Origin of the sequence: Streptomyces sp. NPDC102259 (assembly GCF_044766465.1) — a bacterium.
Classification (GTDB): domain Bacteria; phylum Actinomycetota; class Actinomycetes; order Streptomycetales; family Streptomycetaceae; genus Streptomyces.
In genome coordinates this window covers 1-53,947 of record NZ_JBIWMA010000034.1, presented here as the reverse complement: position 1 = coordinate 53,947, position 53,947 = coordinate 1, and the positions used below count along the sequence as shown (strand labels likewise).

At 69.7% G+C, this 53,947-nt stretch carries 68 protein-coding genes and 2 pseudogenes (1 of these 70 cut by a window edge); 48 read left to right on the top strand and 22 right to left on the bottom strand.

All coding sequences use genetic code 11. The features are described 5' to 3' along the window. The 4 genes from ACIRPU_RS40860 to ACIRPU_RS40845 form a co-directional block, all read left to right on the top strand. Positions 1 to 863, top strand: partial view of a M16 family metallopeptidase gene (locus ACIRPU_RS40860; RefSeq protein ID WP_403877220.1) — the 3' portion only. Its footprint begins 340 nt before the window's first position; 863 of the gene's 1,203 nt are visible here — the last part of the coding sequence; its start codon lies beyond the left edge, outside the window; its stop codon occupies positions 861 to 863. Between the two features lie 10 nt (positions 864 to 873). Further along, positions 874 to 1,449 carry a flavodoxin family protein gene (locus tag ACIRPU_RS40855; protein ID WP_403877217.1) on the top strand — a complete coding sequence of 192 codons (576 nt, stop codon included), beginning with the start codon at positions 874 to 876 and terminating at the stop codon, positions 1,447 to 1,449. Then, a complete protein-coding gene (locus ACIRPU_RS40850) occupies positions 1,446 to 2,723 on the top strand; it encodes an MFS transporter (RefSeq protein ID WP_403877214.1) in 1,278 nt (425 codons plus the stop codon). The genes ACIRPU_RS40855 and ACIRPU_RS40850 overlap by 4 nt, the downstream gene beginning before the upstream one ends. Before the next feature lie 204 nt (positions 2,724 to 2,927). Next, positions 2,928 to 3,194 carry a hypothetical protein gene (locus ACIRPU_RS40845; RefSeq protein WP_403877212.1) on the top strand — a complete coding sequence of 89 codons (267 nt, stop codon included), beginning with the start codon at positions 2,928 to 2,930 and terminating at the stop codon, positions 3,192 to 3,194. 2 nt (positions 3,195 to 3,196) lie between these two features. Here ACIRPU_RS40845 and ACIRPU_RS40840 read toward each other — a convergent pair whose 3' ends face one another. Next, a complete protein-coding gene (locus ACIRPU_RS40840) occupies positions 3,197 to 3,538 on the bottom strand; it encodes a DUF6233 domain-containing protein (RefSeq protein ID WP_403877209.1) in 342 nt (113 codons plus the stop codon). 245 nt (positions 3,539 to 3,783) lie between these two features. Between ACIRPU_RS40840 and ACIRPU_RS40835 the strand changes: the two genes are divergently transcribed. Next, positions 3,784 to 3,969, top strand: a complete 186-nt coding sequence (locus ACIRPU_RS40835) for a hypothetical protein (protein ID WP_403877206.1) — start codon at positions 3,784 to 3,786, stop codon at positions 3,967 to 3,969. 127 nt (positions 3,970 to 4,096) lie between these two features. Here ACIRPU_RS40835 and ACIRPU_RS40830 read toward each other — a convergent pair whose 3' ends face one another. The 5 genes from ACIRPU_RS40830 to ACIRPU_RS40810 all read right to left on the bottom strand — a co-directional run bounded on the left by ACIRPU_RS40830 (position 4,097) and on the right by ACIRPU_RS40810 (position 7,138). Then, the gene (locus ACIRPU_RS40830) at positions 4,097 to 4,654 is read right to left on the bottom strand and encodes a hypothetical protein (RefSeq protein WP_403877203.1); all 558 of its coding nucleotides are present in this window, start codon (positions 4,652 to 4,654) and stop codon (positions 4,097 to 4,099) included. A gap of 18 nt (positions 4,655 to 4,672) precedes the next feature. Continuing rightward, on the bottom strand, positions 4,673 to 5,305 hold the full coding sequence (locus ACIRPU_RS40825; RefSeq protein WP_403877200.1) for a hypothetical protein: 633 nt from the start codon (positions 5,303 to 5,305) through the stop codon (positions 4,673 to 4,675). Positions 5,306 to 5,415: 110 nt separating this feature from the next. After that, positions 5,416 to 5,673, bottom strand: coding sequence for a hypothetical protein (locus ACIRPU_RS40820; protein WP_403877197.1), 258 nt, complete (start codon positions 5,671 to 5,673; stop codon positions 5,416 to 5,418). 170 nt (positions 5,674 to 5,843) lie between these two features. Then, positions 5,844 to 6,653 (bottom strand): hypothetical protein, encoded by an 810-nt coding sequence (locus ACIRPU_RS40815; RefSeq protein WP_403877194.1) that lies wholly within the window; start codon positions 6,651 to 6,653, stop codon positions 5,844 to 5,846. Between the two features lie 113 nt (positions 6,654 to 6,766). Further along, positions 6,767 to 7,138 (bottom strand): hypothetical protein, encoded by a 372-nt coding sequence (locus ACIRPU_RS40810; protein ID WP_403877192.1) that lies wholly within the window; start codon positions 7,136 to 7,138, stop codon positions 6,767 to 6,769. Between ACIRPU_RS40810 and ACIRPU_RS40805 the strand changes: the two genes are divergently transcribed. After that, positions 7,131 to 7,802, top strand: a complete 672-nt coding sequence (locus ACIRPU_RS40805; RefSeq protein WP_403877189.1) for a hypothetical protein — start codon at positions 7,131 to 7,133, stop codon at positions 7,800 to 7,802. The genes ACIRPU_RS40810 and ACIRPU_RS40805 overlap by 8 nt on opposite strands. A gap of 154 nt (positions 7,803 to 7,956) precedes the next feature. On the opposite strand, the gene ACIRPU_RS40800 is transcribed toward ACIRPU_RS40805, so the two are convergent. After that, complete coding sequence (locus tag ACIRPU_RS40800) at positions 7,957 to 9,735, bottom strand: hypothetical protein (protein ID WP_403877187.1); 1,779 nt, start codon at positions 9,733 to 9,735, stop codon at positions 7,957 to 7,959. A gap of 403 nt (positions 9,736 to 10,138) precedes the next feature. Here ACIRPU_RS40800 and ACIRPU_RS40795 point away from each other — a divergent pair, with 403 nt between their 5' ends. After that, positions 10,139 to 10,783 carry a hypothetical protein gene (locus ACIRPU_RS40795; RefSeq protein WP_403877184.1) on the top strand — a complete coding sequence of 215 codons (645 nt, stop codon included), beginning with the start codon at positions 10,139 to 10,141 and terminating at the stop codon, positions 10,781 to 10,783. Between the two features lie 76 nt (positions 10,784 to 10,859). On the opposite strand, the pseudogene tpg reads toward ACIRPU_RS40795, so the two are convergent. Further along, positions 10,860 to 11,084, bottom strand: a pseudogene (gene tpg, locus ACIRPU_RS40790) (telomere-protecting terminal protein Tpg); the annotation flags it as partial. A 63-nt stretch (positions 11,085 to 11,147) separates the two neighbouring features. On the opposite strand from tpg, the gene ACIRPU_RS40785 reads away from it, so the two are divergent. Then, positions 11,148 to 11,363: a hypothetical protein gene (locus tag ACIRPU_RS40785; RefSeq protein ID WP_403877181.1), complete on the top strand. Its 216-nt coding sequence runs from the start codon at positions 11,148 to 11,150 to the stop codon at positions 11,361 to 11,363. A gap of 56 nt (positions 11,364 to 11,419) precedes the next feature. Further along, positions 11,420 to 12,226, top strand: a complete 807-nt coding sequence (locus ACIRPU_RS40780; protein ID WP_403877178.1) for a hypothetical protein — start codon at positions 11,420 to 11,422, stop codon at positions 12,224 to 12,226. On the opposite strand, the gene ACIRPU_RS40775 is transcribed toward ACIRPU_RS40780, so the two are convergent. Further along, on the bottom strand, positions 12,142 to 12,486 hold the full coding sequence (locus tag ACIRPU_RS40775; RefSeq protein ID WP_403877175.1) for a protein kinase: 345 nt from the start codon (positions 12,484 to 12,486) through the stop codon (positions 12,142 to 12,144). The two genes, ACIRPU_RS40780 and ACIRPU_RS40775, sit on opposite strands and share 85 nt — an antisense overlap. Positions 12,487 to 12,829: 343 nt before the next feature. On the opposite strand from ACIRPU_RS40775, the gene tcmP reads away from it, so the two are divergent. Further along, entirely contained in the window at positions 12,830 to 13,993 is a 1,164-nt protein-coding gene (gene tcmP, locus ACIRPU_RS40770) for a three-Cys-motif partner protein TcmP (protein ID WP_403877172.1), read from the top strand. Between the two features lie 6 nt (positions 13,994 to 13,999). On the opposite strand, the gene ACIRPU_RS40765 is transcribed toward tcmP, so the two are convergent. The 5 genes from ACIRPU_RS40765 to ACIRPU_RS40745 form a co-directional block, all read right to left on the bottom strand. Beyond that, a complete protein-coding gene (locus tag ACIRPU_RS40765) occupies positions 14,000 to 14,746 on the bottom strand; it encodes a DUF5131 family protein (RefSeq protein ID WP_403877169.1) in 747 nt (248 codons plus the stop codon). A gap of 233 nt (positions 14,747 to 14,979) precedes the next feature. After that, on the bottom strand, positions 14,980 to 15,786 hold the full coding sequence (locus ACIRPU_RS40760; RefSeq protein WP_403877166.1) for a DciA family protein: 807 nt from the start codon (positions 15,784 to 15,786) through the stop codon (positions 14,980 to 14,982). After that, complete coding sequence (locus ACIRPU_RS40755) at positions 15,783 to 18,032, bottom strand: hypothetical protein (RefSeq protein ID WP_403877163.1); 2,250 nt, start codon at positions 18,030 to 18,032, stop codon at positions 15,783 to 15,785. The genes ACIRPU_RS40760 and ACIRPU_RS40755 overlap by 4 nt, the downstream gene beginning before the upstream one ends. A 691-nt stretch (positions 18,033 to 18,723) precedes the next feature. Beyond that, the gene (locus tag ACIRPU_RS40750) at positions 18,724 to 18,993 is read right to left on the bottom strand and encodes a helix-turn-helix transcriptional regulator (RefSeq protein WP_403877161.1); all 270 of its coding nucleotides are present in this window, start codon (positions 18,991 to 18,993) and stop codon (positions 18,724 to 18,726) included. 320 nt (positions 18,994 to 19,313) lie between these two features. Next, entirely contained in the window at positions 19,314 to 20,015 is a 702-nt protein-coding gene (locus ACIRPU_RS40745; RefSeq protein WP_403877158.1) for a GIY-YIG nuclease family protein, read from the bottom strand. On the opposite strand from ACIRPU_RS40745, the gene ACIRPU_RS40740 reads away from it, so the two are divergent. Beyond that, the gene (locus tag ACIRPU_RS40740; RefSeq protein WP_403877155.1) at positions 19,929 to 20,576 is read left to right on the top strand and encodes an HAD family hydrolase; all 648 of its coding nucleotides are present in this window, start codon (positions 19,929 to 19,931) and stop codon (positions 20,574 to 20,576) included. The two genes, ACIRPU_RS40745 and ACIRPU_RS40740, sit on opposite strands and share 87 nt — an antisense overlap. Before the next feature lie 4 nt (positions 20,577 to 20,580). Then, positions 20,581 to 21,420 (top strand): DUF1932 domain-containing protein, encoded by an 840-nt coding sequence (locus tag ACIRPU_RS40735; protein WP_403877152.1) that lies wholly within the window; start codon positions 20,581 to 20,583, stop codon positions 21,418 to 21,420. Between the two features lie 7 nt (positions 21,421 to 21,427). On the opposite strand, the gene ACIRPU_RS40730 is transcribed toward ACIRPU_RS40735, so the two are convergent. The 4 genes from ACIRPU_RS40730 to ACIRPU_RS40715 form a co-directional block, all read right to left on the bottom strand. Continuing rightward, complete coding sequence (locus ACIRPU_RS40730; RefSeq protein WP_403877149.1) at positions 21,428 to 22,000, bottom strand: guanylate kinase; 573 nt, start codon at positions 21,998 to 22,000, stop codon at positions 21,428 to 21,430. Further along, positions 21,997 to 23,031 (bottom strand): AAA family ATPase, encoded by a 1,035-nt coding sequence (locus ACIRPU_RS40725; protein WP_388717377.1) that lies wholly within the window; start codon positions 23,029 to 23,031, stop codon positions 21,997 to 21,999. The genes ACIRPU_RS40730 and ACIRPU_RS40725 overlap by 4 nt, the downstream gene beginning before the upstream one ends. 207 nt (positions 23,032 to 23,238) lie before the next feature. Then, entirely contained in the window at positions 23,239 to 24,492 is a 1,254-nt protein-coding gene (locus ACIRPU_RS40720; protein ID WP_403877146.1) for a helix-turn-helix domain-containing protein, read from the bottom strand. Then, entirely contained in the window at positions 24,489 to 24,782 is a 294-nt protein-coding gene (locus tag ACIRPU_RS40715; protein ID WP_403877143.1) for a putative quinol monooxygenase, read from the bottom strand. Before ACIRPU_RS40715 ends, ACIRPU_RS40720 begins: the two co-directional genes overlap by 4 nt. A 410-nt stretch (positions 24,783 to 25,192) precedes the next feature. Here ACIRPU_RS40715 and ACIRPU_RS40710 point away from each other — a divergent pair, with 410 nt between their 5' ends. From ACIRPU_RS40710 to ACIRPU_RS40650, 13 genes are all read left to right on the top strand, one after another. Continuing rightward, positions 25,193 to 25,810, top strand: coding sequence for a hypothetical protein (locus tag ACIRPU_RS40710; protein WP_403877140.1), 618 nt, complete (start codon positions 25,193 to 25,195; stop codon positions 25,808 to 25,810). A gap of 163 nt (positions 25,811 to 25,973) precedes the next feature. After that, positions 25,974 to 26,153 carry a hypothetical protein gene (locus ACIRPU_RS40705; RefSeq protein WP_403877138.1) on the top strand — a complete coding sequence of 60 codons (180 nt, stop codon included), beginning with the start codon at positions 25,974 to 25,976 and terminating at the stop codon, positions 26,151 to 26,153. An 82-nt stretch (positions 26,154 to 26,235) separates the two neighbouring features. Next, entirely contained in the window at positions 26,236 to 26,421 is a 186-nt protein-coding gene (locus ACIRPU_RS40700; protein ID WP_403877135.1) for a hypothetical protein, read from the top strand. A gap of 161 nt (positions 26,422 to 26,582) precedes the next feature. After that, positions 26,583 to 26,888 carry a WhiB family transcriptional regulator gene (locus ACIRPU_RS40695; protein ID WP_403877132.1) on the top strand — a complete coding sequence of 102 codons (306 nt, stop codon included), beginning with the start codon at positions 26,583 to 26,585 and terminating at the stop codon, positions 26,886 to 26,888. A gap of 180 nt (positions 26,889 to 27,068) precedes the next feature. Continuing rightward, complete coding sequence (locus tag ACIRPU_RS40690) at positions 27,069 to 27,260, top strand: DUF5999 family protein (protein WP_403877235.1); 192 nt, start codon at positions 27,069 to 27,071, stop codon at positions 27,258 to 27,260. Positions 27,261 to 27,579: 319 nt separating this feature from the next. Then, entirely contained in the window at positions 27,580 to 29,301 is a 1,722-nt protein-coding gene (locus ACIRPU_RS40685) for a DUF2637 domain-containing protein (RefSeq protein WP_403877129.1), read from the top strand. A 137-nt stretch (positions 29,302 to 29,438) separates the two neighbouring features. Then, positions 29,439 to 29,987 carry a hypothetical protein gene (locus tag ACIRPU_RS40680; protein ID WP_403877126.1) on the top strand — a complete coding sequence of 183 codons (549 nt, stop codon included), beginning with the start codon at positions 29,439 to 29,441 and terminating at the stop codon, positions 29,985 to 29,987. Further along, positions 29,984 to 30,187, top strand: a complete 204-nt coding sequence (locus tag ACIRPU_RS40675; protein WP_385282859.1) for a hypothetical protein — start codon at positions 29,984 to 29,986, stop codon at positions 30,185 to 30,187. The genes ACIRPU_RS40680 and ACIRPU_RS40675 overlap by 4 nt, the downstream gene beginning before the upstream one ends. Before the next feature lie 123 nt (positions 30,188 to 30,310). Next, positions 30,311 to 32,815 (top strand): hypothetical protein, encoded by a 2,505-nt coding sequence (locus ACIRPU_RS40670; protein ID WP_403877123.1) that lies wholly within the window; start codon positions 30,311 to 30,313, stop codon positions 32,813 to 32,815. A gap of 11 nt (positions 32,816 to 32,826) precedes the next feature. After that, the gene (locus ACIRPU_RS40665; RefSeq protein WP_355707068.1) at positions 32,827 to 33,267 is read left to right on the top strand and encodes a conjugal transfer protein TraB; all 441 of its coding nucleotides are present in this window, start codon (positions 32,827 to 32,829) and stop codon (positions 33,265 to 33,267) included. Positions 33,268 to 33,349: 82 nt separating this feature from the next. Continuing rightward, complete coding sequence (locus tag ACIRPU_RS40660) at positions 33,350 to 35,626, top strand: hypothetical protein (protein WP_403877120.1); 2,277 nt, start codon at positions 33,350 to 33,352, stop codon at positions 35,624 to 35,626. A 41-nt stretch (positions 35,627 to 35,667) separates the two neighbouring features. Then, entirely contained in the window at positions 35,668 to 35,862 is a 195-nt protein-coding gene (locus ACIRPU_RS40655; RefSeq protein ID WP_403877117.1) for a hypothetical protein, read from the top strand. Positions 35,863 to 35,954: 92 nt separating this feature from the next. Further along, positions 35,955 to 36,449: a hypothetical protein gene (locus ACIRPU_RS40650; RefSeq protein ID WP_403877114.1), complete on the top strand. Its 495-nt coding sequence runs from the start codon at positions 35,955 to 35,957 to the stop codon at positions 36,447 to 36,449. Between the two features lie 78 nt (positions 36,450 to 36,527). On the opposite strand, the gene ACIRPU_RS40645 is transcribed toward ACIRPU_RS40650, so the two are convergent. After that, positions 36,528 to 36,749 (bottom strand): hypothetical protein, encoded by a 222-nt coding sequence (locus ACIRPU_RS40645; RefSeq protein WP_355707072.1) that lies wholly within the window; start codon positions 36,747 to 36,749, stop codon positions 36,528 to 36,530. 91 nt (positions 36,750 to 36,840) lie between these two features. Here ACIRPU_RS40645 and ACIRPU_RS40640 point away from each other — a divergent pair, with 91 nt between their 5' ends. From ACIRPU_RS40640 to ACIRPU_RS40550, 19 genes are all read left to right on the top strand, one after another. Next, positions 36,841 to 37,605, top strand: a complete 765-nt coding sequence (locus tag ACIRPU_RS40640) for a hypothetical protein (protein WP_403877111.1) — start codon at positions 36,841 to 36,843, stop codon at positions 37,603 to 37,605. 117 nt (positions 37,606 to 37,722) lie between these two features. Then, positions 37,723 to 38,346 (top strand): DUF6919 domain-containing protein, encoded by a 624-nt coding sequence (locus ACIRPU_RS40635; protein WP_403877109.1) that lies wholly within the window; start codon positions 37,723 to 37,725, stop codon positions 38,344 to 38,346. A gap of 193 nt (positions 38,347 to 38,539) precedes the next feature. Beyond that, positions 38,540 to 39,004: an RRQRL motif-containing zinc-binding protein gene (locus tag ACIRPU_RS40630; protein WP_355707075.1), complete on the top strand. Its 465-nt coding sequence runs from the start codon at positions 38,540 to 38,542 to the stop codon at positions 39,002 to 39,004. A gap of 28 nt (positions 39,005 to 39,032) precedes the next feature. Continuing rightward, the gene (locus tag ACIRPU_RS40625) at positions 39,033 to 39,566 is read left to right on the top strand and encodes a hypothetical protein (RefSeq protein ID WP_355707076.1); all 534 of its coding nucleotides are present in this window, start codon (positions 39,033 to 39,035) and stop codon (positions 39,564 to 39,566) included. A 4-nt stretch (positions 39,567 to 39,570) separates the two neighbouring features. After that, the gene (locus tag ACIRPU_RS40620; protein WP_403877105.1) at positions 39,571 to 39,858 is read left to right on the top strand and encodes a hypothetical protein; all 288 of its coding nucleotides are present in this window, start codon (positions 39,571 to 39,573) and stop codon (positions 39,856 to 39,858) included. A 185-nt stretch (positions 39,859 to 40,043) separates the two neighbouring features. Then, positions 40,044 to 40,448, top strand: coding sequence for a hypothetical protein (locus ACIRPU_RS40615; protein WP_403877102.1), 405 nt, complete (start codon positions 40,044 to 40,046; stop codon positions 40,446 to 40,448). 86 nt (positions 40,449 to 40,534) lie between these two features. Beyond that, positions 40,535 to 41,041, top strand: a complete 507-nt coding sequence (locus tag ACIRPU_RS40610; RefSeq protein ID WP_403877099.1) for a hypothetical protein — start codon at positions 40,535 to 40,537, stop codon at positions 41,039 to 41,041. Then, entirely contained in the window at positions 41,038 to 41,388 is a 351-nt protein-coding gene (locus tag ACIRPU_RS40605) for a hypothetical protein (protein WP_355707080.1), read from the top strand. Before ACIRPU_RS40610 ends, ACIRPU_RS40605 begins: the two co-directional genes overlap by 4 nt. Next, entirely contained in the window at positions 41,385 to 42,341 is a 957-nt protein-coding gene (locus ACIRPU_RS40600; protein WP_403877095.1) for an AAA family ATPase, read from the top strand. The genes ACIRPU_RS40605 and ACIRPU_RS40600 overlap by 4 nt, the downstream gene beginning before the upstream one ends. A gap of 312 nt (positions 42,342 to 42,653) precedes the next feature. Further along, positions 42,654 to 42,959: a hypothetical protein gene (locus ACIRPU_RS40595; protein ID WP_355707082.1), complete on the top strand. Its 306-nt coding sequence runs from the start codon at positions 42,654 to 42,656 to the stop codon at positions 42,957 to 42,959. 92 nt (positions 42,960 to 43,051) lie between these two features. Further along, the gene (locus ACIRPU_RS40590; protein WP_403877092.1) at positions 43,052 to 43,741 is read left to right on the top strand and encodes a GGDEF domain-containing protein; all 690 of its coding nucleotides are present in this window, start codon (positions 43,052 to 43,054) and stop codon (positions 43,739 to 43,741) included. Continuing rightward, entirely contained in the window at positions 43,738 to 44,178 is a 441-nt protein-coding gene (locus ACIRPU_RS40585; protein WP_403877089.1) for a hypothetical protein, read from the top strand. The genes ACIRPU_RS40590 and ACIRPU_RS40585 overlap by 4 nt, the downstream gene beginning before the upstream one ends. Positions 44,179 to 44,235: 57 nt before the next feature. Further along, positions 44,236 to 44,463: a hypothetical protein gene (locus ACIRPU_RS40580; RefSeq protein ID WP_403877086.1), complete on the top strand. Its 228-nt coding sequence runs from the start codon at positions 44,236 to 44,238 to the stop codon at positions 44,461 to 44,463. A gap of 20 nt (positions 44,464 to 44,483) precedes the next feature. Further along, a complete protein-coding gene (locus ACIRPU_RS40575) occupies positions 44,484 to 44,687 on the top strand; it encodes a hypothetical protein (RefSeq protein WP_355707086.1) in 204 nt (67 codons plus the stop codon). Further along, complete coding sequence (locus ACIRPU_RS40570; RefSeq protein ID WP_355707087.1) at positions 44,687 to 45,169, top strand: hypothetical protein; 483 nt, start codon at positions 44,687 to 44,689, stop codon at positions 45,167 to 45,169. The genes ACIRPU_RS40575 and ACIRPU_RS40570 overlap by 1 nt, the downstream gene beginning before the upstream one ends. After that, positions 45,169 to 45,354 carry a hypothetical protein gene (locus ACIRPU_RS40565; protein ID WP_355707088.1) on the top strand — a complete coding sequence of 62 codons (186 nt, stop codon included), beginning with the start codon at positions 45,169 to 45,171 and terminating at the stop codon, positions 45,352 to 45,354. The genes ACIRPU_RS40570 and ACIRPU_RS40565 overlap by 1 nt, the downstream gene beginning before the upstream one ends. A 55-nt stretch (positions 45,355 to 45,409) precedes the next feature. Further along, positions 45,410 to 45,886 carry a hypothetical protein gene (locus ACIRPU_RS40560; protein ID WP_403877081.1) on the top strand — a complete coding sequence of 159 codons (477 nt, stop codon included), beginning with the start codon at positions 45,410 to 45,412 and terminating at the stop codon, positions 45,884 to 45,886. Continuing rightward, entirely contained in the window at positions 45,883 to 46,551 is a 669-nt protein-coding gene (locus tag ACIRPU_RS40555; RefSeq protein WP_355707090.1) for a hypothetical protein, read from the top strand. The genes ACIRPU_RS40560 and ACIRPU_RS40555 overlap by 4 nt, the downstream gene beginning before the upstream one ends. Then, positions 46,548 to 47,075, top strand: a complete 528-nt coding sequence (locus ACIRPU_RS40550) for a hypothetical protein (RefSeq protein ID WP_403877077.1) — start codon at positions 46,548 to 46,550, stop codon at positions 47,073 to 47,075. The genes ACIRPU_RS40555 and ACIRPU_RS40550 overlap by 4 nt, the downstream gene beginning before the upstream one ends. A gap of 718 nt (positions 47,076 to 47,793) precedes the next feature. On the opposite strand, the gene ACIRPU_RS40545 is transcribed toward ACIRPU_RS40550, so the two are convergent. From ACIRPU_RS40545 to ACIRPU_RS40535, 3 genes are all read right to left on the bottom strand, one after another. Continuing rightward, a complete protein-coding gene (locus ACIRPU_RS40545; RefSeq protein ID WP_403877074.1) occupies positions 47,794 to 48,960 on the bottom strand; it encodes a ParB/RepB/Spo0J family partition protein in 1,167 nt (388 codons plus the stop codon). Further along, positions 48,960 to 49,877: a ParA family protein gene (locus tag ACIRPU_RS40540; protein WP_403877071.1), complete on the bottom strand. Its 918-nt coding sequence runs from the start codon at positions 49,875 to 49,877 to the stop codon at positions 48,960 to 48,962. Before ACIRPU_RS40540 ends, ACIRPU_RS40545 begins: the two co-directional genes overlap by 1 nt. An 87-nt stretch (positions 49,878 to 49,964) precedes the next feature. Continuing rightward, entirely contained in the window at positions 49,965 to 50,384 is a 420-nt protein-coding gene (locus ACIRPU_RS40535) for a hypothetical protein (RefSeq protein WP_403877068.1), read from the bottom strand. Between the two features lie 659 nt (positions 50,385 to 51,043). Here ACIRPU_RS40535 and ACIRPU_RS40530 point away from each other — a divergent pair. From ACIRPU_RS40530 to ACIRPU_RS40515, 4 genes and pseudogenes are all read left to right on the top strand, one after another. Continuing rightward, on the top strand, positions 51,044 to 52,672 hold the full coding sequence (locus ACIRPU_RS40530; RefSeq protein WP_403877065.1) for a replication-relaxation family protein: 1,629 nt from the start codon (positions 51,044 to 51,046) through the stop codon (positions 52,670 to 52,672). A 36-nt stretch (positions 52,673 to 52,708) separates the two neighbouring features. Then, a pseudogene (locus ACIRPU_RS40525) lies at positions 52,709 to 52,980 on the top strand (hypothetical protein). Between the two features lie 50 nt (positions 52,981 to 53,030). Next, a complete protein-coding gene (locus ACIRPU_RS40520) occupies positions 53,031 to 53,255 on the top strand; it encodes a hypothetical protein (protein WP_403877062.1) in 225 nt (74 codons plus the stop codon). A gap of 259 nt (positions 53,256 to 53,514) precedes the next feature. Continuing rightward, positions 53,515 to 53,856: an ANTAR domain-containing protein gene (locus tag ACIRPU_RS40515; protein ID WP_403877059.1), complete on the top strand. Its 342-nt coding sequence runs from the start codon at positions 53,515 to 53,517 to the stop codon at positions 53,854 to 53,856. The last annotated feature ends 91 nt before the right edge of the window (positions 53,857 to 53,947 follow it).

Below are 53,947 nucleotides of genomic sequence, written 5' to 3'. Positions count from 1 at the left end.
TGGGTGCCCAGCCTCTCGCCGTGCCTGGCGCTGTATCGCCGGCGGAACAGGCACGCCGATATGTCCAGGCAGGGACAGCAGGGCTACTGCCGCCCGCCCCCTCCTCGGAACCTGAACAATGGCTTGCCGCGAGCGGGCAAGCCCACGGCCCCGGTATCTCGACTCTCTGCATCGTCGGCGACTTTGATGCTCATGCGCTCGAAGCCAGCCATCCGGTACTACATCAGAGTTCCTCCCCTGCAGTGCAGGTCGAAGGCATGGGCCCGAAGAAGTCGCCAAGACCGGCGCTGACGGTGCTCGATGCACCAGACAGCCGCATGGCCGACGTAGTCATGGGGCAGCAGATGCCCGCCCGCGGCGCTCCTCTCGGGCCGGCTGCCGACCTTGCGCTCACCGCGCTCGCCGGCGCGCACCGCTCAGATCTGAACGTGACACTGCGGGAGGAACACCGCCTCACCTACGGCGTCCAGTCCTCCGTAGCCGCTCTTGCCGGCGCGTCCACATACGTCCTGTGGTATTCGGCGCCGGCAGGTCAGGCTCAGCAAGCACTGGCCCTCACCCGGACGGCGATCGAGTCGCTTCGCGAGCGCGGAGTGAGCGCGGAGCGCCTTGCCGACCTCCAAAGCCTGCGGACCGGAGCGCTCGTGGTGTCGCTCGACACCAGCGAGGGGTTATGCGCGTGCCTTGCATCCCTTCATCTCCCCGGCAGCCAGCCGGACTTGATCGAATACCTGCGCAGCTACCAGAGTGTCTCCGCGGACGATCTCAGGGCCGCACTTGACGCGTTCTTCGATCCGGACCGCATGCACGTGGCCGTAGCGACGAACAGACACAACGCTCTCGACTGGAGAACCCATGGCTAGTCTCATATCCGTGGCCTTTCACTCCCGTGGCGGCAATACTCGCCGCTTAGCGGAAGCCATTGATGCCGGCGCCGCCGAGCAGGGAGCCTCCACGCATCTGGTCGACATCGAAAATGTCACCACCGAAGACTGGGCCATTCTGGCGCGCTCGGACGGCATCTTCTTCGGCTCGCCCACCCACATCGGAGGCCCTTCCGCGAGCTTCGTGGCCTTCGCCGAACAGACCAGCCGCTTTCAGCCGTCCGCAGCCTGGGCCGACAAACTGGCCGCAGGCTTCACGACGTCGGCAGCCATGGAAGGCGGAAAGCTGGGGGCCCTGCAGTTCATGCTTGCCCTGGCCACCCAGCACGGCATGCTCTGGGTTGGGCAAGCGCTGCGAGCCGGATGGAACACCAGCAAGGGCTCACTGGCAGACCTGAACCGCCTCGGCTACCGCCTCGGCTCGGTTGCCCAGTGCAACGCAGACGAAAAGCCCGCGGATATGAAGGAATCCGACGTGCTCACCGCAGCAGAGCACGGACGCCGGATGGCACGTCTCGCCCAGAAGCTCCACGGCGTGCCCGCCGTTGCGGAGGGGCTTCGATGAACCTCCCCGTACTCCTCGAGCGCCTGGGCTTCCCGGACACCCGAAACCGCAAGCGGCTCGTGATCATCGCTGTGGTGGACAGCCTCGGCACAGGCATGTTCCTGCCGCTCACGGTCGTATATTTCGTGACCGTCGCTCACATGGGTATCTCCGAAGTCGGCCTCGCCCTCTCTCTGGGTGCGATCATCGCGCTCTTGGGCGGACCACAGACCGGAGCCCTGATCGACCGCTACGGACCCGGCAAAGTTGCAGTCCTCAGTTGCACCCTCCGCGGTCTGGGCTTCATTGCTTACCTGGGCGTCGATGCGGTATGGCAGCTGGTCATCGTCTCAGCGATCGTGCGCTGGGCCGACAACGCGTTCTGGCCGGCCAACAGCGCCATGATCATCAGCCTGTGCGGCCGTGAACAACGAGTCCGCTGGTACACCCTCGGCAGAACCGTCCGCAGTGTGGGCCTCGGCTTGGGCGCTGCCCTGTCCGGAGTGCTCATCGCCTACGGCAGCGGCGGCGCCAGGGCGGTCGTGCTGGCCAACGCCGCCACCTTCTTCGTCGTCACCGCGATCCTCACGACCTGGCGAGAGGCGTTCACCACTGCAACAGCAGCCACCCAGACAAAACCTGAAACTGAAACGAAAAAGCCGACAGGCATGCGAGCCCTGCTCGCTGACAGGGCGTTCCTCCTGGTGGTGATGGCCAACACGCTCTTCGCCGTCACCACTCTCTCCCTGGCTGTCCTGCTGCCGCTGTACGCCGAAAGCCGTGCCCCTCAGGACCACTGGCTGCCAGGCGTGCTGTTTGCCTTGAACTCCGCCTTCCTCATCATCGGGCAACCCTTCATGGTGAGGTACATAGAAAAAACCGGGGAGATGCGAGTCATGCAGACCGCCTCTCTCTTCTGGGCACTGTCGTTCGCGGTCTTCCTCGGAGCCTCCACACTGGATGCGATCGCACTGACCAGCGTATTTTTCATCGCAGTGGCACTCTTCAGCACCGCCGAGCTGATCCACGCCCCCACCGGAGTCATAGTCGTCACCAACCTGGCGCACCCAAGCCTGCTGGGCCGCTACCTGAGCATGAACCAGATGTCCTGGAGCGTCGGCAACGTGATCACTCCCGCCATGCTGACCGCCCTGTTCTCGACCGACGACCGCCTGCCCTGGGCCATCTTGATCATCTTCTGTGCGGCCTCATCGACTCTGCTGCTGGCTGCTTCGGGCCCCGTCGCGGAGCGTAAAGCTGCGGCTGCGGCAGAACCATCACAAGCGAAGGCATAACGCGACCCCGGCGCGGAACAGGCACCCAAGCGTCATGGCCGCCGTCGGGTGTTCTGGCCGGCTTCAACGCCATAGGCATCACTACCTGGAACGCCGGGCTGCGCTGCTGTATCGGCTCGTCGACGCCGTCGGCGACGAGTCCTCCCACTACCTCACCCGGACGTCGAGGACCGCGCCGAGGACCTACGGGTCAGGGCCGAGGCCGTGGTCCATGAGTGCGGGGACCCGCCGCCCGCACCGCGCCGGGCGCGGTACAAGCCGCTCCCGGAGGCGCCGGAGCCCGAGAAGCCGGGGCAGGTCCTCGATCTGATGGCAGCCCTGACCGAGTCCGTGCAGAAGGCGAAGGCCTCCCGCGGCAAGGACGCCGACGTCCATGAGATGCCGAAGTCGAAGAAGGCGGCCGCGAAGAAGGCCACCAAGAAGACCGCGGCGAAGAGGACCAGCGCCAGGAAACCCCGCAGGAGCGCCTGATCTCATCCCTCCAGGAAGCCGAGCCCGCTGTCCGGCCGGCAGTGGGTGCAGGCGGGGATGCCCTCGGCGAGCCAGCGCAGCGCGTCACTGCGCCCTATCCCGCGCGACCGCTTGCCTGCCATGTGGCAGCGGCCTTCGTGAATCATGTTCGGCGGGCTGTCGCGGTTGAGGCCCATCTCAAGCAGCCAGTCCGGCTGGGGTGGCCGGGCGTCGGCGCCGCGCTGCCTCTCCTGCTCACGCCGCTCCTCTGCCGCGATCCACTTCCGAGTGCGCTCAAGGTCGGTCTGCTGGACGCGTTCGAGGAAGCGCAACATGGCGAGGCGGGACGGGGCGGAGTCGTGCATACGTTCGATTCTAGAGCTCGGTATTGACCCTGCCGACCTGGAGCCTGCACCGGCCCGGGCGACGCGCACCGATTCGTGGCCGCATCGACATCGACTCGGACGAGCGGCGCCGCTGCTGCTCCTGCCGGGCATTCGCCGTCGCGACACGCGTCGTTTGTCCGGCCGGGCACGGGCCGCGCTGGCACGATCAGTGCCGGGACTGCATGATCGCCGGGGTCCGGCTGGCGTGGGAGGCAGGTACACCCATGGAAGGCCGCTACAAGGTCACCCTGCTCGTCGACGAGCGGCCGGTCATGCAGGGCTGGTGGGAGGAGCGCGCGACCGCGGACCGGAAGTATCTCGCCTGGATCGGCGAGCACGGCAGCCGCGCCGGCGCCCGCGTCACCCTCACCGATGAGACCACGAATGACGTGGTGAGGAGCTGGCCGTGATCGCTGTCCAGCCTGGCTCCGGCTGTGCTGTAGGCGACGTGGCCGTGGGGCCCGCCCAGACCTCCCCGGACGGGCCCCACGTGTGCACCAAAACAGCACCCCATCCAACGAGCCGGCCGGACCTCGGTCACTTTCCGGGTGCCGGTGCTGTCTGCATCATGTCCCGCGCAGCCGTAACCAACGTCCCACGGGCTTCCACCAACTGCTCCAACTGAGCGCCCCATCCCTGCCAATTCGCGTCCGCACCCGGAGGCTGGGAACTCTGGCCTCGCAGGAAGTCGGACGCATCAGCAAAGGCGACGGTGAGAGCGGCGACGGCTTCCTCCATGCCTTCTGGGCCGATCACGAAAAACAGTTCGCCCGGCTTCATGATCGGGTTCCACAAGGACTGGACCCGCACGTCTACGAACTCGCTGAAGAAGCGGTCGGGATGGTTGCGCTCCATGTCGCCCTCGTGGTCGCTCCAGTGCTCCACCATCTGCTTCAAGCCTTGCACGCCGGTTTCCCACGCCTCCATGAGGGCGACGTATGCCTCTTGGCGCTGCTCGCGTAGCCACTGAAGGTGTTCGACCTGAGCTTGGGCGGTGGTCTGTTGGCCGCCGACGTAGATGCCAGCGAGGACGCCTCCGACTCCGAAGAGGCCGGCGGCGATAGCGGCGATGATGGCGGCCCATGCTTCGGTCATGCGCATCATCCTGCCGGGTCAGACAGCCCGGCGGCGTAGGTCCTCTGCCCACTCCCGGAGCGGGCTATCGAGGGCGAGGTTGTCGCCCCGGTCGCCAGTCTGTAGGAGCATCGCGCATACGGTCGCTTCGGCCGCGAAAGCGGCCGGACTGCCCAGGACTTCGAAGGTCTGGCGGACGCGGACGGCGTCCCGCTCGGCATCGGTACAGCCATCCTCCAAAGCTGACGGCATGTTGCCGGTGGTGCTGGTCCCGTGCTGGTGGTCGTGGCGGACCAGTTCGCCGGCGACGTCGGAGGCGTCCGTGCGCAACTCCACATCCCTCGGTACCGGGTTGAGGGAGTCCTCCTGGTAAGGGCGCGGCAGGTAGCTTCCGTGCCCGTGGCACAGGGCGAGCGCGTCCAGGACGGCGGCGGTCTCCAGCAGGTCGTCCCGGCACTCCATGGCCTGGCTGCTGACCTGGAAGTCGATGAGGTCCTGGTTGCGGGCGGTGTGCGCGGCCGCCAGGTGACGGCGGTCCATGACGTTCGAGTACAGCAGTACCGGGATGAGTTCGCCGATGCGGACCAGATGTTTGCCGTACGCGGCTTGAGCCGCCCGGCTGGTCGACCAGCCGGGCCACGGCTCATCCGGGGAAGCTCGGTGTGCGCTCATATCGCGGGAAGTTACCCACTCTCAGCAGCAGCGGGGCCGGAACGGATCATCCCGGCCGCGACCGGCATCGCGTTCGGGCCTGACGCCGTCGCTGCTCACCGACGCCCGGCTCACGCCGTGGTCCGCAGCGCAGCCGGCTGCGGGACGGCGGCCGCCGTCCCGGCTTCCCGGGCCGCACGCTCTTTCCGGGCCCGGCGTAGGGCGACGGCCTCAGTGGCCGCGTCCTGGCGGCGGCGCTGCGCGCGGACCTGCTCGATCCTGGCCGGCGCATCGTCCGGGACGACGTCGGATTCGGGGAACGCCCGGCGGCTGAGCTCCCGCATCGCACGGTTCTGCCGCTCCACCGCCTCCGCGATGCCGGGGTCCACCCGGGACGGCGGTGCGCCTCGATCGCGCGGCTGTAGCCGTCGGAGGCGGTCTCCCGGGTGCGCACCGGTCCGGCGTGCGCGGCCGGTTGCGGATCCGGGTGGGCGGCCGCCGTGGCGGGGCGGGCCTTCCCGGCGGCGGTCGCCAGGACGTGCAGGGGGCCGGCGTGGTGTTACTTCTCGACGACGTGGTAGTTCTTGGCGGGGAAGGTAAGTTGGAAGACCATCCCGTACTTGCGGCGCAGATCCGCCACGCTGGTGGAGGCCGGCTCGCGCAGGCAGCGTCGCATCGGCGGATCATCGGAGCCGCATGGGTGCGGCTCTTCGATCAGTTCGCGTGTCCCGCTGCTGTGCACCTGATCCCAGTTGAGCCTGACAGTGCCCGCACTGAACAGCAGTGTCGGTTCACCGGTCCCGGGCCCTTGCGGATCGCCTGTCTTGCCTCGGTAGTAGTCGATGACTGTGCGTGCGTACTGGAAGTCGTGGCCGAAAGGGATGGGGGATCCGCTGCGGTCCCCTGCGGTGAGGACTCCGTCGAGAGTGTCGGCCATTCGGCGGGGGTCGGCGCCGAAGTAGGCGGTGACGTACATCGTGCAGCGAATCTTGTACTGGTCGTCGCCGGTGGGGAAGAACCACTCCTTGGCCTTCCCACCAGCACACGCATCCTCTATGGCGACGATGCCGAGGGTGAGTGGGGTCTCGGTGTCCCAGGCGGCGATGATGTCCCTGCTGGCAGACTCTGCTTCCTGCCGCGCCTTTGCTGATTTTGAACTGCCGGCGAGTTTGCGTACGGTCTTCTCGCTGGTCGCGCGACCGCAAGCGGCGAGGGCAAGGATCAGGATGACGCTGAGAGGTAAGTACAGAGCGCGGCGTATGCGCGGTCTCGGTTGTCGGCGCGGTGCGGACCCGCTCGGCCAGGCGGCGACGGCGGAAGCCAGCAGAAGAGCCATCACCAGCATCACTGTCCATAAGGTATTGGTCACAACTGGCATTATTCTCGGCTGCACGGACCGCTACTATCCGTAGACATACTCATAAAGCGTGGGCCGGTTCCTTAGAGCAGAGAACCGGCCCACGAGTGGTGCGGGCCGTTCTGTCAGGTCTTGGGCCAAGATCCCAGCACGGCCTCGAGGGTGTCGGCGTACAAGCGTGCTCCGGCGATCTTCGGGTGGAAGGACTGCGCGGAAGTACCGAAGGTAAAGAACGGCCAGTCAACTTGGGGCTTGTCGCTGGTCGTCAGATCGGTGACGATGCCGTGAATGGTCTCCGGGTCGCCGCAGACGGCCTTGCCGTAGAAGAAGGCCTGCGGGTTGGCATACCCGACGTCCACTCCCCTTTTCCGCAGGACGTCGGCGACATCGAACATCTCCACGGCGAGGTAGTCACCGACGCTGTTGAGCCATTGTGATTCCTCCGGCGAGATGCCGAAGCCGGGGACCCGGTTGAGGCAGGAGGCATCGTTGGACACATTGCCCGATGACCTTCCCGACGCCTGCCGCGCCGCTCTCCCCGACCTGCGGAGCAAGAACTTCCTGGCCGACCTCTCCGGCGACCGCTACCGCCTCGACCCTGGAGTGAGGCACCTGGCCGGCCGGCTCCCCAACCCTGCCGACCCAGATGAGCCCGCAGCACCGAGGCCACTGCGGGGCACCCTCAACTGGCCGCAGGTCAGCCCCGCCGAGTGGGCGCAGTGGAAGGACAAGGCCAGCCCGGCCTTGCGGCGGCACGCTGAGATTGTCGAAACCTGCGCCGTGTGCGCGCTGCCCTTCGACAAGATTGCGCCCGCTTTCGCTTCCACTCGCTGCCTCGTCCCGGCACCGCGATACGTGCGTGAGGCCTACGGCTTGTGGAAGGACAAGCACCCAGACCGCGGGCCGCTGGCCGCCCAGTTCACCGTCGCCTTCCGCGCGGAACACGGCCACGGTCCTTCCTACAACCAGCTGTGCAGCGGCATGGGCTGGGACCTGCCCCGCACCCTGCGCACCTTCATCGTGCGCCGGCTCCTGGCGAACGAATGGCTGACCGACACCGCGCCCGTGCCCTGGACGCTACGGCCGGGAAAAAACGCCCAAGCCCACGGAATCATGCTGCCGGGACAAGTTCCGCGAGCACAGCCAGAGGCATGCAAATGACGATGGCCGCCCTGATCGAAACGTCGGGCTCTGCAACACCGCTAGCCCCAGCTCTTGTGCACTTCGAACGCCGGTGACACGTTCACAAAACACCCCGCCTTCCAGGGCGTGGACGCTGGGATGCCAGCCCTCCGCCTTCGCCGTGGGCGCCCTTCTACTTCTCGCCGGGACTGATGCGGTCGTTGCTCTGCAGGACGCGGCGCAGGCGTTCGTCGTGGGGAAGCTGCCGCTTCTCGCTGGGGCCGACGCGATCGTCGTTGTCACACAACTTGCCCGGTCCGGCGTCGCATCGTGGGCACATCATCCGGTACCAGTCGCCGCGTGGCACCTGGTGGTGCAGCCGGACCGCGGCCTTCTTCTCCGCCTTCTGCCCTTGGCCCTTGCGGTGGGCCTTCGGCCGCGGCTCCTGGAGGGGACGTGAGGGGCCGACGTCACCTTTCTCCGGGATCTGCTGCATCCGCGGGATGGAAGCCTCGGCTTCTTGTTGGGCTGTCCTCTGCTGCCGGACCAGCTCTTGTGCGGCTTTCCGTTCGTTCAGGATCAGTTGCAGCCGCTCATTGTGGCCAGCGTGGCGCGCCTTCCCGCTGCTGGGGCCGTCGACCAGCACACAGTTCTTGCCCTGCTCCGCGTTGCAGCGCGGGCAGCTTCGCTGTATCCAGTACCGCCGCGCCACGTGCAGCTGCTCCTGCGGCCCCAGCGCTGCCCACTTCTTCCAGACTTCCACACGACGCGCTTCACCACGCTTCAGCAGTTCTCCAGCGGATGCCGCGGACCGCAGGAGCTCCTCCACCTGCGAGCGCAGATCGAGCGTGTACGTGTCGTAACCGCGAAGGCGATGGAGGGCGCTGCGGACGCGAGTTGCAGCCTGTTGTGCTTTCTTCTCGGTGGCAGCCTCCGCTTCGAGCGCGTCCCGCGTGAGGTTGTCCAAGCCCGCGAAGAACTTGATCGCCGACTCGTGGATGGCCACCTCGGCCTCCGTGCGGTCTCCAGATGCGGTCGCGTTGACGCGAATCAGGAGCCTGCGCACCTGCCCGGGTTCTTGCTCAGCCACCGCCCTGTTCAGGCTGTCGAACAGCTTGCGGCGCTTCTCGCTCTGCTCGACCAGCCAGATCCCCGCGTGGCGAACGCCGGCCTTGAGCTGCTCCTGGAGCTCCCCCGTCACCCCGGTCAGATCGTCGATCTCCCCGCACACCTGCTTCACCAAGGACACGGACTCGATCCGACGCGCATCCGCCAGCCTGCGCAGCAAGGCCTGGGCGCGTGCCTCCGGCTCCGGCGTCTTCCTCGCCTTGCCGGTCGACCACAGCGATGGACGCGGCGCGGTGCGGGCCTGAACGATCTTCTCCACCGCCGGCGTCGACAGACCGCGCTCTGTCATCGCGCAGTCGTCCAGGCCGAACCACTCGGTAGGGCGTGCGAAGGCTTCGGTGCCGATCTGGACGCGCCGGGCAGTGCCGTCGCTGTCCAATCGGATGCGGTGCACGTACCAGCGGCGGATCAGGGTGTCCCGGTCCACCGGCACGGACATGCCCAGCACCGGCTCACTCCCGTGGTCCCAGACCGGTGCCACGGCCTGGTCCAAGTGCACGCGGAGCCTCCTGTGCTCGAGGTGGATGTCCACCAGCGAGCCGATCGGTGCCCCGTCAGGCTGGGCGAACTCGAAGCCGGCCTGTTCGCCGCGGTTACGCAGCCAGGTGTCGGCCGCCGCCTTCACGTACAGGTGGTCGGCGCTGTTCACGCCACGGGAGCGGCGGCCGCACAGATGAGGGTGTCCGTCGGGTCCGGGGTGGTGGGCGAAGTGGCAGACCCGGTCGGTGTACAGCTTGGTCGTCAGCTGGAGGCCGCAGCCTCCGAGCAGCAGCCCGCACCAGAACGTGTCGTGCTGGTGTCGATGGCGGAAGGCATCCAGCTCGATCGCCTCCAGCGGCAGCATCAAAGGCTCCTCCGAGCCCGCACCGCCCAGAACCGCCGTCTGAATCTGCCGCCTGTCACCGCGCACGAACCCCCGCCTTCCGTCCCAACTCATCGTGCCATTACAGGCGTTGCCCTCACAGACCATAGGCGCGCGCTCGAACCAAGCCAGACAAGGCTGCCCATCAGCTTGTTCCTGCCGCGTCGCCTGGCCCTGGCAGGGTCCAGCGTTGGGTAACCCTCGCGCCAGAGGCTCGTTAGGTTCGGTGGACCGCTCAGCGGCGACGGTCCCGGCTGCGCTGCGCCGACCCCCGCGCACGGCAAGCGATGAAGCCCGAAGGTGCTCCGCATCTCGCCCTTATCCAGTAACAGCGAGGTCCGTTCATCGCATCGGATCGCGGGGGCCGGTGCAGATAGAGCGACGAGTGACCAAGTACCACGCACGCAAAAAGGAACTGCGCCGCCGTATGAAAGAAACTGGTCAGAGCTACCAGGAGACAATCCGCAAAAGCCAGCAGGGCAGCGATGGCCCCAGCGAACCGGAAGTGCCGAATGCGGACCGGCGGGAGGACTACGTTGACGCGGTCTGGGACGCAGCGCTGCCCCAGATGGTGAAAGTCCTTCTCTACGAGCTGGCCTCCCGGCTCGACGTGACCTTGCCGGACATGCACAAAGAGTCCGACCGCGTCCGGTTCGATGAGGACGAACTGGCGCGAAGCATCGGCCTCGACGATGAGGCCGCCAACCTGTGCCGCTACCTGGCGATCGAAGCAAACTGGCTCGTCGAAGTGGAAAAGGGTGTGCTGGAGTTGCGTACCCCTCACCAAGACTGGGACATGTACATGAGTTTCCTAAAGGCCGAAAAGAAGGCAGTCGGAGACCGGGCGATCTACCGCGGGCGGCTGGCTGCCTTTGAGGCGGACATTGTGAGGCTGAGGTCGCAGCCGATGATGACAGTGCGCCACCTGAAAGAAGCAATGGCAGCTGTAGTTGGGCACGCATTCGTGCCCAAGTGCGTCGGGGGCAGCCTCGCGCAAAACAGCCATGGCCTGGGTTTCGACGGGAACTGAGTAGGGTCCCGGCAAGGACAGGACTGGGGGCGTGCCACCCGTCCCCAGTCCGTCCTCGCGGTAATTTGCCGCTGCTCATGCGGTCCTGGTCTGTCGACCCGATGGGTGCGGTGTAGCCGAGCCGGGCTCGGGTGTCGATGACGATGCCGCCGGTCGTTGCCGCCGTCTGCCGGGCATTGGCTCGGATCTGCGGCTGCCACCGCTTCTTCACCTCGCTCTCCAGGCGCTCGGCGAGGTCCGCTCGGGGAGTTTTGATCTGGCCTTTCACGTACCGCTCGACGGTGCGCTGGGAGATCCGGAGGCCGACCAGTTCGGCGGTGAACTCGCCGTGGCGTTGTGCGCCGGCCTCAGTGGCCGGGAAGCCTTGGCCAAGGCGATGGCACCGCTGCTGGTGCTGAGGACCTACCTCAAGGCGATCCCCGGGCTCTCTCTGGTCCTGGTCGCGGAGGACAAGGACGGTGACATCGTCGGCGCGGCGTACGCGCTGCCGCCGATGCCCATCATGAACAGCGCCCACGAGCAGGGGTTCCCTCCCGCAGAGCTGATGTCCATTCCTCTGTCGCCAAGCTGGCCGGGCTGAGCGTCACAGAGAAGGCCCGCGGCGCCGGATGGGCCACCCACCTGCTCAAGCGCACCGTGCAGATCTACGAGCAGCTCGACCTGCTCCTGCTGTACGGCCAGTTTCCCGTCGGCTCCGGCCTGGACCGCTTCTACCAGCAGCGCGGTTTCACGCCTCTCGCGCCGCAGGAGAAGCTGGATCTGGAGCCGCTCAGCCTGCCAGCCGTTCGGCATCGATCCCGGGCCCGGAGAGCAGCTCTTCGTCCGCTGGAAGCGCTGACCGGGCGGCAGCCCGCGCGCGGCCGGGACGGTGCCAGACCAACGAGACAGTCGGGGTGTGGGCGGTGGGCCAAGCGGGGGAAGCAGCGGTGTCGTCCGCGCGTCGGGTCTGTTGAACGCGGTATGCCGTCCTCACGTTCTCGCCGCCGCGCGCCGCGGCCACCAGTTGTCACCCGCTCTCACGCCCCGCTGACCGGCAAGTTCGCTGCCGACCCGACCGTGTGTCATCACGCCTACCAGGTCGCTGTCGACTTCGGTTTCGTGGCCGTCGACGCGATCGCCGACCTCCTCCCCCAGGAAGAGTCCCTCGCCTTGGCCAAGCGCATGGGGTTCTGCGACTGCGGCCGACTCGCCCTTGACGACACCGACCTCACCCGTAGCGCCCTGAGCGCCGTGGCAGCCGCCAACGTGACCGCCTGCCAGGGCCTGGTGCTCGCCGCGATCGACTACGCGCACCGCACCTTCGGATGCGCCGGGCTCAGCGCCCTGGTCCACGAGCTCACCGACGGCCAGCGGGCGACCTATAGGGCCTTGGGCAGGGGCAGTCTCCCGGCTTCCAGGGCGCCGCTGAGCGGTTTGCCGGGCAGAAGCTCCATCACCAGGTAGGCGCAGGGCTGCCCGTTGTGTGTCGTGGAGCCGAAGTCGTGGACGGTGACGATGTTCGGGTGGGCGAGGCCGCCGGCGACTGCGGCCTCGCGGGCGAACCGGGCCACCTGCCGGCTGCTGCCCGCGTCACCGGTGAGCACCTTGACCGCCACCATGCGGTCGATCTTGGGATCGTGTGCTGCCCAGACCTGTCCGAACCCGCCCGCACCGATCGCCTCGATCAGCCGGTAGCGCCCGTCCAGCACGGTCCCTTCCTGCACGACTCCCCCTTCCCGCACTCACCGCAACGCACGCTGTACCAGGCGTGTACCCGTCACGCTACGCCGGAGGAACCTTATGAGGCAGGGGAACTTGACTGGCAGTCACGCGGTACGACCCAGAGGGATCGGGCCCGGATGGACGCCGCCAGCTCGTTCGTCGGCAAGGTGCTTGGGCGCCGGGCTCCGCCGGCGTCGACCGACGACGCCCGACCCTGGCCGGCTCTGTGGTCCGCGTGCTCTGCGCCGCCGAGTCCACGGTCCATCCTGGCCTGTCGCCCTCTTTACGGTGCGTGACGCTTACCTCAATATCGGTTATCACAGTGGAAACCGGGGTGGGGGAGAAATGTCGACGGGTACCGACAAGGACTACTGGGCTTCACAGGCGCTGCCGAGCGTTCTCAAGCACAAACTGCTGGGTCAGTACATTCCCCGCTTCGGCGGGATGACCGGCTCGCGTGGTCGTCACCAGGTCGTGTACCTCGACGGCTATGCGGGCGAGGGGCGGTACGAGAGCGGCGACGCCGGCTCTGCGGAGATCGCGATGCAGGTGGCTGCTCATCACCTGGAGAAGAACGCGTTGTTATGGAACTGCTTCTTCGTGGAGCAGAAACCCGATTCCGTTGCCCGGCTGGACCAGGTCGCTGCCCACTACCGCGCCCTGGGCGTGGACGCGAGGGTGCATCACGGCGACGTGGACGGAGTTCTGGGCGAGGTTCTGCGGGTTGCCGAAGGGCTCCCGTTGTTCCTGTTCCTTGATCCGTGCGGCCTGGGGCTGCCGTTCGACCGGATCGTTCAGACGCTGAACCAGCGGCGCAGTACTCCGCGGCTCTGGCAGCCGACCGAGTTCTTGATGAACTTCAGCATGGACGCGGTACGGCGCCTGGGAGGCAATGCCCGCTCCGCCCGCGGTCTGGAACGCTCCTCCGAGCGCTTCGATGAGGCGTGCGGCGGCCGGTGGTGGCGTGAGTACTTCCGGCCGGACGAGCCGGCCGAAGCGGACGTGGACGAGATCGTGGCCGCCCAGTACGCCCAGCGGCTGAGGGAGAAGACCGGCATGTTCGTGCAGTCGGTGCCGGTCGCCAGAAAGCACGGGCAGAAGGCGGTGTACCACCTGGTCTTCGGCTCTCGCAGCGAACACGGCCTGTGGTTCTTCGGCGACGCTGTCGCCCGGGCTCGCGACGCATGGTGGGAGGGACTTGAGATCAAGGAGGAACGGGAAGACCCGAACACTCTCTTCTCCGCTACCTCGGTGGTCCGCCCGGACCCGCAGGAGGTCATCGACGCTGCCGTGCCCGCAATGGCCGACAACATGGAACGGATCCTGCACCAGCAGAAACGGCCCTTCAAACTGCTCAACCACACGTTGGACGTGTTCGGCGACTACTACGGACAGGTCACCGAACCCGCCGCGCGCAAAGCCGTCAAGCTGCTGCACAGCAGCGGCCGGACGGCCAGCACGGGCATCGGAGGGAAAACCCACGAACTCATCGTGCAGCCCCCTCGGTAAAAACCGTCAGGCGCCGGTAAACGCAGGCATCTGATCCCAGGTACGGCCTTGCAGGGTGCGGCCGCCGGCCTTAGGCGTGTGGCCGCCCCACTGCTTGAAGAAGAACGCGACACGCTCCTCCAGGCACAGATCACGGATCTGTGCCACCCAGGCTTCTTCCATCGGCCGATGCCGCGGGCCGGACTCACCGCCGGCGATCACCCAGTGGATGCCGTCCAGGTTCAGCCCCTCCAGCGGACCGAGCAGCGGCTCACAGGACAGGAACCGGACCGCAGCGGGCACCTGCCGCAGATCATCAACCCGGGGAAGTTCCTTCGCTGTCTCCACCGAGACACCCATCCAGAGGTTCCCCGGCCACACCAACTGGTCGGCGACCTGCCGCAGGCGCCTGGCCCGCTTGGTCAGCACCTGGTACGTATGCTGCGGCGTATCCGCCATGACCTCGAAGACCTGCCGTACGAAGTCCAGCGGCACCCGGGCATGGAACAGATCCGACATGGAGTTCACGAACACCGTCCGCGGGTTCTTCCACCCGTACGGAACATCCAGCGCATCGGGATGCACGGTCAGATCGAACCCCGGCCCCGACGTCCGCGGATCCCCGTCATTCTGATATTTCGCCGCCCCCATCGCCTTTAACCGCTTGGCCAACGTCAGCGCATAGCAGTTGTCGCACCCGGAGGAAACCCGGTCACATCCTGTCGTCGGATTCCACGTCGCCTCAGTCCACTCAATTGCGCTTCGATCGCTCATCAGTTACCTCCCCGCCGTCCAACCGCGCCCACCAGACGCGGGACGGCATGTTCAACGAACCAGAACGGGCGTTGACACCCGGCCATCCAACCACCCCGATACCGCCTGCCCATCGGCTATCTCCGACCTGCGGACACCACCCAGGAAGACCGTCGGTGGGCCGCGCGCACCACATATCGCATGGCCCACCCTGGCCATCGGGAACGCCCGCGTTCTTGGTAGCCCCGACGGCCTCACGCTGTACGCCCCAGCGGCTGCGCTTCGGCCTGCTGAGCGCGCTCGGCACGGGCGCGGCGAAGCGCGGCCGCGTGGGTAGCGGCGACTTCGCGGCGGCGCTGGACGCGGACGGCCTCGAGCGGGGCTGGCGCGTCGTCCGGGACGACGTCCGGCTCGGGAAACGCGCGGCGGCTCAGCTCCCGCATCGCGGCGGTCTGCCGCTCCACCGCTTCCGCGATGCCCTGATCCACCCGGCGCGGCGGCACGGCCTCCTGGTGCGCGGCGAGCGCGCGGCGGTAGCCCTCGCACGCCGTCTCCCTGGTCCTCGCCGGACCGGTGGGCGCGGCCGCGGCCGCCGGAACGACGTCGACCTGGTCGGGCACAGCTACAGAGCCGGGCGCCAGGATCCGCAGGGCGCGCACGACCGTACGGCCCGCCGACTTGTTGACGGCGTCGACGATGCGGGTCTGCTCCAGGCGCGCCTTCGTCGCCCAGGCCGTCGACTCCGGACACACGGTGAGCCGGCCGGAGTCGGCGTCGTAGCCGACGGCCGCGACGTGCCCGGCGAGCTCGGGGGCGATGGCCTCCCACCGAGCACGCAGCGAAGCGCCGGCGGCCGGGAGCTCCCAGGCCCGCTCGGTGACCAGCGCGCCGATCGCGGCTCCAAGTCCCATCGGCTCCCGCCCGTCCCGGCGCACCGTACGGACCATGCGCGGCTGCTTCTGCTTCGTCTTCTGGCCGCCGCCGTTCTTCCGGGCCTGCTCCATCGCGGCCCGCAGCGCGACCCGGGCCAGGTCGACGCCGGACACCTCGCCGCTGCTCATGCCTGCCCCCAGGTGGTGTAGCCGAGATCAAGGTGCCCGAGGCCGGACAGACGCTGCACGGTCGCGACGAACGACCGGGTGAACAGGCGCTGCGCCGACGTCTCGCCGTAGCGGTCGATGTGGTCGAACACGACCTGGTGGTCGCGGGCGGCGCGGGTGCGCCAGTCCAGGACCTGCTCGCGGGCCAGGTCCTCGAGGACCAGGTCCCGGTCGACGTCGTCGGCCTCCGGCTGCGCTGCGGGCGCGGCGGGGGCCGGACGCGGGGCGGGCGGCACGACCGGGGCCGGCGACGTGGCCGACTCCTCGATGGCGGGGTGCGCGGCCGCAGCTTCGGCACGAGCCTTGGCGGCCGCAGCCTGCCGAGCCCGGACCTGCTCCCAGCGGTGCTCGCGGGCCCACGCCTGGGCGGTCACGGTCTCGTGCAGCTGCCGCTCGGTCGCCATACGGCGCTCCGCCTCGGAGGCGTACGGCATCGCGGTCTCGACGGCGGCCGCCACCGCGTGGCGCTGGGCACGGCTGCTGGCCTGCCGGTCCTCGCAGCGCGGGCAGTCCCGGCCGGAGTCGAGCAGCATGCGGTCGTCGCACAGCGCGTCGCCGCACTCCTGCCGCTGGGGCAGCCCCTTGCCGATCAGCCAGCCCACCGGGTCCTTGATCGGACCGCCCAGCCGCAGCTGGTCCTCCAGGCGTCGGGCGAGCCGGTCAGCGAGGACCTGCGGGCCGTCGATCCGGCCGACGAAACCGCTCACCGTGGCCAGCTCGGCACGTGCGGCGGCCTCCACCAGGCGGCGGGCGGCCGGACGCTCCAGACGCGCCCACAGCAGCCGGACCGGCTCCACGATCACCCGCAGATTCTCCGGCGGCAGGACCCCCCTCCTCTGCTGCTGCCTGCCCTGACCCGCACCGTCCACGACCCGCACCGGGGCGCCGGCCACCGGCCCGCAGTTGCCGTTCTCGCTGATCGACGACGGGGACTTCTTCGGCTGTTCCCCGCGCAGCGGGCCGTCCTCGCCATCGACCAGGCGCAGCCCGTCGACAGCGTCAGCGTCCACGGCCCGGTCGTCGCGCTCGCACGCGCGGTCCGGCAGATCACCGGACCCACCACGGCCTTCGCCGGAAAACCCACCAGAGAGCGCGAGAGAAGAGACGTCAGTACCCACAGGAGAGTAATCAGTGTGAAGGGCTGCCGTAACGTCGGGCTCTGTCGCACGCGCCTCATCCGCCACCCGCACACCGCTGACCTGCGGCTCTGTGTCCGGCTCGGAGGGACCACTATCCCCTGCCGCAACGTCGGGCTCTGAAAAATCGGGGTTCGGGGCGGTCGCACGGTCCTCCCGTCGGATGTCAGCGGCACCGCGCTTGCCGTGCGCGGCGGCGACCGCCGGCACGATCAGCCGCGTGCGGTGCGCGAGCTTGGACGCCGTCCCCACCCGCACCCGCTGCACCAGGTCCCGGTCCTCCAGCCGCTCCAGGACCCGCTCACCCGTCGACGCCTTGCAGCCCAGCAGCCGGGCCACCGTCGCCGCCGCGCGGCCGCGCTTGGTGTCCACCGTGCCGCCGCACTGCCGCACCCGCCCGTTCTCCCGCGCCTCCAGGACCAGCAGGAGCAGCGCCAGCCGGTCCGTCGCCGCCGCGCGCCCGGTACGCGAGCCGAGCAGCCCGGCCGGGGTCACCTTCCCGTCCTTGTGAGCCCAGCCCGGCGCCATCACGGCCTCCAGCAGCCGCAGCAGCGTCGCGAACTCCTTCTTCTCCAGCGCCAGCGGATGCCCGACCACGCCGTACGCGTCCCACACCGGCAGCACCCGGCACTCCAGCCCGATGTCCTGGCCGAACTCGCCCTCCGCCGTGTCGATGGAGACCAGGCCGGACCGGCGCAGCGCCGGGACCACCTCCGAAGCGACGTACGACGCAGACAGACCCAGCCACCGACCCAGTTCGGGCGTACGGATCTCCACCACGCCCGTCTCGGACGGGGTCCGCGACGCCAGCACGATCACCGCCAGCCGGACCGCGTCCGACGCACCTTCCAGGCCGGGGGCATCCAGCAGCGCGCGCACCGCACCGCGAAACCGGGCCTGAGCATCCCGCCCCAGGGCCAGCGGGGGTGCCGGACCACGCTCCGGCACCGGGCCGGCCTGTGCCGGCACCGACCGCAGCCAATGCCGCGAGCGCCCGGCCGGAGCCCCGTCGACGGAGTTGTCGATGGACTCCCACAGGGGTGCGGCCGACGTCATTGCCAGGGCGCTCATCGAGCACCCCTAGCCGAGAGGAGGACACAGGGGTCCCCTTCGGGATAGATGTTCCGGACCGGGGTGCGTGTGACACTCCGACCCCAAGAATCTTCGTGATTAATGCCGTGAACAGGGCAAACAGGGTGTGCGTTTCCCGTCACGCGGGAAACAAGGGTGGCTCGAACCGGTGTGAAACGGTCACGGTCGAGCTGACAGGGGACACCGATCTCGTGCACTATGGCGGAGACACCAACCTTCATATGGATCGCCCCGACCGCGACCAGGCCCCTGCCAAGGGACCCGACCGTGACCGAGCGCTCTGTATGGACGGAGCCCCGAGCCCGACGGCCTGCCAAAGCCGCCGGAACCCGGGGTGACGCTGGTGGCTCAACAGAGGCCCCCTGCCAAAGGGGCTCCTGGAGAGCCGGGGTGGCCCGCTTGCCAAAGCGGACCGGGTGCCCGCCTGCCAAGGCGGGGTAATGCAGTGAGTGAGGTCCAGCTCGATGAGCTGGAGCCCAGAACCGGCGCCAAACCGGGGACTGGGCGGCCGACCTGGGTTGCGAAATCCCTGTCGGCGCGACGGGCCGCGCGGGGCCACGTGGATTGCGAGTCCACGTCTTGGCGCGCGCGGCCGATGACCTAGGTCATCCCGACCCCCTCGATACCGAAGGCGGCGTCGGCGAACCCGAAAACAGCCGGAAGCGTGAGGTCATCCTTCATTGGGCGCCCCCTCGACGGCGGCGTCCGGATGCTTCGCGGCCAGCTTCCGCAGGAGATGCGCGTACGCGCGGCGATTCCCACGGTGAGGCTGAGCGCGCCCAGCCTCCCACTGCGCGACCGCGAGACGCTTCACGCCAATGGCCTCAGCGACTTCAGTCTGGGTGAGGCCAGCGGCAAGCCGAAGCTGCTGCCGGACCTGGGGTGCAGGGAGGGTGCCCTCCTCCACCAGGGCGTCAATTCGCCTCAGCGGATCGGACATCGAAACCTCCACCGTAGGGAACCATTCCCGAAAACATACATGATCCCGACGATCTTCGGTAACGAGAACGAGCGTGTTGTCAAACGAGACACCGATCGGCCGCATCCGGCTCCCCTCCCCCCGCTGATGACGGTCCCGCTCCTGACGTGAGAACGCCCAGGTAGAACTCCTAGGTGCTCCTGAATCGGAGCAGATTTCGAGCGGCTGCACCAGCACTCTCCGCCCCGGAACCGCGTTGGTCCCGCCCGACGGGAAGCCGGTTCGAGAACCGTCCCGCCACACGGGAAACAGCGCTCGAACGCCAGTCAGCGGGGCGAAGGTCAGCTGTCGCACAGGCACCGTCCAGCTTCCTTCCAGGTCGGGCACTCCTGCTCCACCCGCTCGTACACCCGCGGCGGCACATCCGGCATCCACACAGACCACTCCTCAAGGGAGGCGTAGTTGGGGTTCAGACCGTGCACCGGCTGGCGGTGTCCTGTGCGTTCGCCTTCTTCTACCTGCGCGACTTTCACGAACGGACTTACGATCGCCACTGGATCCGGCCCAAGGTCAAACCACTCGCCGTGACGGCGCTTGTCGGCGAATCGGCGGTGAAGTTCGGCCTCAACGATGGCGCCGCCCTCGAAGAGTGCGAGCAGCTGTAGGGGCACAGGGGAACCCGTCTGGAGGTGACGGAGACGCCGTTCCGGGTTGTCGGTCCAACCGATCTTCACCAACGGCGAGTTGGGAGAACCGATCAGGTATACGCGGTCGTTAGCCAACTGGCCCCCTCGATCGGCGGGCACGGACGCGGGGAGTGTGGCATGGGACTTGACTCGGTGTCTGGTGACATCCGCCGGTGACATCCGGATGTCACCGGCGGATGTCACCCCCTCCAGGGCCGTGACACGTGGCACCCCGCGAGAGGGCATCGCGCTGTCGATAGGCTCGATGACGTGCAGCGACTGGCCCTCTTTGACCTGGATGGCACACTGGTTGACCGGCAGGCCGCCTTCAGTGACGCCGTGACTGGCCTGTGCCACACACACTCCTTCACCCCGGATATCGAGCACTGGCTGCTCACCGAGCTGGCCGACCGCGCCAACGCCGCTGACTTCACCCGGCTGCACGACACCTTCGACCTGGCGGTGCCCGGAGCCCAGCTGTGGCAGGAGTACGTCGGCCTCATGGCGGCCGCCGTCACCTGCCGACCGGAGGTCCTCGAGGACCTGGCGCGCCTGCGGGCGGCCGCGTGGACGATCGGAATTGTCACGAACGGTGCCAGCGACATCCAACGCGCCAAGCTCAGCGCGACCGGCCTTGCCGACCTGGTCGACGGCGTCGCAGTCTCCGGTGACCTGGAGATCCGTAAGCCGGACCTGCGCCTCTTCGAACTCGCGGCCTCCCGCTGCGGCGTGCGCCTCGCGGACGGCGGCTGGATGATCGGCGACAACCCGGCCGGGGACATCGGCGGCGGGCACCAGGCCAGCCTGCGCACCATCTGGCTGCGCGGCCGCCCATGGCCGGACGACCTTCGCGCCGCACACCACATCGTCGACGACGTCAGCGACGCCATCGCCATCCTGCTCAACGAGACGGAGTAGCACCGTGGACCAGCCGACCGTCGGCATCCTCCACCCCGGCAGCATGGGCGCCGCCGTCGCCGCCTGCGCCGCGGCGAACGCGTCCGCGGTCCTGTGGTGCGAGGCCGGGCGCAGTCCCGCATCCGCAGCGCGCGCCGCCCAGTTCGGCCTGACGCCCATGGCCACGCTGGCGGAACTGCTGGACAGCAGCGACATCGTCATCAGCCTCTGCCCGCCAGCCGCAGCCGAGGACCTCGCCCGCGACGTCGCCGGCCACCACTTCGCCGGGGTGTACCTGGAGGCGAACGCCATCAACCCTGAGCGGGCGGTTCGGATCACCGAGCTGCTCGAACCAGCCGCGACCGTCATGGACGGCGGCGTCGTCGGCTCCCCGCCGGTACACGGCAAGACCCCGGTGCTGTACCTGTCTGGTCCGGCCGCCGCGACCGCGCGGATCGAGGCGCTCTTCGCAGGCACCGCCGTGAAGACAAGGACGCTGGGAACGGAGATCGGGAAGGCCTCCGCGCTGAAACTGTCGTACGCCAGCTTCCAGAAGACGTCGCGCGTGCTGGTAGCCCTCGCGGTCGGCATGGCGCGCGAGCACGGCGTCGACCAAGAGCTCATCGAGGTCGCATCCCGGCGCACCGACTCGTACCTGTCCGAGCCGCAATACGTCGCCAAGACCGCAGCTCGGGCCTGGCGGTGGGGTCCTGAACTGGAGGAAGCCGCCGACGCGCTCGAGGCCGCCGGCCTTCCACCAGAGATGCTGCGCGCGGCCGCGTCCACGCTGGCACGGTGGAACGACGTCAAGGACGACCACGAGCTCACGCTCACCGACGCCCTGGACCGGCTCGCCCAGCCGTAGCCTGCGTTCATGCCGTTGCTGCTCCCGCCCGCTGCGCCAGCAGCTGGTCGACGAGCCCCGCCGCGTCCTGCGGAGACGTCGCCGTGGTGTCCACGGCCAGGTCCCAGGTCGTGCCCGGGTGCAGGTCCAGGTCCTCGCGGGTCGCATCCCACGCCGCCAGGCGCGCCGCAGTGTCGCTGTCACCGCGCCCGGCAGACCGCTGCGCAGTCACCTCGCGCGGGCACCACAGCAGCACCACCGACCAGTCGGCCGCGTAGCCGTCGACCAGGGCGCGGATGCCGTCAATCTGCCCGAGATGCACGACCGGCACCCCGGCCGCGAACGCGGCGTCCAGGCCCGGCCGGTCGAGGACGTACGTGTTGCCGTACCGGCTGTTCATGTAGACGACATCGCCGGCGGCCATCAGCTCCCGCAACTGTGCGGTCGTGCCCATCCGGTAGCCCACGCTCCTGCCAGAACCGATCTTCAGCCGCGCGAACTGGCCGTACCGGGGATGGAGTGCCGCCAGGGCCCGGGTGATCGTGTCCTTCCCGGCCGCTGGCGGTCCGTACAGGATGACGCCCAGCTTCTTACGGCTCATCCGTGCACCGCCCTGAGGGCGTGGCGAGCCTGGTCGGCCAGCGAAATCGCTGTGCCCAGCCTGTTGTCGACGACCAGGTGCGGCACGACCGGGCGGAGCTCCAGGTTGACGGTCGCCATGTACTCATCCCAGCGCTGGAGCTTCCAGGCATCGCGCGCCGCCGATCGGAAGCCGATGTACTCCCGCATGGATTCCGCATCGCACTGCACCCAGACCGGCGATACGTCCACGCCCAGGGCGCTGCACTTGTTGATCAGCCGGTTCATCCACGCCTCGGAGGTCATCTCTCCGATGAACGGCGCAGTCAGCACCGTGCTGATCCCGCAGTTGATGTTGGCGTAGGCAGCCTGCATCAGGCAGTCGTACTCCACCGGCCGCACGTGCTCGCGATACAGATCGGTATGACGGTCGTTCGCGTCGCCTCCGAGTGCGACCAGCAGCTGCTCCACGAGCGGCCGGGTCAGCGGGTCCTTGTCCAGCAGTGGCCAGCCGGTGAGCTGCGTAAGGAAGCGCGCGAACTCCGTCTTCCCGCTGCCGGCGAACCCACCGACCAGCACCACCGACGGGCGGTGCGGGTCGCCACCGGTGTGACGGCGCTTCCAGGCATCCAGGATCCGCTGCTGCAGCCCGAGAGGATCCGACTCAACAGTGCCCGCCCCGATCTGCAGCAAGGCGCGCTCCACGGCCAGGACGTGCGAGCCGTTGCGCTGGTCGTTCATCGGAGTCAGCTTGAACTGGGTGTCCTCGCCCGGCAGAGCGTTGCGGAACCCGAGCTCGGGGTCAGTGGCCCGATACAGCAGACAGTACGCCCGGCGATAGTGCGGTCCCGGGTAGACCTCACCCTGCTCGTGCTGCCACAGAGTCTGCGGATTCGCCGCTGGGATCCCCTTGAGTTTGGCCTCCTCAGCAAGCGCCCGTAGCCGCTCGCCGGCCTGCTCAAGAGTCAGCCCGTGAGCCTCCCGCTGCTCCCGCAGCCGCTCGGGCCTCCACCCCAGATGCTTCCCCACGCCGCTTGCCTCCGTAGTCGCCATGGTCCCGGACCCTACGGCCGGAGACCGAAATCCCGTGTGTACGCGGATGTTGAAAACGTGTGAACGAGCCCGTGCACAGGCTTCGACAAGCGGCTGTGATTCTGCGCCGCCGCTAAGGCCGGTGTGATGGCCCCCACACCAACAAGTGGTTGGAGGGGGAGACCAGTGCTTATCGATCGCCAGGGGTCAGGTTGGCGCAGCGTCGGGCTAGTCAAGTGCATCAGCCCGTTCGGCGAGCTCCAGCAAGTCACGCGATGCGTTTACTCCGGCGACCAGCACCAGCTCGCGGATGGCCGCCCGAGCCGCCTGGTGCGTCTGGATCGTTTCCGGCGCGATGGCCTCAGCGCGCAGCAGGCAGTCGAGAGCTTCGCCCCCGTGTCGCCTCTGCGCGTGAGCTCGCCCCAGGTCCATCAGCAGCCGCCCCTGTCGTTCGGGCGACAGACTCTCAGCGTCTATGGCGAGGCCGATATCGAGGGCCTCACCGGCGTCACCGAGGTCAACAGCAGTGCTGACGGCCTGGATCTCCACGTTGACCGGCCCGAACTCCAGGTTGAAGTCGTTCCGGTTCTCACCAAGCTGTGCCGCGATAGCGCGGGCCTTGGCGATCTCCTCCTTGGCTTCGGCTCGAGCGCAGGCGCGCGCGTGAACGAGGGCAAGCGCCAAATGGAGGGAGCCCAGGACGGACAGAGCCTGCGGCGATCGGCCCTCCTGCTCCTCCAAGGCGTCGATGGCGGTCTGAGCCGCGTGTTCGGCCTGACCGAGGCTGCGCAGCCGTACGAACGCCTGGGTCATCCGGAAGACGCCGGCGCAGACGTGCAGCGGATCACCGGACCGTTCGGCGGCGAAGACCGCCCGATCTGCGGCGACCCATGCAGCGTCGGCTTCGTCCTGCCGAACGAACGCCGCCGAAAGGGCCTGGTAGGCCCGGGAGAGCAGCAGGAACAGTTCCGATCGAGTCTCGGCAGGCGCCGTGCGGGCGGTCCTTTCAAGCTCGGGGAGCAGCTCCACAGCCAGGACGCTGACCTGCGCCATTCGCGCCGCGTGCGTCAGCTCCCAGAGGTCGTCAACGTCTTTGCGCAGCGCCTCGACGGATCTTGCGCCCTCGGGGCTGGCACCGGCCAGCAAGGTGTGAAGTGCCGGGTGACCGGAGATCAGTCTCCGCGTCTCGTCCAGGTCGTTGGACAGCGACAGCGGAGCGGGGTGCTGTGATGGTCCGCTTCCCTCAGCGACGCTTGGGCGCAACTGCTGTACAGACACGCCCAGTTCATCGGCGATCTGTTGCAACAGGTCCATGCGCTGGACGGGCTGGATACCCCGCTCGACTTGAGACATCCAGCTGCTCGTCTTTCCGAGAGCAGCCGCGAACTCGGCCTGGGTGCGCCGTTGCTCCTTCCGGAGCTTCTGGACGCGCTGGCCAAAGACTCGATCCTGTGGATCGACGTCCTTGCCCGTCGGCTTCATGGCCCCTCCGTTCCGGGGCGCTTGCTGAGCTGCTCCAACTCGTTCAGGAACACCACGTCAGTGCCGGTAAGGAACTGCTCGCGCGTCTTCAGGAAGTGCCGCGTATGGGCCTGCTCCTCATGGGCCTGGAAGGCCGCACGATCGGCGTAGAGCTCGTAGAAGACGCGCACGAGCGGCTCGTCTACGGGCGTGTGCGCCACGTAGACGAGGGTGCCGGGTTCCGTACGGATTCCTTCTGCGGTCCTGGCCACCAGGGCGTCGAACTGCTGGGCAGCCTCGGTGTCTCGCAAGGAGAACCGCACTGTCAGTGCAAATCCGGTGGACACAGGGCCCCCTCCATCTTCATGTCGCGTAGGCATGGACACATTCTCACATCTAAAGCTCTAGTGCTAGGTAGCACTTATACTGTTGACTCGCACTAAGAGTGCTACTACCGTTCAGGGTGTTGGCCCCCCACCGCAAGGGATGGGCGACCAGCAAATGCACTAGCACCACCGCAAGACCGCAGGAGGTCGTCCGCCTCGTAAGAGGGGGCCGGGATGTGGCACCACCAAACTCCCGGGTTCTCGACTCCCTGCATGTACGTCGCAGCGCTGATGCGCTGTCCGTCCTCCAGGACGCCGGGCTTCCCGTGCGCCTGGCGGGCGGAGAGAGCACCGCGACGCAGCCCGAACCCCCTCCGCACGCAAGGAGATTCCGCATGACCATCACGTCCGCGATGCCCAAGGCCAAAGAGCGGAAGACCCGGACCCGTACGAAGCGGGTCAGCAGCCTCCCCGCCATCAAGCTCTCCCAGCTCCCCCCGTCGCACATCGACCTCCGGCAGCCCCTCAAGGCCGTCCTGGTCTGCGAGGACTGCAAGACCTGGTGCCCGATCACCGGCATGCGAGACAAGGTTCAGAAGCTGGTCCCCCACCACAAAGGTGAGGCCGGTGTCGCCGATGCGGTCCGCTGCCGGGGCAGCAACCGCCGCGTCGAGTTCGACATGACGATCCCTGAGTGGCACCAGGCCCTGACCGACGCTGTCAAGGAAGCCTCCAGCCGTCAGGCCACCACGGTGCTGCCCAAGGCGTTCAGCCCGCAGACCGACCGGACCCTGCAGGCTCGCGCGGAGCGCACGCCCGCCGGGCGCCTGGCCGACTGGGACGCGGTGCTGCGCCACGTGGCAGACACCGACAAGAACCGCCGGGCGGTGCCCGCCGGCGACGCTCCCACGGAGGGCCCCGCGGTCCCGCTGGCACCGCGGGACGTGGAGGCGTACGACCGGCGCCAGGCCGAACTGGGCAAGCAGCACGCAAGGAAGGCTCAGGCCGTCTGACCCGCACACCGAGACGATCGACCACGGCCCTGGCCGCCCCGCATCCAAGGGGGCGGCCGGGGCCGTGGCTGCTCGTACGACCAGCCAAAACGACGACAGCCCCGGTGACTTGAGACCCCCGGGGCTGTCCAGGACCTATGTGGAGGACCTGATGCACAACAGCATGACACGCTCTGGAAGCCAGGCGGGTGCCGCCCGTCCGGGAGTGGCGCGGGAGGACGACCCGCTGTTCGATGCGGATCACTCGCGCTGCTCGGGTCCCCTGCGCCGCGCGTCGATCACGGTCGCCGATGTCGAGGAGATCGCACGCCGGGCCGACGCGGCGGCGGGGGTGAGGGCGTGATCACCAGCCTGACCGACGCCGAACGCGAGGCGCTCTCGCAGAAGAACCGGGAGCAGAACCAGCGGTCGGAGGCCAACCGCCGATGAGCGCTCGCCCGACCGACGACCTGTTCGTCCGCTACATGAAGGCGTTCGAGGACTCCACCGAGCACACCGGCGCCTGTCCGGCCTGCCAGGGCGAGACGCCGTGTGCGGAGGGGATGCCGATCCACGAGCGGTTTGCCCGCCTTCAGGACGCCTACACCGCGCGCCAGAAGCAGCAGCGCTGACCCCGGCATTGCCCGGCGGCCCCGCCCTCACCCCGGGCGGGGCCGGCGGAGAGCGTCGGGAGCCCACCCCGCTCCGGCCGTCCGGCCGTCGTAGACACGCAACAGCCCCAGGGTGGCCGCCCCGGGGCTGTCTCTTGCACTGGACCTTTTGGGAGGCCCGAATGAAGCGAGTTTCCGTCGCCATCGTACGCAACCACGCCTACGCGCCCGTCGCCACCGACGCACCGGTCCGGCCCCGCGCCGCCTGTGCCGATGAGGACTCCGAGCTGTTCTTCCCCATCGGCAACACCGGCCCGGCGCTGCTCCAGATCGAGGAGGCCAAGGCTGTCTGCCGTCGCTGCCCGCTGATGGAGAGCTGCCTCGAGGGCGCGCTGGAGCGGAACGAGCTGGGCGTGTGGGGCGGCACCGATGAGGCCGACCGCCGCCGCATCAAGCGCCGCGCCGCTCGCCGCCGCACTGCTGCCTGATCCGTTCTGGCGGCTGCCTGATCCGCTCGCACCGACCGCTGCGCCACGGCGGCCGGGACGGGCGGTGACGGGGAGCCGGACAGCCCGGACCGACAGCCCAGGGAGGCCCTGATGGGCACGACGATCACCCCGCTCGACACCGCGACGACCACCGCCGGCACCACTCGGCTGCCGGACTCGCTGTGCACGCACACGCCGAACTGCCCGGCCGCCCACAGCTCGGACAGGGAGGCCGCGCAGGCCATCGCGAGCCACCCGGAGCAGGGCTGGAGCCTGCTGTGCAACGGCGTCCTGGTCTTCGACGACACCGGCGACCTGCTCCCCGACGGCCGGGTCATCGCCCCGCACCGTCCCCTCGCGATCACGGCCTGACGGCTGCCTGATCCGCTCGCACCGGACGCCGCACCACGGCGGACCGGATCGGGCGGTGATGGGGAGTCGGACAGTCCCTTTCGCTCCCGCCCGGCGGGAGCCGCACACAGTTTCGTGTCCGCCCCGCAGCACTCCCCCGGACCCGCCGCCCGCACCACGGGCGGCCGGCCTTTCAGCACGGCCCGCTCCGGGAAGGCAACGGCCCCCCGGGGGCCGATTTCGGCTCCGCCGACCGCCGTTTCGGGAGCAGCCGACCGCGTTTCGGGAGCGGCTGCTCCTGCTTCGACCACACCCGGAATGACCCCCTCTGGAGGCCCCCATGACGATCACCGACATGCCGCAGAACGCGGCACCCGACACCCCTGTTTCGCGGACGCCGACCGCCGTTTCGGACGCACCCGAGTTCGTTTCGGGAGCGGCCGGGACCGTTTCGGAGACACGGAAGCGGAACCCGATCAAGCCCAAGCGGGACCGCTTCACGGCCGCCCTGCCGTACGTCGCAGCGGTCTTCGGCACGCTGGTCGGCGCCATCGGCTTCGCCATGTCGTACGACACCCTCGCCAAAGTTGCTTTGAGCTGGGGATTCAGTGAGGGCCTCGCGCCCTGGTTCCCGATCGGCGTGGACGCTTCGATCCTGGCGTTCCTGGCCCTGGACCTCTACCTGATCCTCAAGGGCATCCCGTGGCCGGTGCTGCGGATGGCCGCACACGGCATGACCGGCGCCACCGTGTGGTTCAACGCGTCCTCGCAGGGCGAGATCGGCCACGACCCGGTCCAGTCCGCCTCGCACGGCGTCATGCCGGTCCTCTTCGTGATCGGCGTGGAGGCGGCACGGCGGCTGTTCATCAAGAAGGCGCAGCTCGAAGCGGGTACGCACGCCGACCGCATCCCGCTGCACCGCTGGATCCTCGCCCCGCTGGCGACCCCGAAGTTCTACCGCCGGATGAGGCTGTACGGGGTCACCTCCTACCCGGAGATGATCCGGCGTCAGCAGGACCTCACCGCCTATGAGCAGTGGCTCAAGCGCAAGTACAAGGGCGACTTGAGCAAGGCCTCCGAGGATGAGCGGCTGCCGATGAAGATGGCCGCCTACGGCTACACCGTCGCGCAGGCCCTCGCGATGCCTGAACAGCAGGAACGCGAGGCTGAGGAGCGGGCGGAGGAAGCCGAGCGCCGGCGCCTGGAGGCGGAGACGCGGCGGGAGGTCGCGCAGAAGAAGGCCGAAGCCGACCGGCTGGAGGCAGGCGGCGAACTCGAGGCCGTCCGCGCCCGAGTGGAAGGCACGACCGCTCAGGCCCGCGCCCACGCCCGAGCCCAGGCCAGCGCCGCAGAGCGGGCCGCTGAGCTGGAGGAGAAGGCGCTGGAAACGGCCCTGGTCGCCGAAGCCCGCGCCCGCGAGGCGGAGGCGGAGCGCAAGGAAGCCCAGGAGCGCCGCACGGCGGCCGCCGCCGACCTGGAGATGGCCGAACTGGAGCGGCGCGCGGCGGAGAAGCGGAAGGCAGCGGCGGAGGCCGACCGGGTCGCCGCGGCGGAGGCACAGACGATCGAGACGGCGGAGATCGCTGAGGCTCGCGAGCGTGCTGCCGAAGCCGATCGGCGTGCTGCCGAAACGGAGATGGCCGCCGCCGAAACGCGCCGCCGCGCTGCCGAAGCCGACCGGCTGGCGGCGCAGGAGAACGAGCGCAAGGCGACTGCCGACGCCAACGTCCAGGCCGCCCGGCTGCGCGAGGCCGAAACGGAGATGGCTGCTGCCGAAACACGGCTCGCCGTCGCCGAAGTCGAGCGGCGCGCGGTCGAAATGGAAGACGAGGCGAAGCTCACCTCGCGCGAGCGGGCGGTCCGCAAGGTCGCGCGCATGGCGCTCGCGGCCGGCCTGGTGACGGTCGGCCTCGGTCCTGACGAAATCCACCCCGCGCTGTCCCGGGTGGTCTCGATCGTCGACGTCCAGCGCGAGACGGCGGTGTCCTCCACCGACACGGCCTCGAAGTACCGCCAGGAGGCGGCCGAACTGCTCGCGGGCGGCTACCGCCCCGGGCAGTGACCTGCACAAACGAGCTGTTCGACGGTTCCACCGGCCCCCGAGACGTTGTCGTCGCCTCGGGAGCGCGGTGAAGGCGCCGAAACGCCACCCCAAACCCTGCCAGATCGCCCCCGCCCCGAGAAGGAGAACCCCACCTCATGGATATCAACGCACTGTTCACGGATGAGGGCCTGCGGGCCTTCACCGCGACCGTCCGTGACCAGCACGTTCGCGATGCCCAGCAGTACGGGCAGATCGCCGACATCGTGCGCCGACGCCTGGAGCAGACGCCGATCGAGGGCGACCGCTGGATGGCCAAGAAGATCCGCGCGTGGAAGGTGGCGCGGCAGGTCAAGGCCATGCAGAAGGCGTCCGAGGAGGCCGCGAGCAAGGCGGAGGCCCTGTACGCGACCTACGTCAACGAGGTCCTGGAGCTCCCGCAGCGCAGGGCGGTGGCGGAGGCCAAGAAGCTGGAGCGCAAGAACAGCCGCCAGGCCGCCGTCGGCGCGGCCGTCGCGAGCTCGCTGAACAAGACGGTGACCTCGCTGGGCGCCCCGCCCGAGCAGGTCCCGGGCGCGGTCCCGCAGGCGAGGCCGGCGGAGTTCGTCACCCCGGACAACCCCTGGAACCAGTGGCCGATGGCGGCCGGTGGTGAGCGGCCGACCAGCACGATCAACGACTACTTCGCGAAGGGAGAACAGGGTTGAGCACGCCTCGGCAGACGCAAAACCGCGCGAATCACTGGAACGCGCGGATCCAGGCTGCCACGACCGAGAAGGAGCGCGCCGGGGTCTGGTACGACGCGGTCCGGACCCTGGCGCGCCAGGCCGAACGCGACGGCAATCCGGACCTGTGGCGCAAGCTCACCGCCACGCTGCACGACTTCTACAAGAACAACGGAGGGTGACGAAGTTCTTCTTCATCACCGCTCCTACCTCGCCGCCCGGTGGCTCCCAATGTGCGCGCGTGTCGTGCGCGTGCGAGGGTGCCCCGGGCGGTGACCGTCTGTCAACTCCGAGAGGGAGACGTCATGGCCGACGACGACGGCCCCAACAACCTGATCCACTTCCCCCGCGTGGGCTTCACCGACCCCGCCGAACCCTCTGCGGAGACGCCCGATCCGGCCCCGACCGACGTGCCGTTCGCGGCCCCCGCCGCCGTCTCCACGGACACCCCCGCAACGTTTGCACCCGCGACTCGCACCGCTCCTCTGGACACGATCGCGGTCCTGCCCGAGCCCGGTCTGGGCACCCCGTTCAGGGCGGATTCCGCGCCCGCCGCAGCGCCCGCTGCGGGGGGCGCGATGGTCCCGGCGACCTTCCGGTCCGAGAGTGCGCAGCCGGCCGCGCCGCGCCTGGGCGCGCTGTCGCTGGCCGCGATCCTCGCGGTGTCCCTGGCGGCCATGCGCGGCATCCACTCCGCCATCGCGTCGAATCGGGCCAACCGGGAGCAGCACGAGGCGGTCGCGAAGACCGCGAACACCGGCAAGGACGGCTCTTCTGGGGGCAGTTCGAAGAAGCAGGTGCAGCCCAGCCACGAGTACGGCCGTAAGTCCCTCCAGCGCGGTCCTGGCGGCCCGGGAGGGCGCTCCGGCGGCGCTGGTCCGGGCAGGTCCGGAGGGGGTGGCAGCGGGGCGTTCAGCGGCTCGGGAGGCCGGGGGCGCAGCAGGGCGACGACCAGGTCCCCCAGCGGTTCCGGCGGCGCCTCCCGGGGTGGGCGCGGCGGCGGTTCGGGCTCCGGCTCGGGCGGCGGCCGTTCCAACTCCGGCTCCGGAAAGGGCGGCTCGGGGATCACCCCGCTCAGGCGCAGCTCGCAGGGCGGCGGCTCCGGTCTCAAGAAGAACCGCGGCCCCGGCTCCTCCGGCGGTCCGGGTGGCTCGGGCGGCGGCAAGGGTCCGAGTAACAGCGGCGGCGGCGGCGGGGCTGGCTCCTCAGGGGGCGGCCCGAGCACGAACCGCAAGCGCGGTCCCGGCGGCACCGGGGCCGGCGGTTCGTCCGGCGGTCCGGGCACGAAGCGCGGTCCGGGCTCCTCGGGGACGGGCATCGGCAAGACCGGGCCCGGCACGTCCAGCTCGAAGGGCCCCGGTTCCGGAAAGGGAACGGGCACGGGCCCCAAGAGCGGGACGACGAAGTCGCCGCGCGGCACGACCGGGCCCGGCGGGATCCTGCGGAAGAAGCCCGGCACCACCACCCCCGGCACCGGCCCGAAATCGAAGCCGAAGGGGAAGGGCACGACCGGCCCCGGCGGCGCGGCGCCCGGCAAGGGCGGCGGCAAGAAGGGCAAGACCCGCTCCGGCAAGGGCGGGACGGGACCTGCGCCTGGGGTGCCCAGGTCGCCGGGCGGGAAGTCCCGCAAGGGCAAGAAGGTCAAGCTCACGCCCGGAATCGCGCACGGCACCATGGCGGCGTCGGACACTTACGGCTGCCGCTGCCGCAAGTGCCGCCGCTTCGACCGCGAGTACGGCAAGAAGATGGACGCGGCGAGGAAGGCTGCGGCGCGCGGCCGGACCACCTTCAGTGAGGCGGTGCAGGAGACCGCTGAGAAGCGCCTCAAGCGCCGCCGCAAGAAGATGGGCCCGCCCGTCCTGTCGAAGGTCAAGGTCAGGAAGCCGAAGAAGAAGACCGGCCCGAAGACCAAGACCAAGGCCGGGAGCGCCAAGGCTGCCGGGAGCACCGGGCCCGTCGGCCCGGCCGCGAAGGCACCGGCCCGCCGCACGCCGTGGTCCACGGCCAAGGCGAGGGCCCGCAAGCGCGCCCGGCTGCGGACCACCACGGTGCCGGGCCCCCGTCCGGTGCCGGCGACCGGCACGACCACCGTGCCGAAGTCCATCGTCATCACGCCCCCGCCCCGGCCCGCCCCCGCGGTCCCGGCCGCCGTGGTCGCCGGGGCCGCCACCGCACCGGCGCCGCCGGGCGGGGGCACGGTGCCCGGCACTGGCCAGCCGCGCCTGTCGCCGTTCGAGGCGATGGGGATGGCGACGACGGTGTCCGCACCGGCTGGTCCGATCACAGTCGAGCGGGCCGACTCCCCCGGATCCGCTCCGGCGAAGTCCGGAGCGGGCCTGCCCGCCGGCACGAGCACGAAGGAGAACAGCGTGAGTGATGCCTGGCTGACGAAGTGGGGCAGCGGCAGCCTCGCGGACATGGACGCGCAGCACGAGACCGAGGTCACCCTCGACGACACGCTCGATGTCCTCGAGGAGCTCACCGCGCAGTCGTTCAAGGCGCACGAGACCTGCCGCAAGCTCTCCGTGAAGGCGCGGGAGATCCGGCACGAGCTGGACGAACTCGCTGCCGACCTGCGCTCCACGCACAACGTCATCGGCCGTCTGACCGGCGCCGCGATGGCGAAGCTGGCGGAGTCCATGGAGCTCCTGGCCCGCAAGGCCGACGAGATGGCCACCAAGTCCCTGGTGGCGGCGGAGCTCTCCGAGACGGCGGAGAACGCGATGTTCGACGCCTACCGGCCCCTCCAGCAGGCCACCGAGGACGCGGGCCTGGCCGTGCCCGCCGCCCGCATCCACAACGAGAACTGAGAGGAGATCACGTGAGCGACAACCTCCCCGCCATCCCGGGCATGAACAACGGCGTCGCCAGCAGCTCCGGCAGCGGCAACGGCTTCCTCGCCCTGGCCGGCCGGACCGCCAAACTCGCTGCCTCCGCCCTCTTCCTCAAGGAGGGCATGCACCTGCTCCGCTCGCACATGCAGGCCAACTCCAATGCGGCCATGCGCCTGTCGGAGATGTGCGGCCAGGCCGAAGTCGAGCCCCAGTTCACCTCGATGATCGAGGACACCTCCACCGCCCTCACCGCGGTCGCGGAGGCGTCCGGGGACATGGTGAACGCCGCCGACTCCGTCGACACCGACGCCCGCGGCTTCAACAACGCGCACGACCGGGAGTACCGCCCCGGATACGAAGCCTCCAACGGCTCCGGCGTGCGCCAGGCCAAGCCCGGCTTCTACCGGCGCACCGGCCGCCGCAGCTGACCCACCCCATCCCCGCCGCAGCAGGGGCCGCGCCCACACCGGGGCGCGACCCCTGCTGCCCCCTGCCCCGAAGGAGGCTGTGTTGAGCACCATCGACCAGGCGGCGCCGACCGCCGACACCACCAAGCCCGTCCCCGGCCACGTCATCTACCGGCGCGTCCTGGCCGAACGCACCTCCTACGCCCTCGCCGCGGCCGGGATGGCCGTCGGCCCCCAGCTGGACGACAGCGCCTGGTCCTACCTCGCCTCCGGCGGCATCGGACTGGGCACGCTCGCCTGGCTGTACGCGAAGACCAAGGACCCCGACCACGGCCTGGACACCATCACCCGCGCCCAGCGGGCGATCCCGTTCCTCACGGCCGCCGGCACCTACGTGGCGAACCTGATCACCCCCGGCTTCAACTGGTGGGAGGTCGTCGCCCCGGCCGCGTGGGCGTCCCTGATGGGCTGGATGGCGCCGCTCACCCGCAGCGCCGGCCTGGTCCTGGAGCTCAGCGAGCACCAGGCGCAGACCGACCCCGCCCGGGAGCTGACGTACACCGAGTTCCTCGCCGCGAAGTGGGCGCAGGCCACCGGCGACGGCACCCGCCTGGTGTCCATCACCCCGTTCAGCGCCGACCGGCCCGACTTCGAGGCCGTCGTCGTCGCCCAGGCCGGGAAGGCGGTGCCCACCTTCACCGAGGTGCAACTGGCCGCCGCGTTCGACTTCCCGGTCGGCACCGTGAAGATGCGCCCGATCCAGGGCTCCGGGCCCGGCCGGATGCGAGTGGTCGCCCGCCCCACCACCGAGGACACCGAGCGCACGGCCGAAGGGCTGCGCGGCCTGTGGGAGACGGCGGTCGCCGCCCCCGGCGGCGCGGCCCCCGGCGTCGACCTGATCGACTACCGGTCCGAGCCGCACCGCATCGTGCTCCTGGTCGCCTCCCCTCCGGGCAAGGAAATCCGGCTGCCGCACACGGCGATCTGCTCCGCGTTCGGTATCGACGACCCGTCCCGGCTGGTCATCGAGACCGACGGCATCCGGCAGGGCGTCGTCTCCGTCTACAAGACGAACCCGCTGATGAAGGTCCGCAAGGCCACCGTCGAAGACCTGACGATGGACTCCAAGGGTCGCGTCACCATCGGCGTCTGCCACGACGGCAAGCCCGCCCGGATGCGACTGTGGGATCCGGGCCAGGGCGCGCTGCGTGGTATCACTGCCGGCGTCACCGGCGCGGGCAAGTCCGTCCTGCAGAACCTGATCCTCGCTGCGGAGAAGCGCTCCGGCGTCGTCTCCTGGGTCGGCGACGTCCAGGGCGGCATGTCGCTGCCCGAGGCGGAGGGCCGGGTCGACTGGTTCGCCAAGGGCCCGGTGGAGACGCTCCTGATGCTCACGGCCGCGCACGCGGTCATGAAGTACCGCGAGCGGCTGTCCAACGAGATGGGGCGCGGCGACTTCGCCCTCGGGCGGCCGTGGCCGCTCATCAACATCACGCTGGACGAGATCAACCGGCTGCTGTCCCACCCGGACGAAGCGATGCGCAAGGCCACCGCCTACCTCATCGCCGACATCCAGAAGACCGGCCGCAAGGTCGGCATCGGTATCCGGCTTGCCGTGCAGTCCCTGCACCTCAAGGACCTGGGCGACGACGACGCGATCCGCCAGCAGGGCAAGGTCGGCGCGCTGTTCCTCATGCGCACCGCCTCCTCCTCCACCAAGGAGATGGGCCTGGACGGCATCGCCCCGGCCGGTTTCCAGATGGAGAACATCCCCGCCCGGATCTACGAGAACGGGCAGATCGAAGCGCTGTTCTCCGGCAAGGACGACGAGGACGGCGAGTCCACCGCGGGCATGGCGTACATGTTCCTCGACGGGCGCGCCAAGTTCATGCGCACCTTCTTCGCGGAGAAGGTCGATGGCGTCTACCCCGACCTCATCGCCCTGTACGGCGACGAACCGGCGAACGGGCTGACCGAGGGCGAGGCGAAGGCCGCTCAGGCCGGGGCCGCGATCTACGGCGTGCGGCACACCAACCCGTACGCCGACTGCGACACCCTCGCCCAGGCGTTCTCCGACGTGCCCGGCAGCGAGCGGACGGCCGGCCCCCCGGCCGCCGACGGCGATGACGGCGAGGCTCCCGCCCCGTCCGCAGGGCCGTTCGGTATCCCGTTCGGTGGCAGCAACGACCCCGGCGAAGAGCCCGGCCTCCAGGACCAGATCCTCGAACTGCTCGCCGACGGACCCCAGAGCCTGAAGAAACTGCGCGAGGCGCTGCCCGGCTTCCAGCCCTCCAGCGTCAGCAACGCCTGCACCCAGCTCAAGGCGAAGGGCCTGGCCACGACCGTCAAGCGCGGTGTCTGGCAGCGCACCGACGCCTGATCCACTCCATCCATCACGCTCACCGAAGGACACCGATACCCGTGGCCCTGTCGATCTCTCTTGTCCTGCTCACCGGCGTCATCGTCGTGGTCCTCTGGCGCCTCGGCTATCTCCGCTTCTGGCCCACCATCACGGTCGCCCTGTTCGGGTTCAGCCTTGCCTCCACCGGGATCGCCCCGACCATCCGCGACGCGATCACCTCCGTGTCCGGCTGGATCTCCAACATCTCCTTCTGACCACCCCACCCCGCACCGTCCTCACCCCCTGCGCCCTCCCCGCCACCCTGGCGGGGAGGGCGCCCCGCGTCTGCCCCGAAACGGAGATCACCGTGGACTTCGACCGCATCACCCGCCCGCTGACCGACGACGAAGCCAAGGCCGAAGCCGAGCGCATCATCGCGCGGGCCTACCAGCCCGAGAAGCCCGTGCGGCACATGCCGACGTCGTTCCGCGACGACACCCCGCTGCCCGCCTACGGCGACGCCCCGCCCGTCCATCAGGACGACAAGCGGATCGTGCCTGCCTGGGCGGCCGGGATCGCGGTGGCCTCGATCGGGGTCGGCGCCGGCATCACCGGCGTCGGCTGCGGTGCCTGGCTGGTGCTTCAGGGCCTGGCCTCCGTCACGCTCTACGGCGTGCTGATGGTGACCCTGCCGTTCGCGGGAGCCGCCATGGTCGCCACTGCCATCGGCGGCGCGATCAGCAAGGCGCGCAACGCCGTGTCCAAGACGGTCTACGAGGGCCCGGTCGTGCAGAACACGCAGATCAACAACAACAGTCACCAGCGCGGGATGTTCTCCCGCACCCGCAACGACGTCCGCTGAACTCCGGGCGCCCTGCCTCGTATCCGACACCTCGCCACTGGCGGGCTCGGGTGCGGGACAGGCCGTCCGGCCTCGCGGTCAGTCGTCGTAGTCGATCCAGATCCGGCCGTGCTCATCGACTTCGGCCCCGCGGATCTGCCCGTCGACGATCGCCCGGTTGACGGTCACTTCGACGTCGTAGTCCACGTCGATCCACAGCACTCCGTCGTCATCGGTGTACGCGGGCCAGATCGTGTCGTCCGTGTCGATGACCTCATCGAAAACGATCTCCTCCGGCTCATCGCGGGTGAACCACCCCATCGCAGCCGCCCCCTTCTCTCCAGGCCATCGCACACAGCTTGGCCCACTCGCACGCTCCGTGAACACCACATCGACACCTTGGAGTTGCCCCGTGCAGTCCCACGACCACACCCCCGGCCAGAACCACCAGGAGCTCACCTACCTCCCCGTGCCGTTCCCGAAGACGCCGCCCAAGGAGCCCCGCTTCGCCGCGCTGCGCGACTGGTGGAACAAGGCCTGGGACGTCGACGGAGTCCTGTACGACATCTGGGAGGACATCCTCAGCGCCCCCGAGGACGGCCTGCGGGACATGGCCCCCTGGCTGAGGGCCGTCTTCGCGGTCGCCGGGGTCTCCTTCGTCGTGCTGATGGCCAACGCCGCCGGCGAGGTCATCCTCGAGGCGCTGCAGCAGCTGCTCACCGCCGTGCCCAGGGTGCAGGTCGGCGTCGACACCTCCAGCGGAGTGGCCGCCGTCGTCGACCAGCCGGTGCGCACGTACATCGCGCAGCACTCCGCCGGCCTCGCCGTCGAAGGCTCCACCGTCTACACGCTGTGGCTGCTCACCGGCATCGTCGGCCTGGTCCTCGGCTACCTCTCCCGGAACAACGGAGTGCGCGCGATGTGGACCGCGTGGGGCGCGGCCACCGTGTTCATGGTCTGGACGACCACCCCGGCAGCCAGCCGCCCCATCGCGGCCGGGCTCGCCGTCCTCGCCTGGACGTTCCTGTCGGCGTTCGCGATGCGCGGCCTGACCCTGCGCCGCCGCGTCGTCGCCGGGCACCCCGCGAAGGTCACCGTCAAGCCCGAGATCCACGTCCCCGTCCAGCCCCCGGCCGCCGAACAGCACCCGCACAGCGGCTGCCCGTTCCGAGACTGACCTCCGGTCGCTCCGCCTGGCCCTCGCCCCGCCCCGCCACATGCGGGGCCGGGCGAGGACCGGGCAGGCCGACCGGCCCCGCACACCACCGAATCCGACCAACTGAGGAGTGTCTCGATGCTGTTGCCGTGGATGAGCTGGAACGACCGCCGCCGCTGGCGGTCCGCCCGCACCGTCGCCGATCTTGGCGAACTGATGGCGTTATGGCTGGAGGGCGAAGTGAAGTCCTGGCCCGGCTACATGCCGCGCTGCGGCCCCGACGAGGAGACCGCGCACCTGATCCCCTCCCTCGCCTCCCTCAACCGCGCCGGCTTTCTCACCATCGCCTCGCAGCCCGGGGAGGCCGTCACCGGCCACGACGGGTGCTGGTGGGAGCAGCGTGCCGCCGTAGAGGGTTTCGTCAGCGACCGGACGCTGTACTACCGGCTCCTGGAAGCCGCCGACGCAGCCGGACTCAGGATCGCCGTCGATGACGGCCAGACCGGCGTCCACGATCCCGCGATCACCGTCACCACCGTGGACGGCAAGCCGTACACGCGCTTCGGCGGCCCGCTCAGTTACCGCGACATGCGCACCATCTGGTCCGTCATCCGCGAACCGGCCTTCCTGGCCCTCGCCGATGCTGTCCGCGTGACCATCGCCGCCCCCGAACCGGGTTCCGCTGGCGAACGAGAGCTGTGGCCGGTCCTGGACCGCGTCTCCAGCCGGGACCGCCACGACCGCGCTGCGAACGCCCTGTAGGCCGCCCGACCCGTCCTGCCTCACGCCCCGCCGACGAATCACCGGCGGGGCGCACTGCTGCTCACCGACGCCTGGAGGAACAGCCCGTGCTCATCCCCCGACCGCGCCGCGGGATCGGCCGGCCCCGCCCGCAGCGTCCCGGCCCCCGCTACCCGCAGCGTCCCGCCCGGCTCCCCGGTACCTGGAGCAGGTGATGCCCCGCCCTCGGAAGAAGGGGCGCCTCCGCGAGGTCAAGAAGGTGCCGCGCAGCACCGCGACGCTGGAGGAGTTCGATCGGCGCGCCTGCCCCGAGGGCTTGGTCACCCGGCGGCAGCTGCGGGAGCGCGGGCTGAGCCCCGGCGGGCACGCCCCGGTCGCGGTCCTGCGCTGCAAGTACTGCGCGTACCGGCCCGACCAGTCGTGCAACCACCCCACCCGGGCCTGGCTTTACGACGTAAACCTCGCCCGGCCGAAACGCACGCCCACCCTCGCGCAGGAATGGGCGCTGGACCGGGCGATGGCCGCGAGATCCACGTGCCCGGAATGCAGGCGCCGGTACTACTTCTGCCTTCCGCTGCGCACCCAGGGCCGCTGCGACCCCTGCGCCAGGGGCTACGAGCCCAGCCCCGACACCTACTTCGCTTCTACGACCCCGGTGACCCACCGGCTGGCCGCCTGATCAACGATCCCTTCGAAGGAGAGTCACTGTGGCTCTGTTCACCCGCCTCGCACCCGCCGCCGTGCCCGAGACCTGGATGCCGGAGGGCACGCTCGTCTCCCAGCGCTTCCGGGCGCTGGAGGGCGCGACCGTACTCGTCTTCACCGCCGACGCCGACCAGGGCGACTCTCGCTACGCCGCCGCCTGCCTGGGCTGCATCTACCGCGCGGACCGTAACGCCCGCGGGAACGTGATGACGGAGACGGAGGCCGCTCAGGCCGCCAACGTCCACGCCGCCGCCTGCCTGGCGGTTCCGCGCGGCGTGCCCGCCCGGCCCGACGACACCGAGGCCGCGAAGATGATCCGCACCCGGCTGTGGGCCCGCCGCTACGGCGCGGCCCCGCACCTGGTGCGTCTCTCCGACTTCACCGGGCTCCGCGTCGACCTCCAGCGCTCCACCGACTGGGTCAAGGCGCTGCTGGGCGACATCGCGCAGGGCGACCCCGGCTTCCTCGCCGCGACGCCCGCCACCTCCGGGCAGGAGGGCACCCGCTTCACCGTCCAGCCCTTCGCCCGGCCCTGACGCCGTGCGCGCCCGAACCGCCGCGCTGGTCGCGGCCGCTGTGCCCGCCACGGTCGCCGCGGCCGCCGTCGCGCTCGAGGCCGGCCACTGGCAGCTGTACGCCGACAGGCACCGGATCCACCTCACCCCCATTGCCCGCCGCTCCTGCCCCGACTGCCGGGGCGCGGGCGGCTGGTGGGTCGGCGGCGCGAACCCGGAGATGGAGCCGTGCGGCTGCTGGGCAGAGCGGCGCGAGCTGACTCTCCGGCTTCAGCCGCGCCCCACTGTCCCGTGCGACGACCCCCCGTTCTGACGGATCCCCGTGCCGCCCCGACCAGCTGACAAGCGCTGGCCGGGGCGGTGCGGAGGACCGGACAGCCCGGTCGCTCCGGAACCCCCGAAGGAGCCGTACATGACCGAGACCCTCACCCCGCCCACCGTCGCCGTCGGCGCGGACTCACCGCTCGCCCTCCTCTTCGGCATCGCCCTTGAGATCGGGTGCAGGGCGAGGACGAACAGCGTGAGGACGCGGAGACAGCCGCCCTGGACCACGTCTGGAACACCTACCCCGACACCCTCGGCAAGGCCCTGGACGACGACGACTGGTCCGGCCGGCCCGCCCTGCCGGAGGCCGGACTGGAGCCGTGCGCCGTCGCCTACCTGGACGGTGGCCTGTGGCTGCACCACTCCAGCGGCGGCGACCAGGAGCAGGACGTCCTCACCCTCATCGCGCCTTGCACCTGCGGAAACGGCTACGTCGACACCGTCCTGGACGGCGAGCGCGACCTGCTGCAGGTCCTCACCGAGCTGCGCGCCACCGACGGTCGCTTCCCGCACGACAGCGGCTGGCCCGACTGCGACAGCCAGCGCCGCCTGCGCGCTTGGGGCGACGCCCGGCCGTGACAGAGCAAAGGGGCGGCTGTCGCGCTCGTGTCGCGCCAGCCGCCCCAACTCCCCTTCACCCTCTGCGAGATCAGGAGAACTCCAGCATGACGCATCGCTCCGCCCTCTTCGCCGCCGTCCTCGGCTTGGGTCGCGCCGGGTCCAACATCGGTGATCATTTCGTGCAATCCAACTACTGCGCCCGGGTCAAGGGCGCCACCGACGACAAGCCCGTCCACTTCGCCGCCAGCCCGGATGACGAGTCGACCGTCCACGGCACGGCCGACGGCATCAAGGCATGCGCCTGGCACTGCCTGACCTACACCGCCACCCAGGCCCTCGCGGTCGGAGCCGGCGCCCGGGTCCTGGGCATCCGGCTGCACCCCGGCGCCGCCGCGGCCGCGCTCGCCCTGTCCTTCGCCACGCACTACGCCGCGGACCGCAGGGTGCCGGACGGCCTTTTGGAGACGCTCGCCACGAAGACCGGCAAGGGCGACTTCTGGCGCCTGGCCGACCATGGAATCAACGGCGCGTACTGCCTCGACAGCGCATGGCATCACGGCTGGGAGACGCTCGCCGCCCTCATCGCCACCACCAAGGCGACGACCCAGTGACCGGCCGCTCCCGCACCCGATTGGAGCGGGTGCGCGGCTCGCTCGGCATTGCCCAGCTCGCCCTCCAGCAGATCGAGGACGACCTGAAAGCCGACGACATCGACGCCCGCGAGCTCGCCGCGATCCTGCGCGAGCTCCAGGAGGACATCGACGTGCCAGGCGGCGTCTTCCCCGCCCTCGCGCAGCTGGTGAGCACCGCCGCACGCCGGGCGGAGCAGATCGAGCCCGACCGCGACGGCGACGCCTCCTGCTACCTGCACGAGGCCGCCGCCCTGATCACCGACAACGCCGGACAGCGCCTGAACTGGGCGGCCCGCTCCCTTCACCCGCAAGGAGACGACGCATGACGGTGCTGTACCCGGACCTGCCCGAGAACGGGCTCATCGTGCTGATCGGTGCCTCCGGCGCGGGCAAGTCCACGCTCGCCCGCACCTGGCCGGCCTCCCAGGTCCTCTCCCTCGATGATCTGCGGGGCGTGGTCGGTGACGACCCTGGTCGGCAGGACGCGACCGGTGACGCGGCCGACGTCCTCAAGCTGATCCTGGAGCGCAGGATAGCCCGGGGACTCAACACGGTGATCGACGCGACCAATTGCGAGCAGCCCATCAGGGTGGAGCTGGTGATGGCCGCCAAGCGGCACGGCATGCCGACGGTCGCGGTCATCGTCCCCACGCCGCTGTCGGTGTGCCTGGAACGGCAGCACTCGCGCCCGGCCAACCGGCGCGTGCCCGAGGACGTCGTCCGCGCCCGGCACAAGGCGATGACGTACTCGCACCAGCAGCTGTCCGCCGAAGGCTTCAACACCATCGTCTTCGCCGACAACCTGTACCGCCTGGAGCCGCTGCTGAAGCGGCTTTCCGAGCGCCGGGAGGCCGACCTCGGGCGGGACGGCGGCAACGGACTGGGTGACCTTCTCCTGGTCCGCCGGTTCTTCGGCCCGGCGATCCTGCCGCTGTGGCGGTGGCGGCCGGGCTCGGACCTGGTGACCGGCCAGGACCGCGTCGCGGAGATCCGCCTCGGGCAGCAGTACCTCACCCTTGCCTACCGCGCCGACGTCGACGGCGAGGGCGACTTCGGCTTCGACGTTCTGCTGCCGTGCCCCGTCGACCCGGAGTGCGCCGGGCAGGCGTGGGCGCCGGTCTACTCGGTCACCGACCTGCACAAGGCGCTGACCGGCGCCATGGACAGCGATCCGGATCTCGTCTGCACAGTCCACGGCGACAGCGCCGACGACGACCAGGACGACGACCCCGAGGGCCGCGCGGACCTCCAGGCGCAGTTCGCGGATGCGGTCGCTTGAGCCGCGCCGCCGACGGACCGCACCCCCACCCGCTCACCCCGGCTGACCTTCCGACCGGGGATGAGTGGTGGCGCGGCTGCCCGGAGTGCCACCTGCCGATCCAGGGCGGGTGCACCGGCCTCGCCGCGCACCGCCGCACCGTCCACACAAACGCCGGTGATCCCCGGCGGCCCATCACGATCCAACTGGAGTTCTGACCGCCCGTCCTCCCCGGCGTGATGGACGCTCCGTGCCGCCCCGGCCTCCCTGCACGACGGAGGCCGGGGCGGTCGCGGTGGTCCCTCAACCCCGAGCAGAGAGGAGCTGGACGTCATGCACCTGCGTATCTACGAGGTAGACGTCCCGATGCACGACACCACCAACCCGGCCCGCAAGGGTCTGCACGTCTTCACCGGCGAGGCCGACTCCCCCAATGCGGCCCTGCGGCGCGCGCACGAGGTGTACGACGCCGCGCTCGCCGCACAGAAGGCCGGACTCGAGATACCCGGCAAGCAGCCGGACAACTGGGGAGCGCGCGGGCTTCGGCCCGGCTGGGAGCCGGAGTGGCCCGCCGCGAAGGCCGGCCTCTGGCACAACACCGTTGTCAGCTGGACCACCCGCAGCGACTTCGCGCTGTAGCTCCGCCCCGGGACAGGCGCTCAAGGCGTCCAAACCAGTTCGCCTGTCCCGGGCCCACCCAACCCGTACGAGACGAGAGGGAGATCCTCAGTATGGACTCCGTCCTGCGCGTTCAGGGCCGGATCGGCCAGCGCACCCTCCTTATGACCACCGCAGCACTGCCGTTGACCGGCTGGACCGTGCACACCATCGCGATGCACCGCCGCCTGGCCGCCAGCAGCCGCGACCCGCTCACCGGAGCCTTGCGCCGCGACAGCTTCGAGCCGCGCATCCAGCGGTTCCTCACCCGCTACGGCGACCAGGCCCTGCTCGCCGTCTGCGACGTCAACGACTTCAAGCAGTACAACGACCGCTTCGGACACGACGTCGGCGACTTGATCCTGGCGCGCACCGCTGCCCGGGTCATCCAGTGGGCGGGCAGCCACGGCATCGTCGGACGGCTCGGAGGCGACGGGGGAGACGAGTTCATCGTCGCCGCCCGGATCGCCCCCGGCCGCCGCACGATCCGCATGACCCAGCTCCATCAGGCCCTGCGGGAGCCGATCACCACCGAGCACGGCCAGGTGCTGCCGGTCGCCGTGGCGATCGGTCACGCCACGCCGGACGTCATCGGCACCCGCGACCGGTCCCGGCTGATGCGCGCCGCCGACGGCGCCATGTACGAGAGCAAGGAGACCGGCGCGGCCGTCCAGGCCACGATCGAGCACGCCAACGCCGCGAGCGTCAACGGACGTCGCGCCGGGCGGCTCGGCACCGCCCACCCGGTGGTGAGCGCAGCATGAGCATCGCCACCCTGCCCGAGGGCGACTGGATCTGCGGCATCACGATCCGCCAGCCCTGGGCGACCTGCATCCTCGCCGGGAAGACCCCGGAAAACAGGCCCGTGAACTGGCCGTGGCGAGGCTGGATCATGATCCACGCCGGGCTGAAGCTGGAGAGCCCCGCCCTGCGCGACCCGCTGGTCGCCACCGCGATCCGCGGCCGCGGACTGCACCGGGGCGCGGTCATCGGAGTCGCCCGCCTCACCGACTGCCACCCCGACCAGGGGCCCGGCAAGTGCACCAGTCCCTGGGCGCAGCGCGGCGTGCACCACCTGGTCCTCGCCGACGTCCAGGAGCTCGCCCTGCCCGTGAACGCTACGGGCGCGCTTCCGGCCTGGAAGCCGAAGCCGGACCTGGTGGCGCAGGTGTTCCAGCAACTCCCCGGCTTCCGGCCGTGAGCACGCAACGCAAGAAGGAGAAGCCGCCGTTCGAGCCGGGCCTGATCCCGGCTCCCGGTGAGCTTCTCGTCTGGCGCGACAACCCCCAACTTCGACCGCTGGCAGGACCTCGCCTGCACGCTGTGCGGCCGGCCCACGCCCATGCGCTCCCACTCCGGCGAGCCCGTGCACAAGGCGTGCGCTGAGGACTGGATCACCGCCAACCCCGTTGAGGCCCGCCGCGGGCGGTTCGCCTCCGACCTCACGCCGAAGCCCAAGTCCAAGGGCCAAGGCGACCACTCCTGACCTCCACCTGGAGGACTTCCATGAGCAGCACCCAACGCGACGTCGACCACGCCCTCGCCTATCCCGAGCCGCCCGCTTCCCCGCTCTGGCACCGCCACGGCGCGCAGGCCCGGCCGCTCACGCCCGCCCAACAGCGGCGCAACCGCGAGCTGCTGGACCTCGCCCAGCGCACCACCCGACCCCGCTCCCCTCGCACCACCGAGACCCTGGCGGAGGCCAGCTGATGGACACCAAGCACTGCGCCGTCGACGGCTGGGTCGACGCCATACCCGCCCCCGGCCCGCGCGGCACCGCCACCTTCGACCTGGTCGTCCGACCCGCCAACGCGGACACCGTCGCCAAGGACGCCCCCGACACGGTCGTGGCCTGCACCAGCGGAGACTCTCGGATCACCCGGGAGCTGCTGACCGGCATACAGCCCGGCGACCTGCTGCGCGTCACCGGCACCCTGGCCCGGCCGCCGGCACCCGGCGCGCCCGCCCGGCTCACCGTCGACGCCCTGGAGGTCCTGGACACCGCGCTCATCCCGGTCCTGCGCGAGACGGTGATGGACCGGTACGGCGACTACTGCGTCATCTTCGACGCCGACACCGACGCCGTGCCCGTCTTCACCGCGCAAGGGCAGTGGGTCGGCCTGGCGGACAACCCCGACGCCATAGCCACCCTGATCGACATCCACGAGCGCGTGAACGGCGGTGACGCGTGATGGCCACGGCCACCCCTCAGCCCCGCACCGTCCTTGAGCGGTTCCCCGCTGGAGGCCCCCGCGGCTCGTGGCCGGCGGAAGAGTACGCAGCCGCCCAGCGCGCCCAGGGCACGACGGACGCGCGGGTCGTGATGGACCTGCGCAGCGACCAGTTCCTCGTGGTCACCGACACCACCACCCAGTAGCCACCCACCCCCGGAGCGCCGCGCCCGCCCTTCCCGGCCGGGTGCGGCGCTCCGCATGTTCCAGCCCTTCACCACCGAGCAGGAGGCACCCTTGCATCCGATCCGTCTGATCTCGTTCGGCTACCTGCACCTGCCCACCGGCCCGGACGGCCAGCCCGTCCCGCCCGCCGCCGACCGGATCGAGGACGTCCGCGACTGGCTCCGCGACCCTGCCGCCGCCCGCGACATCCTCGACCTCGACGGCCTCAACCCCCGTGTTCAGGACGTCGTCCTGAACACCCCCGGCGCTCGCGAGCTGCTCGCCAACCTCGCCGACTACGCGAACCTTCCCGCCGGCCCTCGCCGCATCGCAGTCGGCTGCGCAGGCGGCAAGCACCGTGCATGCGGCCTCACAGAACTCCTTGCCCGAGCACTTCGCGACCGCGGCCGCGAAGTCGAAGTCGAGCACCTTCACCGCCATCTGCCGCGCGTGCTCAAGGCACCCGACAACGGCACCGCCCACCCCACCGCCAAGCAGGAGGTCACCCGATGAAGCGTCTCTTCCGCCGATGCGGCCACGCGCCCGGCACCCTCTCCCTCGAGGACCAGGCCGCCGTCGACCAGTTCCGCGCGTTGCTCGCCGCCTTGCGCGACCCGGAGCCCTGGACCCCCGGCCAGTGCCAGGACCTCGCCGTCCGGGTCGGCCCGTTCGTAGAACGTGCCCACCCGCGCCCGGGCGACGACCACGGGCCCGACGTGATCGCAGTCGCCCTGCAACACCCCGGCGGCTCGTACACGCCCTACGGCGAGCGCTACCGGAAGCTGGGCTGGCTGCGCTGCGAGACGATCGACATCCTTGGTGTGTGGAATCCGGCCTACGAGCCGCTCACCCACGCAGCGGCGGGCCTGGACCTCCCAGACGACGTCGGCATGGCCCCGGCGAACTACGGTGTCCACGTCGAAGCACGCCGCAGCGACGGCACCGGCTACACGCTGCTCCGCCTCGGTCCCTACTTCCAGACCTGGATCGCTGGCCACGATGCCGACCGCCTCAACACCGAGTTGGCGGGCAAGGCGGCCACCGTCGTCCCGGGATTCACGGTCACCGCGAAGGCGGCGCCGTTCGACGTCAGCGACCACGAGGCTTACGACGACCCGTACGTGACCGACGCCGCCGTGCTCCTGGCGGCCGCCATCGCCCGGGCGGTGCCGGCGTGACCACGGGCCTGTACGAGATCGAGACCAGCGAGGCCGACGACGGCACGATGGTCCCCGCCGAAGGGATATGGACCCCCGGCGAGGACGTCAAGGAGTACGGCTTCCTCGCCTACAGCGGCCTGCACATCACCGGCATCGGAGGGCCGGCCGACGATGACGCCTACCCGGCCGCCTTCGTCGCCCTCGGGCATCAGATGTGGTCCGCCGTCATCGAGGCCGCGACCTCCTACATGGACCGCGTCCACGGTTGGCGGAACCTTCACCTCTACCCAGGCGACGACCCGGCAGAAGTCATTCCCCGCATTCCGCGCGCCGTCCACACGAACGCGGTGATCCTCCGGCATCCGCACCCCGAGCACCCCTGCGGATGCGAATGGGAGAACACCTGGCGCCTGATCTACGCCCCCGGCACCGAGCCCGGCGCCATCCCGATCACCGTCATGCGACACCCCGCCGCCAGGTCGACCTCATCAGCGATCCCCAGCCCCGACCACGGGACCGTGCCCGCAACCTGGGCTCCCTGACCGGCAACGCTCCACCCCTGAAGCCCTGCCCCCAGCACACGCCGGGGGCAGGGCTTTTTTTGTTTCCGGGGTTCGAGAGCGTCAACACCCTTGGCAGGACTGGCTAGCGGGCATCACTCCCCAATGGGGAGTCGGCGTCTGGGCGCATGATCCATCGAGTGGGAGACAGCGCAGAAGATCCGCCGCACTGCCGCCCTGGCCGCCACCGCCCTGACCGTCGTCCTGACGCTCACCGTGTGCGGCGCGTCGACGCAGTCCCCGCCCCCGCCCCATCACGACAGCCGCATGAAGAAGGCCGCGGCATCGGCTCCCTGTCCATCGTCTGCAACAAGGACGTCTGGGAGGCCATCCGTCCGGACGGGCTGGAGAAGGTCACGACAACCCCCGCCGACGGCCCGCGCGGACAGCGGGGGACGGTCCGCGTCACGCTCACCGGCGCCCAGCTCGTCACGTACCTCGATCAGCTGGACCAGGACGCTCACCCTGGCGGATGGGACCCGACCTCCCCGACTAGGAGGCTATCTCCGGCCGGGCCTACGACGCCCTCGCCCCCGCCATCGACAAGGTCGCCACGGCGCGCTCCACCGCCGATCCCGCCCCCGAGATACTCATCGACGACACTCTCGCCACCAAAGCTCCCTGACCACGAAGCGGCCCCTCGCCCCGGGACTACCCGGGGCGAGGGGCCGCTTCTTGCGTTCCAGGCCTGCCATTTGCGTCAGGCCGACTGTTGCTCCTGCTGGGTCAGCTCCTGCAGCAGCGCGCCATACGCGTCGGGATGCTGCTCGCGCAAAATCCTCAGCCACACACGAGCACCATCAGCGAAGACTGCTGGCTCCATCTTGAGGTGCAGGTGGGTGACCACGGAGAAGGCGTCGTCGTACGGAAGTCGACGAGGTTGTCCGTCGTCCCCTTGGGCCGTGGAGGCAGCAGCTTCATCGGCATGGTCACGCCGTGGGCTGGGGACCGGAGTCGAATCAAGCACGCTGGGGGATGAGCTCTCGGTCCCTCCGTTCCGGTTTACCGCGGTAAACCGGCTTCCCGGCGTTGCATCGGGTTCCTGAGCGGATGCTGTATCCGCTGGGTTCTGGTTTACCGCGGTAAACAGCGCTGCGTTCGAGGCCTGCTGCGACGCGGCTTCCGCAGGAGGCTGTGTCTGCGGTGGTGTTGGCGTGGCCTGAGCCTGAGCGCGCAACTGAGCAGCGGCTTGCTTCTCCACACGCCGCCGCTCCAGTTCGTCCTTCCAGGCGGTTGCCTGTGCCCCCTGCGGCAGACCGGCGATCTCCCGGGCCACCCGTACGGGCAGTTCCCCGGAACTCACCAAGTCCTGCAGGTCCGGAGCCAGCTTGAGTAGCTTGCGTTGCTGGCTGACCCACCCCTTGGTCTTGCCGTAGTAGGCGGCCACCTGATCGGCACCGCCGAGTTCGGTGACCATAGTTTCGATGGCAATTGCCCGCTCGATGGGATCCAGGTCCTTGCGGTCGTTGTTCTCGGACTGGACCGCATCAAGGAAGTCGGCTTTGGACCTGGCGACGTCTTCGCGGTGGACGACCTCGAGGGCCTGCAGTCCGATGAGCTTGGACGCGCGGTACCGGCGCTCCCCGTTGGCGATGACGTAGGAGGCTGCCCCGACACGCTCGGCTTCACCGGGCCACAGCTTGAGGTAGGCCGTGCGCGATACGACGACCGCAGGCTGGAGCTGTTCCTTCTTCAGCTTCTCCCCGAACTCGCGCAGTTCGGCCTCGGTACCGAAGTTGCGACGCGGGTTGAAGCGGGTGCAGTGCAGCTTGTCCAGCGGCAGCGAGAGGAGGACTGCGTCACCCCGGCCGGGGACATCTTCGACCTTCGCGCCAGCGAGGGAAGCGAGGCTGGTGCGGCGGCCCATCAGCGGCCACCTCCGTAACCGAGTTCGATAGCGAGGCGGTAGAAATCCTCACGAGCCTTGTAGGAAGGGCGGTTCTCCTCGTATTGAGTGACGACCCTGCCCTCGACGGATGCCCGGGTGTGGACCTTGTAGCGCCTTATCACGGACTCGAGGGTCGGCCAGCCCTGCGCGCTGATGTAGTCGCGGGTTTCCTCGAGGTCTGCCTTGCCGTCGCGGGGATCCCAGTTGTTGACGAGGACCCTGTACGGCAGTCCGGTGGGTTCGATGACCTTCGCGATCGTGCGGGCGGTCGGGTCGAAGGCGAGGGGCTCCGGCGGCATGGGGATGAGGACTTCGTGGGCGTACTTCAGTGCCTCACGGAGGAGGTTTTCGTCCTGAAGGCTGCCGGGAGTGTCGATGAAGACGTACTGAAGCTGACCGGAGCCCTTCAGGACGTCGGCGACGACTGCACCGAGATTGAGGGTGACGGTGGTTTTGCCGACGCCGCCCTTCTGGTTGGCAATGACGACGACCCTGGCGCCTGAGTCCTTGAGGACCGCCAGGTTCTCGGGAGTCTCATGCTCCTGGGAGAAGTCGAAGGGGAGGTTCGTGATCCGATTTGCCCACCAGACCGTGGAGGCCTGAGGGTCGATTGACACGACATAGACAGCAGCTTGCATACGATGCTCCGTGTGCTTCCCGTACTTTCCGGTACTGCGGGCGTGGAGCATCATTCCAGACACTGGCCGCGAGTCTGGAGGCGACTCCGACAGTTCACCCGTCACGGCTGTTGGTTTACCGCGGTAAACCAACAGCCGCAGGCCCTCGCCGGGGACGATGCCGCGCATCCACCCGATGCGCACCACTCCCGCGCGCCGGCCGCACCGGTGCGCACCGCCCACCGAGTGGATGCGCACCGGATGGACGGTGGTGCGCATCGTGTGGTGCGCACCGGATGGACTCGGTGCGTACCGGGTGGGTGCGCACCACCGCACCGGTACGCACCCACCCGCACGGTGGTGCGGTCACCGGTGCAGAGCTACCGCACGGGCCCGCTCCACCTGCTCATCGCGCAGCGCCTGCAGAGCCTGGACGACGTCCGTCGGTGTGTCGGCGAGGACCTGGCCGACGAAGTGCGCGATGGTGCGGGCGATCCCCGGCGCGGCAGCCGCGGGGGCGTCGGTGGCCCACTCCCTGATCGCCATCAGGTGGATGACGCCGACCTCGTCCAGGACGAAGGAGTCGGCGCAGGGATCGGTGTCGTCGGACAACGCGGTCATGGGGAAGACGATCAGTTCCACGATGCCCGGCAGCAGTCCCGGCAACTGCTCCACCTCGGGCGCGAGCCGCGCGGCCTGGACGTCGTCTTGGGCCTCCACCGCCAAGACGTAGTCGAAGCCGAGCTGGATCAGGTGCGGGGGCAGTGAGGGAACGATGGGGGACACAGGCAGCTCCTGACGTACGGTCGCCGTGCCGATCACGACGACGTCCCAGCAGGGTCGGCCCGCCAGCCTGGGACAGAGGACAGAGAACTCTCCCTCCCCGCCCGGATGGGATGAATCGGGCTGCAAGGGCCAAACCCGGCCCCCTTGTCCACCGTGGTCGGCCCGACCACGAGCCCGACCATGACCCCTTGTCCAGGTCCGCTACCGCCCCGACCACCGCCGCGTTTCCCCTTGTCCACGCCTGCCACCGGCAACGGTCAGACTGCGGCCAAGGGGGTCCCCTGCACGCTGCTCCTTCGCAACGACCGCCCCGGCCGGGGCAGCGAAGGAGACGAGACGATGACGAGCACCCACCCGAGGGCCGGGCAGCGGCACCGCTCGGGCCGATCACAGAGGAAGGCCAGCCCGTGGCGGGCAAGCTCAAGAGGGCTCCTTGGGTGCCCACTTCGAAGGGCACTCAGGAACCCCCTTTGGTACCCGGCACCCGGAGTCGGGGGAAAACCCCTTGTCAGGGCGGGAATCGGCGCGAAAACTGCGCCGTCACAACCCTCTTCTCTCCTCTTGTACTTGAAGGGAATGTCAGTGGAGGAGGAGATCATCGGGTTCGGGGGCCCGACGCCCTCTGCGGCCGTGCGCGACCGGATGGAGGGTCGGGGCTGATGGCGGGGAAGCGGAAGAACAACCCGGCGGGGTCGACGAACAGCTACCGCGGCGACGTGCTGCGCGTGCTCGGGGCGCTGAAGGTGGCCACAGCCGATCAGATCCAGCGGATCGGCGCTCCGCACCTGAGCTTCCGGCACGCCGGCAAGGAGACCCCGTCGAAGCAGAAGCAGGCCCGCACCGCCTCACACACCGGCGCGCTCTCCGACATGCGCAAGCACGGCCTGTCCGAGAACGGCGGCTCCACCGAGACGGGGGACTCCCTGCGGAACCTGACCCTCAAGGGCCTGGAGGCCGCCTGCTACGAGCTGCGGCGCCCGGTGACGGAGATGGGTCCCACCGCGCGCGGCGCGGGCTCCAGCGGTGCCTCCCACCCGATGGCCGTCAACGAGACCGTGATCGCGATGCTGCGCCCGAAGCCGAACATGGCCAAGCTCGCCGACGACCCGCCGCACGTCCAGGCCGCCGCCCAGGCGGCCGTCGACGCACCGGACGGCATCGGCAGCATCGCCTCGTATCGGACCGAGGTCCCGCTGCCGGCCACCGGCACGTGGAACGCGCCCGGCAAGGGCGGCGCCCAGGCAGACCTGGTTCTCACCGCACCGCAGGACCAGGTGCCGCTGTTGTTCATTGAGGTCGACAACTGCCACGAGAGTGCTGAGGAGCTCGCCGACAAGCTGGAGAAGTACGCCCGGTTCTTTAGGCGGGAGGTGAAGGACACCGACGGCCGTGAGCGCCCGATGTGGCGCACCCGCTGGAGCGCTCCGGACACCTGGTCCGGCGATGCGGCGTACCCGCCCGTGCTGCTGGTGTTCAACCGCGTCGGCGAGCGCAACCCCGACCGCACCGTCCCGCGCCTGGCAGAACTCACCCGGCACCTGTGGCAGGGGCAGCGGCAGAAGGGCGGCTACCACCATTACGACGGGAGGATCCCGATCATCGCGACCGGCCTGAACCAGCTGCGCGAGCACGGCCCGGAGGGACCGGTGTTCCTCCGCTTCGGCCGCGACCACAAGCAGCCCCTGCGGGAAGCGATCGGCAATCCCCGCCGTGAGGCGGCCGACGCACGCGCCCGGGAAGAAGCCAAGGCCCACCAGGAGGAGTACCAGGCACAGGTGCGGCGGGCAGCCCAGGAGCAGGCGGCGAAGAAGGCAGCCGAGCGTGAGGTCCGCCGCCCCGTCTGCGCCGGCTGCGGGGCGAGGTTCACCGACGAACGCTGGGAGGTCGCCCAGGTGACCGACTGGGGAGCCCCGAAGGACTCCCACCCGCACCTGTGCGACGACTGCAAGCAAAAGGCCCTCGCCGCCGAACGCCACGCTGCTGCCAAGCAAGAGCACCGGGAGCCGGTGCGTCGTGGGGCAGAGCAGCAGAGCTTCCAGCGCTCGCCTCACCGTCCTGTCTGCACCGAGTGCGGTGCCTCGTTCACCGACGAGCGGTGGAAGGTAACCGAGCGCGTCGGCTGGGGCGCTTCCCCGGAGCTCCGCCCGCACCTGTGCGGGGGCTGCAACCGGCGGTTCGTCGCCGACCTTCAGCAAGCCTGGCCGGGCGAGCACCGGCATGAAGAGCAGGGCCAGGGCGTGCCCGAGCAGAAGGCCGGCGGAACCTGGCTCTCCCGCTTCCGCAGGTGACGCGACCGGACCCGGCTGTCAATGGCGGCTGAACGGATGGACGGTGATGACGAGCAGCTGCTGCGCGGCCGGGTCTACGGCACCGACCACGACCACCCGGGCCCGCTGCCGCACCGCGACTACGCAGAACTGGTCGGCGGCCCGCTGGACGCCTGCTGCTCGACATCACCGGCTGGACAGCGGACGAGATCCAGACCGGCGTCGCGCTGATGACCGAGCTCGGGCAGTTCGGCCCCGGCGGCCGGGCCCTGTACGACCCGCGCCCCGGCGAGCGAAACCGCTGGGACTGGGGTGGCGACAGTCCCTGACGCCCCGGGCCGACTCGCCCACCGGACCGGCCCGGGGCACGCTGGAAAGCGTGACCAGCGCGCCGATCGTCGTGCACCAGCGCTCCATCTCGGGCGGCCGGAGAGTCACCGTGCACAGCAACGGCCGGGACGAGATCCTCGGCACCGCCTACAGCGATCACGACCTGGTCGTGTTCCTCGAAGGCGCCGGCGTCGCCGATCCCGAGGCCATCCTGGACGACCCGCAGTGGGTGGAGTGGCGCGGCGGACCCGCCCACGAGTTCAGCGCCGCCTAACGTCCGAGAGAGGCGGTGGAGCAATGAGCGCTTGCGAACGGAGGTCATCTCCTGGTTGTACGGAGCGAGTGGAGCGGGGAGGCCAGGGGACTCGGCGGGGGAGGGGTTGGGGAGACAGCCTCTCGGGCTCTTCGCCGACGGTGATCGGTGAAGAGCCCGCCGCGCATTACCTGTGATCTTCGCGGCACAGTGAGGGCGTCTTGCTGTTCCCGTTCGGGGCAGGCGTACTGGAAGCCTTGCCCCTACATGGAGACCCGTCATGACGACCTCGCGCGAACACCGGCCCCGGGCCGACGGAACGCGTGACGCCACGGTGGCCCGTCTTGAGCAGGAGAACGCCCAACTGCAGCACGCGGTCGACTCCCATGCGACGGTCGACCAGGCCATCGGCGTCCTCACCGCGGCCTACCGGATGCCGCCGGCCACCGGGTTCGAGGTGCTCCGCGAGGTCTCTCAGCACATCAACGTCAAACTGCACATGATCGCGGAAGCCGTGATCGCCTGGGCGCTGGGGCAGCCGTTGCCCGAGTCGTGGGGTCACCAACTGGACGCTGCCGTGCAGCGGCGCTCACGGTGTGAGGCGCCGGGCAATCCCGGCTAGAGATCGTCTTCAAAGGTGGTCAGGTAATGAGGCATCATGTTTGTCGTGGTGCGTCGTCATGAGCTTTCGGATGCCGAGTGGGCTGTGTTGT

Coding starts and splice junctions, on each gene's coding strand:
- ACIRPU_RS40830 (WP_403877203.1), bottom strand. CDS start 4,654: ATGACCGAAGCATGGGCCGCCATCATCGCCGCTATCGCCGCCGGCCTC.
- ACIRPU_RS40565 (WP_355707088.1), top strand. CDS start 45,169: ATGGCCACGGCCACCCCTCAGCCCCGCACCGTCCTTGAGCGGTTCCCC.
- ACIRPU_RS40755 (WP_403877163.1), bottom strand. CDS start 18,032: ATGAGCGCCCTGGCAATGACGTCGGCCGCACCCCTGTGGGAGTCCATC.
- ACIRPU_RS40750 (WP_403877161.1), bottom strand. CDS start 18,993: ATGTCCGATCCGCTGAGGCGAATTGACGCCCTGGTGGAGGAGGGCACC.
- ACIRPU_RS40600 (WP_403877095.1), top strand. CDS start 41,385: ATGACGGTGCTGTACCCGGACCTGCCCGAGAACGGGCTCATCGTGCTG.
- ACIRPU_RS40645 (WP_355707072.1), bottom strand. CDS start 36,749: ATGGGGTGGTTCACCCGCGATGAGCCGGAGGAGATCGTTTTCGATGAG.
- ACIRPU_RS40635 (WP_403877109.1), top strand. CDS start 37,723: ATGCTGTTGCCGTGGATGAGCTGGAACGACCGCCGCCGCTGGCGGTCC.
- ACIRPU_RS40730 (WP_403877149.1), bottom strand. CDS start 22,000: ATGAGCCGTAAGAAGCTGGGCGTCATCCTGTACGGACCGCCAGCGGCC.
- ACIRPU_RS40630 (WP_355707075.1), top strand. CDS start 38,540: ATGCCCCGCCCTCGGAAGAAGGGGCGCCTCCGCGAGGTCAAGAAGGTG.
- ACIRPU_RS40545 (WP_403877074.1), bottom strand. CDS start 48,960: ATGGGCCGCCGCACCAGCCTCGCTTCCCTCGCTGGCGCGAAGGTCGAA.
- ACIRPU_RS40530 (WP_403877065.1), top strand. CDS start 51,044: ATGGCGGGGAAGCGGAAGAACAACCCGGCGGGGTCGACGAACAGCTAC.
- ACIRPU_RS40800 (WP_403877187.1), bottom strand. CDS start 9,735: ATGCTGCCGCTGGAGGCGATCGAGCTGGATGCCTTCCGCCATCGACAC.
- ACIRPU_RS40610 (WP_403877099.1), top strand. CDS start 40,535: ATGACGCATCGCTCCGCCCTCTTCGCCGCCGTCCTCGGCTTGGGTCGC.
- ACIRPU_RS40720 (WP_403877146.1), bottom strand. CDS start 24,492: ATGAAGCCGACGGGCAAGGACGTCGATCCACAGGATCGAGTCTTTGGC.
- ACIRPU_RS40595 (WP_355707082.1), top strand. CDS start 42,654: ATGCACCTGCGTATCTACGAGGTAGACGTCCCGATGCACGACACCACC.
- ACIRPU_RS40685 (WP_403877129.1), top strand. CDS start 27,580: ATGACGATCACCGACATGCCGCAGAACGCGGCACCCGACACCCCTGTT.
- ACIRPU_RS40710 (WP_403877140.1), top strand. CDS start 25,193: ATGACCATCACGTCCGCGATGCCCAAGGCCAAAGAGCGGAAGACCCGG.
- ACIRPU_RS40840 (WP_403877209.1), bottom strand. CDS start 3,538: ATGCACGACTCCGCCCCGTCCCGCCTCGCCATGTTGCGCTTCCTCGAA.
- ACIRPU_RS40670 (WP_403877123.1), top strand. CDS start 30,311: ATGGCCGACGACGACGGCCCCAACAACCTGATCCACTTCCCCCGCGTG.
- tcmP (WP_403877172.1), top strand. CDS start 12,830: ATGTCGACGGGTACCGACAAGGACTACTGGGCTTCACAGGCGCTGCCG.
- ACIRPU_RS40825 (WP_403877200.1), bottom strand. CDS start 5,305: ATGAGCGCACACCGAGCTTCCCCGGATGAGCCGTGGCCCGGCTGGTCG.
- ACIRPU_RS40695 (WP_403877132.1), top strand. CDS start 26,583: ATGAAGCGAGTTTCCGTCGCCATCGTACGCAACCACGCCTACGCGCCC.
- ACIRPU_RS40555 (WP_355707090.1), top strand. CDS start 45,883: ATGAAGCGTCTCTTCCGCCGATGCGGCCACGCGCCCGGCACCCTCTCC.
- ACIRPU_RS40765 (WP_403877169.1), bottom strand. CDS start 14,746: ATGAGCGATCGAAGCGCAATTGAGTGGACTGAGGCGACGTGGAATCCG.
- ACIRPU_RS40585 (WP_403877089.1), top strand. CDS start 43,738: ATGAGCATCGCCACCCTGCCCGAGGGCGACTGGATCTGCGGCATCACG.
- ACIRPU_RS40515 (WP_403877059.1), top strand. CDS start 53,515: ATGACGACCTCGCGCGAACACCGGCCCCGGGCCGACGGAACGCGTGAC.
- ACIRPU_RS40725 (WP_388717377.1), bottom strand. CDS start 23,031: ATGGCGACTACGGAGGCAAGCGGCGTGGGGAAGCATCTGGGGTGGAGG.
- ACIRPU_RS40560 (WP_403877081.1), top strand. CDS start 45,410: ATGTTCCAGCCCTTCACCACCGAGCAGGAGGCACCCTTGCATCCGATC.
- ACIRPU_RS40680 (WP_403877126.1), top strand. CDS start 29,439: ATGGATATCAACGCACTGTTCACGGATGAGGGCCTGCGGGCCTTCACC.
- ACIRPU_RS40835 (WP_403877206.1), top strand. CDS start 3,784: ATGGAAGGCCGCTACAAGGTCACCCTGCTCGTCGACGAGCGGCCGGTC.
- ACIRPU_RS40575 (WP_355707086.1), top strand. CDS start 44,484: ATGAGCAGCACCCAACGCGACGTCGACCACGCCCTCGCCTATCCCGAG.
- ACIRPU_RS40570 (WP_355707087.1), top strand. CDS start 44,687: ATGGACACCAAGCACTGCGCCGTCGACGGCTGGGTCGACGCCATACCC.
- ACIRPU_RS40590 (WP_403877092.1), top strand. CDS start 43,052: ATGGACTCCGTCCTGCGCGTTCAGGGCCGGATCGGCCAGCGCACCCTC.
- ACIRPU_RS40760 (WP_403877166.1), bottom strand. CDS start 15,786: ATGAGCAGCGGCGAGGTGTCCGGCGTCGACCTGGCCCGGGTCGCGCTG.
- ACIRPU_RS40700 (WP_403877135.1), top strand. CDS start 26,236: ATGAGCGCTCGCCCGACCGACGACCTGTTCGTCCGCTACATGAAGGCG.
- ACIRPU_RS40705 (WP_403877138.1), top strand. CDS start 25,974: ATGACACGCTCTGGAAGCCAGGCGGGTGCCGCCCGTCCGGGAGTGGCG.
- ACIRPU_RS40540 (WP_403877071.1), bottom strand. CDS start 49,877: ATGCGCACCACCGTCCATCCGGTGCGCATCCACTCGGTGGGCGGTGCG.
- ACIRPU_RS40850 (WP_403877214.1), top strand. CDS start 1,446: ATGAACCTCCCCGTACTCCTCGAGCGCCTGGGCTTCCCGGACACCCGA.